This is a genomic window from Pseudomonas sp., from assembly GCF_050739935.1.
In the GTDB taxonomy this organism is placed as follows: domain Bacteria; phylum Pseudomonadota; class Gammaproteobacteria; order Pseudomonadales; family Pseudomonadaceae; genus Aquipseudomonas.
The window spans coordinates 1-40,377 of sequence record NZ_JBOICF010000065.1 but is presented as its reverse complement, the minus strand read 5'-3'; the positions used below and the strand labels follow the sequence as shown (position 1 = coordinate 40,377).

Sequence of the window (40,377 nt, the reverse complement as noted above, 5' to 3'; positions counted from 1 at the left end):
CCCGTCCTTCAACCAGCAACGCCGCGCAGACATGGCAGTTGCCATTGCGGCAGCTCTGCGGGCAGTCGTAGCCCAGACGCCGTGCCCCATCCAGAATCCTTTCCCCGGGGTTGAGCACCAACACCGCCCCGGACGGCTGCAAGGTTACCTGCATTTAGTCTATTCCCAACTGGTTCCACAGCTCATCGATCCGCCGGGTGACAGCTTCATCCTTGACGATGACCCGCCCCCATTCACGGGTGGTTTCTCCTGGCCACTTGTTCGTCGCATCCAGGCCCATCTTCGAGCCCAGGCCAGAAATCGGCGAAGCGAAGTCCAGGTAGTCGATCGGGGTGTTGTCGATCATCACCGTATCGCGCTTGGGGTCCATGCGTGTGGTAATCGCCCAGATCACATCATTCCAGTCACGGGCATTGATGTCGTCGTCAGTGACAATAACGAACTTGGTGTACATGAACTGTCGCAAAAACGACCAGACACCCAGCATCACGCGCTTGGCATGGCCCGGGTACTGCTTCTTCATGGTCACCACCGCCATGCGATACGAGCAACCTTCGGGTGGCAGATAGAAGTCGGTGATCTCCGGAAACTGCTTCTGCAGGATCGGCACGAACACCTCGTTCAACGCCACGCCGAGGATCGCGGGCTCGTCCGGCGGGCGTCCAGTGTAGGTGCTGTGGTAGATCGGCTTGATGCGGTGGGTGATGCGCTCGACCGTGAACACCGGGAAGCTGTCGACTTCGTTGTAATAGCCGGTGTGATCGCCGTATGGCCCTTCATCGGCCATTTCGCCGGGATGAATCACGCCTTCCAGCACGATTTCGGCACTCGACGGTACTTGCAGGTCGTTGCCACGGCACTTGATCAGCTCGGTGCGATTACCACGCAGCAGGCCGGCGAAGGCGTACTCGGACAGGCTGTCAGGCACTGGCGTGACAGCACCGAGAATCGTCGCAGGGTCGGCACCCAGCGCCACGGAAACCGGGAATGGCTGGCCAGGATGCTTGTCGCGCCACTCCTTGAAATCCAGTGCGCCGCCACGATGACTCAGCCAGCGCATGATGACTTTGTTGCGGCCAATGACCTGCTGACGATAGATGCCCAGGTTCTGTCGCTCTTTGTTCGGGCCTTTGGTGACAGTCAGGCCCCAAGTGATCAGGGGACCAACATCGCCCGGCCAGCACGTCTGCACCGGCAGCATGCCCAGATCAACGTCATCGCCTTCGATGACCACTTCCTGGCAAGGCGCGTCCTTGACGACCTTCGGCGCCATGGAGATGACTTTCTTGAAGATCGGCAGCTTCGACCAGGCGTCCTTCAGGCCCTTCGGTGGCTCGGGCTCCTTGAGGAAGGCCAACAGCTTGCCGATCTCGCGCAACTCCTCGGTCGATTCGGCGCCCATGCCCATAGCCACCCGTTCCGGCGTGCCGAACAGGTTGCCCAGTACCGGAATATCAAAGCCCGTCGGGCTCTCGAACAGCAATGCCGGGCCCTTGTTGCGCAGGGTCCGGTCGCAAACTTCGGTCATCTCCAGCACCGGAGAAATGGGCACCTGAATGCGTTTCAACTCTCCGCGCTGCTCAAGCTGCTGCACGAAATCCCGTAGATCCTTGAATTTCATTAACCCGGCCACTTAACAAATAGATGCACATCCTACCTGCTCTGGAGACCGACAGCAGCTGTCGAACACGCAATCAACCGCCTTGCACGGCATTTTCGCCGAGGAAAATTGGCGCCAGCAGGGGCTTCATGCGTTCGGCGCCATAATCGGAAAGGTGATCTTCGTCTTTATATTGGGAAACTCCGTCCAAGGCGGCACGACAGATGCCGTCCGGACACATGATCGGAGCCGGATCGAGCACATGCACATTCGGGTCGGCAGCACTCAGGCTGGCAAATAGCTGACTGATGAAACGCTGTCGCGCCACATGCTCGGTTATCGGACGGCCAACGCCGTCCGCTGATCGCCCAACCATTGCAAGGCTGCTCAGTCGCGCGATCGTGCCTTGTCGCTGCAGAGGCACTTCTTTGACCAGCCAGACCTGCGCACCTGTCTGTCGTACGCTGGCAACGGTCTCCTTGATCTGCGCTGCCAGACGCTGCTCGGCGACCAGACGGCTGTCGTGCTTATAAATCGCATTGCGCATGTCGCCGTCCTCCGCCCCATAAAGGTAAAGACTCCAGCGTGCGGCGAGCACGACATCGTGAATCTGCTTGTGCTGGATCAGATCAATGACTCGCTTATTGAAATCCCCACACTGCTTGCGCGATACCTTGCCCGGAATAGGCGGACAGCCCGATAGAGATATCAACCAGACTGGCTCGCCATAGCGTTCAGCGTCCGACTTGATCGCTGGCAACAGGTGAGCCGCATGGCTATCCCCCCAAATCAACTGCGCGGGCGAATCCTGCTGATCCGGGCCGAAACGACAGACCTTCATGGGTTCCTTGCTATCGCTGTCCATGAGGCATTGCAACTGACCGGCCTGCCACTCTCGCGAGTCGGCATATGCCTTGGCTTGCCCCGAAAGTCTGCTGGGTATGCCATCGGCAGACCGAATAACCTGCCCCACAGTCGCCAGCACGACAATGGCTGCCAGTCCGCCAAGCAATATGGGTTTTTTGCCTGCGAGCAGGCGCCGATCCCGAAACGGCAATTCAACGAATTTCCAGCTCAGGACAGCTAGCACGACACACAAGACAATCCAGAGCAGTGATTCCCCCCAGCTCATGGCATCTACCGATACCGCGTTGGCGTACACGAACACCGGCCAGTGCCACAGATAAAGCGAGTAAGAAATCAGCCCCACGCCAACCATGGCTGGATGACTGAGCAATCGCGCGACACCCGTCTGGCGATGGCCGTTGCCCCATATGATCGCCGCCGTTCCCAGTACCGGCAACAGCGCCGCCCAGCCGGGAAATTGCGTGAATTTGTCCAGAGCGAACATTGCACAGAGCACCGACAACAGGCCCAACCCGCTGACGGCTTCATAAACCCAGGGTTTGAATCGCGACACAGGCGAGGGTACTACCGCCAGCATGGCGCCGCATAACAACTCCCACGCCCGCATCGGAAGCAGGAAAAACGCCGCGTCCGGGTTGCGATTGATGACCCAGACATTCAGCCCAAAGGACAGGAGCAAGACGCCGAATAAAGCGATGCGCCAATGCTTGAAGAATCGGGTCAGCACGACCATGAGCATCGGGAAGAACAGGTAATACTGCTCTTCAACTGAAAGCGACCAGGTGTGTAGCAGCGGTTTGAAATCCGATGCCGGATTGAAATAGCCGTCTTGCCTCATGAACAGAATGTTGGACATGAAGGTGGCCTGATAACGAACCGCCCTCCCCAGCTGCGAAAAGTCCTTGGGGGTCAGCAGTAGCCAACCGACAACAAGACAGGCCAGCAACACCACGCTCAAGGCGGGCAGGATGCGGCGAGCCCTGCGTGCCCAGAAATCGACGAAACTGAAGCGTCCTGCGTTGATTTCCCGAAAGATGATCGAAGTAATCAGAAATCCGGAGATGACGAAAAATATGTCAACGCCGACAAAGCCCCCGCTTATGCCCAAGCCGAAATGGAAAAGCACCACTGGAATAACAGCCAGAGCTCTCAACCCGTCGATGTCGCGACGGTTGCCAAACGTATGCATGACACTCCTTGTCCCAATTGGACCTGACAAATAATTAAAAAAAAATGGTGCCCCAAAGGAGCACCACTCTTCTACAGCCATTCAGCGCGTTACTTGCGCCTGGTATTACTTACGCTTCATCGACAGGAAGAACTCATCGTTGGTCTTGGTCTGTTTCAGCTTGTCGACCAGGAACTCGATGGCAGCAACCTCATCCATAGGGTGCAGCAGCTTGCGCAGGATCCACATGCGTTGCAGCTCGTCGTCGGCCGTCAGCAACTCTTCGCGGCGAGTGCCGGAACGGTTGATGTTGATGGCCGGGAAGACGCGCTTTTCAGCGATCTTGCGATCCAGAGGCAGCTCCATGTTGCCGGTGCCTTTGAATTCTTCGTAGATCACTTCGTCCATCTTCGAACCGGTTTCAACCAGCGCGGTGGCGATGATGGTCAGCGAGCCGCCTTCTTCGATGTTACGAGCCGCACCGAAGAAGCGCTTTGGTTTTTCCAGCGCGTGGGCGTCGACACCGCCGGTGAGTACCTTGCCTGAGCTTGGAATCACGGTGTTGTAGGCGCGAGCCAGACGGGTGATGGAGTCGAGCAGGATGACCACGTCCTTCTTGTGCTCGACCAGGCGCTTGGCCTTTTCGATCACCATTTCGGCAACCTGCACGTGACGGGTTGGTGGTTCATCGAAAGTCGAGGCGACCACTTCGCCGCGCACGGTGCGCTGCATTTCGGTCACTTCTTCCGGACGCTCATCGATCAAGAGCACGATCAGATGAACTTCAGGGTTGTTACGGGTGATGTTCGACGCGATGTTCTGCAGCATGATGGTCTTGCCCGCTTTCGGCGGGGCGACGATCAGACCACGCTGACCTTTGCCGATTGGGGCACACAGGTCGATGACGCGACCGGTGAGGTCTTCGGTGGAGCCGTTACCGGCTTCCATCTTCATGCGTATGGTCGGAAACAGCGGCGTCAGGTTTTCGAACAGAATCTTGTTCTTCGCGTTTTCAGGACGGTCGAAGTTGATGGTGTCGACCTTGAGCAGTGCGAAGTACCGCTCGCCTTCCTTCGGTGGGCGAATCTTGCCAACGATGGTATCGCCAGTACGAAGGTTGAAGCGGCGGATCTGGCTTGGCGAAACGTAGATATCGTCCGGGCCAGCGAGGTAAGAGGCGTCTGCAGAGCGGAGGAAGCCGAAGCCATCCTGGAGGATCTCCAGCACGCCATCACCCGAGATTTCCTCGCCGCTTTTAGCGTGCTTCTTCAGCAGGGAGAAGATCACATCCTGCTTGCGCGAACGGGCCATATTTTCTATGCCCATCTGTTCGGCCATTTCGAGCAGATCGGTAATAGGCTTTTGCTTGAGTTCAGTCAGGTTCATATAGGAATGACGTAATCATGTATGGAGGGGGAAATTAAGCTTTTGGCTTAATGAGGCCGCGCCGCGGAGAAGGCGACAGGATCGCGTACAAATCGAAAGGAGAGCGTCGGCGACGGCTAGCAGGGGGCAACGGAGAAGCCGTTGCGGGGCCGAATGTACCACTTGATTTTCCAAGCGTCTAGTACAACGCCAGAAAAAAGCCCCGCTATTTGCGGGGCCTTTGCACCATCAAATGTTGGCGTCGAGGAAAGCTTGCAACTGGGACTTGGACAGAGCACCAACCTTGGTCGCCGCCACTTCACCATCCTTGAACAGCATCAGCGTAGGAATACCACGTACGCCATGCTTGGCCGGGGTTTCCTGGTTTTCGTCGATATTGAGCTTGGCAATGGTCAGTTTGCCTTCGTAGCTGCCGGCGATATCGTCCAGAACCGGGGCAATCATTTTGCACGGGCCACACCACTCAGCCCAGTAATCAACCAGCACAGGACCGGAAGCCTTGAGGACATCGGCTTCGAAGCTCGCGTCGCTGACGTGTTTGATAAGGTCGCTACTCATGAGATTTCTCCGAGGTCATAGGCAAAAAAACGTGGACCATCATAACTGTGTCACGCCGTGACAGGAAGGCGGAGGCGATTGTCTCTTGCTATGGATAGTAATGACTACGCTTATTGAAGTGACCTCCACCCCTTCGACGCACCGCGACGTTCGGGTCGAAACGATTCCCTGTGGGAGCGAATTCATTCGCGATGCGGTGGCACATCCGATGGAAAGGCTTCGGGTTTACGGGGCCGATCGCGAATGAACTCGCTCCCACACGTCAGTACACGGGGTCGGTCAAGCGGAAGGCGCGACGAAGACGATGCCAGTCCTCAAAGCGGCCCCTCTTATGTGTTCCTGCATCGCCTTCTGCGCCGGACCCGAGGCGTTGCGGGCAAGCGCGCGGAGAATCTTGCGGTGCTCCTGCCAAGTCTCCATCGCCCTGCCCGCCCTGATGAAAGGCAGCTTCTGACTCTCCAGAAAGATGTCGGCGCTGGCAGTGATGATGCCGAGAATCGCCTGATTGCCGCTGGCCACGAGAATGCGTCGGTGAAAGTCGAAATCCAGCCTGGCGGCGCTCTCGAAGTCCCCGCCCTTTAGCTCTAGGCGCATGGCGTCGACATTGTCTTCCAGCACGTCGCGCTCATCGGCGGTCAACGTCACCGCCGCCAACCCGGCGGCGAAACCTTCCAGCGCATAGCGCAGCTGAAAGGTTTCCGAAGGCGACGCGTGGGCCGCGTAGGGCCATGAAAAACCGCTCGTGCTCTGTTGTGGTTCACAAATCGTCTGAACGAAAACTCCCTTGCCGGGCTGGACGCTGACCACACCCAACGCGCTCAACGAGGACAGCGCCTCGCGCAATGATGCGCGACTGACCCCTAGCCGAACCGCCAGATCGCGCTGCGACGGCAGGCTGTCGCCGGGACTGTAGCCCTGTTCGGCGATCAGTTTGCGGATCGCTTGAAAGGCAACTTCGGGTACCGCAATCGGGCTCGGATGCATGGGATTCAGGCGCGCTGACCGTGGAAAAATCCTCTTTTATAGTCATCGCACGGATTCGGCAAGTGACGCCCAGGCAAGGGGCGCCGCAGCTTTGAGGCGCGCCAAAGCAGGGCGAGCGACCCCTCAACTGTTCAGACCAGTTAGACCGCATCACCTCTGCAGCCCGCATTTAGTGGTCGCAAATCTGCCGATGGCATGGGCTGTGCACTAGTGGTTGGCCGTTACACATGCGTCGCCTACACACTCGTTCGATTCGGAGATGTCCCATGACCAAGCGTTACAGCGCTCTGCTCGCCGCCCTGTTTGCCAGCTTCATGCTCGGCCAAGCCCCAGCCCAAGCTAACGGCCTGGATGATGTGACCGCCCGCGGCACACTGAAAGTCGCCGTTCCGCAAGACTTTCCCCCTTTCGGCTCGGTCGGCCCGGACATGAAACCGCGCGGCCTGGATATCGACACTGCGCAGCTCATCGCCGACAGACTCAAGGTCAAACTGGAGCTAACACCGGTCAACAGCACCAACCGCATCCCGTTCCTGACCACCGGCAAGGTGGACCTGGTGATTTCCAGCCTTGGCAAAAACCCGGACCGTGAAAAAGTCATCGATTTCTCCCGCGCCTATGCGCCCTTTTACCTCGCCGTGTTCGGTCCGCCTGACGCGGCGATCAATGGCGTGGACGACCTGAAAGGCAAAACCATCAGCGTCACCCGTGGCGCCATTGAAGACATCGAACTGACCGCCGTGGCGCCGAAGGAGGCCACCATCAAGCGCTTCGAAGACAACAATTCCACCATCGCCGCCTATCTGGCCAATCAGACCGACCTGATCGCCAGCGGCAACGTGGTGATGGTCGCCATTAGCGAGAAAAACCCCAAGCGCATTCCAGCGCTGAAAGTGAAGCTCAAGGATTCGCCGGTGTACGTCGGCGTGAACAAAGGTCAGCCGGAACTGCTGGCCAAGGTCAATGAAATCCTCGAAGCAGCGAAGCAAGACGGCGCGCTGGAAAAGAACTCACAGACCTGGCTGAAACAGCCTTTGCCTGCCGATCTCTGATCGCTGTTCTTTAGTCACTGCATCTATCCGGGGCTTTTAGATGGCTTATCAGTTCGACTTCATTCCGGTCCTGCAAAACGCCGACCTGCTGCTGCGTGGGGCTTTGTTCACCCTTGAGCTGACGGCCATCGGCACCCTGCTGGGGGTCAGCGTCGGCATCGTTGGCGCGATTGTCAGAGCCTGGAAAATCCAGCCGTTCTCGGCGCTCTTCGGCATCTATGTCGAGCTGATACGCAATACGCCGTTTCTGGTGCAACTATTCTTCATCTTCTTCGGCCTGCCTTCATTAGGACTGCAGATTTCCGAGTGGCAGGCCGCGGTGCTGGCGATGGTGGTTAACCTCGGCGCGTACTCGACCGAGATCATCCGGGCGGGCATACAGGCGATTCCGCGAGGACAGCTGGAGGCTTCGGCAGCGCTGGCGATGACGCGCTTCGAGACCTTCCGTTATGTGGTGCTGGCGCCCGCATTGGGCAAGGTCTGGCCAGCGCTGAGCAGCCAGATCATCATCGTCATGCTCGGCTCGGCGGTCTGTTCGCAGATTGCCACCGAGGAGTTGAGCTTCGCCGCGAATTTCATTCAGTCGCGCAACTTCCGCGCTTTCGAGACGTACATCGTTACCACGCTGATTTACCTCTTCATGGCGCTGATGATTCGTCAATTGCTGGCCTGGGTCGGTCGTCGCTACATCGCGAGGAACAGCTGATGGATTTCACTCTCTGGGACATCGTGCGCAATCTGCTCGCCGGGCTGCAATGGACGCTGGCGTTATCGCTGGTGGCGTTCGTTGGCGGCAGTGTGATCGGCCTGCTGGTGATGACCCTGCGCATCTCCGACACATCGGCATTTCGCACCCTTGCCCGCTGCTATATAGAGCTGTTTCAAGGAACGCCATTGCTGATGCAGTTGTTTCTGGTGTTCTTCGGCGTGGCGCTGATGGGTGTGGATATCTCGCCCTGGGTCGCGGCGGCGCTGGCCCTGACCCTGTTCACCAGCGCATACCTGGCCGAAATCTGGCGCGGCTGCGTGGAGTCGATTGCCAACGGCCAGTGGGAAGCATCGGCGAGCCTGGCGCTCACGCCATTCGAGCAATTGCGTTATGTGATCCTGCCGCAAGCCCTGCGCATCGCCGTGGCGCCGACCGTGGGCTTTTCGGTGCAGGTGGTCAAAGGTACGGCGGTGACTTCGATCATCGGCTTCACCGAGCTGACCAAGACCGGCGGTATGCTCGCCAACGCCACGTTCCAGCCTTTCATGGTCTACGGCTTCGTCGCCCTGGGCTACTTTCTGCTTTGCTATCCGTTGTCGCTCAGCGCGCGCTACCTGGAAAGGAGACTTCATGCCTCTGCTTAGAATTTCCGCCCTGCACAAGTATTACGGCGACCACCATGTGCTCAAAGGCATCGATCTCAGCGTCGATGAAGGCCAGGTCGTGGCGATCATCGGTCGCAGTGGGTCGGGCAAGAGCACGTTGCTTCGAACGCTCAACGGGCTGGAGTCGATCAACGACGGGGTAATTGAGGTCGACGGTGAATATCTGGACGCTGCACGCGCCGATCTGCGCAGTCTGCGGCAGAAAGTGGGCATGGTGTTTCAGCAGTTCAATCTGTTCCCGCATCTGACGGTCGGCGAAAACGTCATGCTCGCGCCGCAGGTGGTGAAGAAGGTTTCCAAGGCTGAGGCGAGCAAGCTGGCGAAAGAGATGCTCGATCGCGTGGGGCTTGGGGAGAAGTTCGACGCGTTTCCTGATCGCCTTTCAGGTGGACAGCAGCAACGCGTGGCGATCGCCCGGGCGCTGGCGATGTCGCCGAAAGTGCTGCTATGCGACGAAATCACTTCTGCACTGGACCCGGAGCTGGTCAACGAAGTGCTGAGCGTGGTGCGCGATCTGGCCAAGGACGGCATGACGCTGATCATGGTCACCCACGAAATGCGCTTCGCCCGCGAGGTGGGGGACAAATTGGTGTTCATGCATCAGGGCAAAGTGCATGAGGTAGGCGATCCACGGGAGTTGATGGCCAATCCGAAGACATCGGAGCTGGCGAATTTCATAGGGTCGGTTGAGCAGGTTTGAGCTGGACGCAGCCTGCGGTAAATGCACCTTGCAGGAGCCGGCTTGCTGGCGAACACGGTCTATCACCCAACTCCTGCGTGTCTGACACTCCGCGTTCGCCACGGTCGTAACCTGTCGCAGCGCCTACAGGATATCCAGGTCGGCAAATGTGCTTCCCGTTTGGCGGCGGTGATGGTTCGTGGCACGATGTCGGAGTTATCGACCGAGACCTTTTGACCATGCCGCCATCCACAGCCAAAAACCTCTCGCTGATCGCCGCGATCGACCTGGGCTCCAACAGCTTTCACATGGTTGTTGCCAAAGCGAATCAGGGTGAAATCCGCATCCTTGAGCGGCTCGGTGAGAAAGTGCAACTGGCCGCCGGAATCGACGACGAGCGCAAGCTCAACGAAGAATCCATGCAGCGCGGGCTCGATTGCCTCAAGCGTTTTGCCCAACTGATCAACGGTATGCCGCCTGGCTCCGTGCGGATCGTCGGCACCAACGCCCTGCGCGAAGCGCGCAACCGCAACGAATTCATTCATCGCGCCGAAGAAATCCTCGGTCACCCGGTCGAAGTCATCTCCGGCCGTGAAGAAGCGCGCCTGATCTACCTTGGCGTCTCCCACACGCTGGCCGACACACCGGGTAAGCGTCTGGTAGCGGATATCGGCGGGGGCAGTACCGAGTTCATCATCGGCCAGCGCTTCGAACCGTTACTGCGCGAAAGCCTGCAAATGGGCTGTGTAAGCTTCACTCAGCGCTATTTCAAGGACGGCAAGATCACCCCGGCGCGGTACGCCCAGGCCTACACGGCAGCGCGGTTGGAAATCATGAGTATCGAACACGCGCTGCATCGCCTGAGCTGGGATGAAGCCATTGGCTCGTCCGGCACCATCCGCGCCATCGGCCTGGCGCTGAAGGCCGGCGGACATGGCAACGGAGAGGTCAACGCCGACGGCCTGGCGTGGCTCAAACGCAAGCTGATGAAGCTGGGCGAAGTGGACAAGATCGACTTCGACGGCCTAAAACCCGATCGTCGCGCAATCTTTCCTGCAGGCTTGGCAATTCTGGAAGCGATTTTCGACGCACTTGAACTGCAACGCATGGATCACTGCGAAGGCGCGCTGCGTGAAGGCGTGCTGTATGACCTGCTGGGTCGCCATCACCACGAAGACGTACGTGAACGCACTCTGAGCTCGCTGATGGAGCGTTATCACGTCGATCTGGAACAGGCGGCACGAGTTGAGCGCAAAGCGCTGTCGGCGCTGGATCAAGTGGCCAAGGCGTGGGAACTGGAAGACGATCTGTACCGCGAACTGCTGAGCTGGGCGGCCAAGGTGCATGAAGTGGGCCTGGACATCGCCCACTATCACTACCACAAGCATGGCGCATACCTTATCGAGCACTCGGATCTGGCAGGTTTCTCGCGGGCGGACCAACAGATGCTCGCGTTGCTGGTGCGCGGCCATCGTCGCAATATCCCCAAGGACAAGTTCGCCGACTTTGGCGAAGAAGGCGTAAAGCTGATTCGGCTGTGCGTGCTGTTGCGCTTCGCGATCCTGTTCCATCACATTCGCGGCACCCAAGAGATGCCGCAACCTGTGTTGACCGCCAGTGGCAACCATCTGGACATCCTGTTTCCCGATGGCTGGCTGGAAAACAACCAGCTGACTCAGGCCGACTTCGGCCTTGAAGCCGACTGGCTGACCCGAGTCGGGATTGTCCTCAGCGTACGCTGAGGACCGGGTTGCTCAATTTCTCCAGAAGCATCGCCTGCACGTTGCGGGCGTTCTGGTTGCCGGTCGGCGTGCTGCGCAGGTAGCGGCCGTCCGGCTGCAACAGCCAGGCGTGGGTGTTGTCGGTCAGATACCCCTCCAGCTCCTTCTTGACCCGCAAAATCAATTTCTTGCCCTCGACCGGGAAGCACGTCTCGACGCGCTTGTCGAGGTTGCGTTCCATCCAGTCGGCGCTGGACAGGAACATCTGTTCGTCGCCGCCATTGAGGAAGTAAAACACGCGGGTGTGCTCCAGGAAGCGGCCGACGATCGAGCGCACCTGAATGTTGTGTGACACCCCCGGCACGCCCGGTCGCAGGCAGCACATGCCGCGCACCACCAGATCGATCTTCACGCCCATCTGACTGGCCTTGTACAACGCGCGGATGATTTTCGGATCAGTCAGCGAGTTGAATTTGGCGATGATGTGCGCGGGCTTGCCTTCCGTCGCGAACTGAGTCTCGCGGGCGATCATGTCGAGCATGCCCTTCTTCAGGGTAAACGGCGCGTGCAGCAGCTTCTTCATGCGCAGCGTCTTACCCATGCCGATCAGCTGGCTGAACAGTTTGCCGACGTCCTCGCACAGCGCGTCATCGGAGGTCAGCAGGCTGTAGTCGGTGTACAGACGCGCATTACCGGCGTGATAGTTGCCGGTTCCCAAGTGCGCGTAACGCACGATCTCGCCTGCCTCGCGGCGCAGGATCAGCATCATCTTGGCGTGGGTCTTGAAACCGACCACGCCATAGATCACCACCGCACCCGCCGCTTGCAGACGGCTGGCCAGTTGCAGGTTGGACTCTTCGTCAAATCGCGCACGCAGTTCGATGACCGCGGTCACTTCCTTGCCGTTGCGCGCGGCATCCACCAGCGCGTCGACGATTTCCGAGTTGGCGCCACTGCGATACAACGTCTGGCGCACCGCCAGCACATGAGGGTCTTTTGCCGCCTGACGCAGCAAATCCACCACCGGCGTGAAGGACTCGAAGGGATGCAATAGCAGAATGTCCTGCTTGCTGATCACGTTGAAGATGTTTTCGCTGTTCTGCAGAAGCTTCGGAATCGCCGGGGTAAACGGCAGATATTGCAGTTCCGGGTGACTGTCCAGGCCGGTAATGCTGAACAGACGCGTGAGGTTCACCGGACCGTTGACCTGATACAACTCGGTCTCGCTCAGATTGAACTGCTTGAGCAGGTAGTCGGAGAGATGTTTCGGGCAGGTGTCTGCCACTTCCAGACGCACCGCATCGCCGTAGCGACGGGAAAACAGCTCACCACGCAGCGCACGAGCCAGGTCTTCGACGTCTTCGGAATCGAGCGCCAGATCGGCGTTACGGGTCAGGCGGAACTGGTAGCAGCCTTTAACCTTCATGCCTTGGAACAGGTCATCGGCATGGGCGTGAATCATCGACGACAGGAATACGTAGTTGTCGCCAGGGCCGCCGACGTCTTCCGGCACCTTGATGATGCGCGGCAGCAAGCGTGGTGCCGGGATGATTGCAAGCCCCGAATCGCGACCAAAAGCGTCGATGCCTTCCAGCTCGACGATGAAGTTCAGCGACTTGTTGACCAGCAACGGGAACGGGTGCGTAGGGTCCAGGCCAATTGGCGTGATGATCGGCGCGATTTCATCGCGGAAATAACGGCGCACCCAGGTTTTCAGCTTGGTGGTCCAGTTGCGACGACGAATGAAGCGCACCTGATGCTTTTCAAGCTCAGGCAGCAGGATGTCGTTGAGAATCGCGTACTGACGGTCGACATGGCCATGGACCAGCTCGCTGATGCGCGCCAGCGCCTGATGCGGCTGCAGGCCATCGGCGCCGGCCTGTTCACGGGCAAAGGTAATTTGCTTCTTGAGCCCGGCAACGCGGATTTCGAAGAATTCGTCCAGGTTGCTGGAGAAGATCAGCAGGAACTTGAGCCGCTCAAGCAAGGGATAGGACTCGTCCAGCGCCTGCTCGAGTACGCGAATGTTGAACTGCAGCTGCGACAGCTCGCGATGGATATAAAGGCTGCTGTCGTCCAGGTTGGGGATCACGATCGCAGGCGTTGGCGGCTGATGCGGCTCGACGACCGGTACCACCTCGATGGTCGGCTCGACCACGGCTGTGACCTCTTGGGACAGGGTCTGGGGTTCAAGTTCGATTGCGGCTTCGGTGGTTCCTTCGGTACTCATGAATAATCCTGTAAGGCTATTGCCCTGTAACAGTTGGGCCGCGAGAACGGCCGAAGAGAGCGATCTGCCGGTCCCGTCACACCAGCAGGGACGATCAGCAGCGCAGACCGGTCACACCGGACACCTGCGGGGTCCGGGGCGTACGGGCAAACGTAACAGTTATAAGCCGGCATTATGACGCCTGCATGACAGCTGTATGTCCACCATACCTTGCAGGACTAAAACGTGCTTTCTAGACGGCAAATCCGCATCAGCTGTAGGAAACTTTAACGCAGTGACACATTTCCACACTTTCCTGAATGTCTTAGGCGAGTTAGGCTGCGCGTTCATTTCGCCAGCACCTACATGATGCTCCAGCATTTTTTACAAGAATTTGGCTATTTCGCCCTCTTCCTCGGAACCTTCTTCGAAGGTGAGACCATTCTGGTTCTCGCTGGGTTTTTGGCGTTTCGTGGGTACATGGACATCAATCTGGTCGTGGTGGTTGCCTTCTTCGGCAGCTACGCAGGTGATCAGCTCTGGTATTTCATGGGGCGAAAGCATGGCCGCAAGCTTCTGGCACGCAGACCCCGCTGGCAACTGCTGGGTGATCGCGCACTAGAACACATTCGCCGGCACCCGGACATCTGGGTGCTGAGCTTTCGCTTTGTCTACGGTTTGCGCACGGTCATGCCAGTTGCCATCGGTCTGTCCGGCTATCCGCCGGGCCGCTATCTGCTGCTCAACGGTATCGGCGCGGCAGTCTGGGCAGCAGCGCTGGGCGCGGCGGCGTACAAGTTCGGCGCGGTACTCGAAGGCTTGCTCGGCAACGTCAAGAAATACGAGCTGTGGGTGCTCGGTGCGCTACTGGTGATCGGTGGTGTGCTATGGATCTGGCGCCGGATCAAGAATGCCCGCATCGCCAAGGAAGCCAAACTTGCCGTGCCCGCCACTGTCGAGGTCAAGAACCGGCCTGACGAGTGAAACAGCCATGAGCGCAATACATCAGGATTGCGCTCAGCAGGGTATAAATCAGCAATACCGTCTATCCCAGCGCACTCGCCAGTCACAAGTCCGCCTTTGGCCGGTGTCGAAAACAGTGCGGCATCAACCCCGTGCCAGCCGCGTTAAAATCCGGTCCAGCGAATTGGCGAATGCCCGCTTCTCGCGGTCGCCATAGGCCCCCTGCCCGCCACCAGCCTGCCCTTGTTCGCGCAGGTCAGTGAACAGATTGCGTACCGCCAGTCGCTCACCCATATTCTGCGGGTCGAACTCCTTGCCGCGCGGGTCCAGCGCGGCGACGCCCTTTTTCACCAATCGATCCGCCAGCGGCACATCGCTGCAGATGACCAACTCGCCAGGCACCGCGTGCTCGACCAGATAGTCATCGGCGGCATCCAGCCCGCTAGGCACGACGACCAGTTTTACCAGCGCGAAGCTCGGCTTGATCAGACTTTGCCCCGCCACCATCACCACCTCGAACTGACGCTTGAGGGCAAATTTGATGACTTGGTCCTTGGCTGCCTTTGGGCAAGCGTCGGCATCGATCCAGACCCGCATCAGTTGAACTCCACAATTCAGATTGAACACATGCCCCGTAGCAAGACGGCTTGCCAGCGCAGGCGTCCTTAGGGACCGCTAGCGTCGGCAAGCCGTACTGCTAAAGGAGATTCGTCGCCTGATCAAGCGCGATGCAGCGTCGCCAAAAATGCCGCAGCGCTGACGAACAAGCCGGCAAATGTGCGGTTCATCCGGCGCTGCTGCTTGGGCGTCTTGAGCAAGCGCAATACCTTCGAGGCCAACCCCGTGTACCCCGCCATCACGGTCAGATCGACGCAGACCATCGTCACACCGATAGTCAGGTACTGAGGCAACAGCGGCAGTTGGGTATCGATGAATTGCGGCAGGATCGCCAGCATGAACACCAGCGCCTTGGGATTGCTGATGTTGACCAAAAAGCCTCGTGCGACCAGTGCCAGTGGTTTGCCGATCGGGCGAATGGCGGCATCGTCGGACAGATCGCTCGGCAGGGCGCGCCATTGCTTAACACCTAGATACACCAGGTATGCGACACCAAACCATTTGATCAGCGTGAACGCCATCGCCGAGGTGGCCAGCACCGCGCCCAGGCCTGCGGCGATGATTGCAATCTGGACGATGAGCGCCAACTGCAGGCCCAGCGCATTCCAATAGCCGCGCCAAAACCCGTATTGCAGGCCGCTGGACATCGACGCGATGGCGCCGGCGCCCGGTGAAAGACTGATGACCCAGCAGGCGGCGAAGAAAGCCAGCCACGTTTCGAGCGACATTACACACCTCAGGCAGAATCCAAATTGCTTCTAACCTAGTGTCCGCAGGAGCCAAAGACCAATTATTTCTAACTGTTACGCCATGTTCGCAGACAACTGTGAGGCTATTTCAGCGCGGAGCTTTCGGCTGCGCGCTTTTCGCCCGAGATGATCGCCATGCCGTCGTTGCCGCGCCAACGTCGAATGGATTTCTGAAAAAACTGACTATTAGGCACCTGCACCAATGTCCCACCCAGCTCGGCGGGCTCAACCAGTGTGGTGAACATCAGATTGATGGCGGTGACGCGCCCCTTGATGCCGGGCTTGTCGGTGGTGTCCACCAGTTCGACCACGTCGCCAATGCGAAACGGCCCCATGGTGAAGATGAATACGGCGCACAGCAGGTTCGACAGCACGCTCCACATGGCAAAGAATGCCACTGCCGCAACCGCTACGAACCCCGACAGCGCAGCCCACAGCACGGACGCCGACACCCCCAGCCGCCCGAGCACTGCCACGAAAGCGGTTCCCATGATCAGCCAACGCAACCCGCCACGCAGCATCACCAGCAACTCTGGTGGCAGCAGTGGATAACGCTCGGCGAGGCGGGTCAGAAAACGCGCAACGACTCGCTGCAGCGTGTAACCCACCAGCAGAATCAGCAGGATCTGCAGCGTGACCAGAATCGGTTCGATCCAGTAAGCCGGTACCGGCAGCGCCAACGACTCCATCAGGACAGCGCTTCCAGCTCGGCCTGCATCGACTCCAGCAGCTCCAGCGCTTCCATCCACGCTTCTTCCAGTTCCGACTCACGAACCTTGAGCTTGGCTTGATCGGCCAGCAAGTCGCGCAACTTGTCCTTGTTGGCAGCTTCGTAAACAGCGCTGTCGCCCAGGGCTGCTTCTATCTTCGCCAACTTCTCGTGCAGCGAGCCAAGCTCCTTTTCCAGCTTCTCGGCTTCGCGCTTGTGCGGCGCCAGTTGCTGACGCAAGGCCGCCGCTTGCTGACGCTGGGCTTTTTTGTCGGTCTTGTCGGCATTGACCGGCGTGTTGCTGAGCGGCGCACTGCGTTGACGATAATCTGCCAACCAGCGGGTGTAGTCGTCCAGATCGCCGTCGAATTCCTCTACCACACCGTCAGCGACCAACAGGAAATTATCCGTGGTGCTCTTGAGCAGATGACGATCGTGGGAAACCACCAGCACGGCGCCGCTGAATTCCTGCAATGCCATGGTCAGCGCCAGGCGCATCTCCAGATCCAAATGGTTGGTCGGCTCGTCGAGCAGCAGCAGGTTGGGTTTGTCCCAGGCAATCAGCGCCAGCGCCAGACGAGCCTTTTCGCCACCGGAAAAATTCAGCACCGGCTCTTCCAGCCGCGCACCGCGGAAGTCGAAACCACCGAGAAAATCTCGCAGCGTCTGCTCGCGCTCAGTCGGCGCGATGCGCTGCAAATGCAGCAGCGGACTGGCCTTGGCGTCGAGGGAATCCAGTTGATGCTGGGCAAAGTAGCCGACGACCGTGTTCTCGCCACGCAGCAGGCGCCCGCTGAGGGGTTCAAGTTCACCAGCCAGGTTTTTGATCAGGGTGGATTTACCGGCGCCGTTCGGCCCCAGCAGCCCGATGCGCGCACCCGGCGTCAGTTGCAGTTTGACCTTCTGCAGCACGGCCTTGTCGCCATAGCCCAGACGCGCATCGGAAAGGTCCAGCAGCGGGCTGGAGATTTTATCGGACTCGCGGAAAGTGAAGTCGAATGGCGAATCAACGTGCGCCGCCGACAGCTCTTCCATGCGTTCCAGCGCCTTGATCCGGCTCTGCGCCTGCCGGGCCTTGGTGGCCTGAGCCTTGAAGCGGGCGATGTACTTTTCCATGTGCGCACGTTGCGCCTGTTGCTTCTCGTAGGCCTGTTGCTGCTGGGCCAGACGTTCGGCACGGGCACGCTCGAAAGCGCTGTAGCCGCCGCGATAAAGCGTGATTTTTTTTTGTTCGACATGGGCGATGTGATCGACCACCGAGTCGAGGAAATCCCGATCGTGGGAGATCAGCAGCAAAGTGCCCGGATAACTCTTGAGCCAGTCTTCGAGCCAGAGGATAGCGTCGAGGTCCAGGTGGTTGGTCGGCTCATCGAGCAGCAACAGATCTGAGGGACACATCAGCGCCTGCGCGAGGTTCAGACGCATCCGCCAGCCACCAGAGAAACTTCCGACCTGCCGTTCCATCTGCTCATTGGTGAAGCCCAGGCCCGCCAGCAGTTTGCGAGCACGGGCATCGGCGGTGTAGCCATCGGCGCTGTCCAGCTCCGAGTGCAGACGCGCTTGAGCCGCGCCATCATGCGCTGCTTCGGCGGCGGCCAGATCGTGCTGCACCTTGCGCAGACGCAGGTCGCCATCCAGCACATAATCCACCGCCAGGCGTTCGAGGGTATCGACCTCCTGACGCATGTGCGCAATACGCCAATCGGCAGGCAGCGAGCAATCACCGTTGTCGGGGGACAGCTCACCCCGTAGCAAGGCGAACAAGCTGGATTTACCGGCGCCATTCGCACCGATCAGGCCGGCTTTCTGGCCGGCGTGCAGGGTCAGCTCGGCGTCTTCTAGCAGACGTTGCGGACCACGCTGTAAGGTGAGGCTTTGAAGTCTGATCATAATGGCGGCGGAGTCTACCAGCTTCGCCCAAAACAGGTAGATGACTATGCCTTCCGACCTTTGGAGTTTCACCCTGGATTTTTACGCGCGACCGGGCGTCGAGCAGGCATGTCTCGCACTGCAAGCGCGCGGTGGCAACGTCTGCGCGCTGCTGTGTGGCGTGTGGCTCGACCTGCGCGGCATCTCCTTCGACCCGGGGCGGGCGGAGAAAATCAGACAATTGGCCACACCTTGGCACGATCAGGTTGTCGCGCCCTTGCGAGCGGTGCGCACACGGTGGAAAGCCGCCGCTGCGACGGACGAAGAACTCGGTGCGATGCGCGAGCGATTGAAAGTGCTGGAGCTCGATGCCGAACGCGAGCTGCTGGTGAGATTGCAACGGCTGGTTCAGGACTGGCCTGAGCAAGGCGCGCAAGGCGCCGGTGCCTGGCTGGAAGCGCTCGCGGCAGATGCCGCGAACGAAGCACCCGATGCGCTGCAGATCCTGCGGCGCGTCGGGGCAGACCTCGCTTAAGAAGCGCTGTTCGAACTCGAACCGGTCGCTGGAGTGGCTGCCGGAGTGGTCGGCGTCGCAGAAACGGCTGGAGCGGCGGTCGAAGTGGACGCAGCCGGAGCATCGGCTGCAGGCTTGGACGCAGCAGCAGGAGCCGGAGTGGCAGGCTTGGCTGCAGGTTTTGCAGCGGGCTTGGCGGCGACTGGTTTTGCTGCAGGTTTAGCGGCTGGCTTGGCTGCAGGTTTGGCGGCTGCAGGCTTGCTGGTTACAGGTTTCGATGCAGCGGTGGCTGGCTTGGTAGCGGGTTTGGCAGCGGCTGAGCGGGCTGTGGTTTTAGTAGCTGCAGGTTTCGCGGCAGCGCTGTTGGTTGCCTTCGCCGCCGGCGTTTTTGCAGCAGGTTTGGCCGCAGCCTTAGTGGACGGTTTCACAGCGGCGGAAGGTTTGGACGCAGGTTTTGCTGCTGCGGTTTTAGCTGGAGCCTTGGCGGTGGCGGGTGCCTTAGCAGCTGGCTTGGCAGCGGCTGGCGCTTTGGCGGCAGCTGGTTTGGCCGCTGCGGTTCTGGTGGCAGGCTTAGCGGTCGGTTTGGCAGCAGCTGTTTTCAGCGGCGCTTTTGCCGCAGGTTTGGCGGCAGACGTTTTCGCAGAAGCCTTGGCAGCGACGGCTTTGGCGGGAGCTTTTGCCGGAGCCTTGGCGGCGATCTTGGCTGCCCCCTTGGCGGCTGATTTGGTCGTTGTCTTGGCAGGAGCCTCGGCCGCACGATCACTCAGCGCCTTGCCGACAGCTTCTTTCACACGGCCAATACCCTGCGCCAACTTCAGGCTTTCCTGAGCATCGCGCTTGAGGTTGAGGATGTAGGTGCGGGTCTCGGTCTGACGGTCTTTCAGTGCATCGAGCAGTACTTCGAGTTCGGCGACTGCATCTTTAGCCTTGGCTTGCGCCTTGGCCTTGCCGGCAGTCGCGGCGTTTTGCAATTTGGAGCGGGATTTGTGCAGTTTTTCCTGCGCTTTGCCACGTTGTTTTTCAAGCTTGGCGAGCAACTTCTCGGCATCAGCCAAAGCTTGAGAGCAGGCGTCTTCAAGGTGTTCGAGCAAGCTGCTCGAGAGCTGTTGAAGCAAATGCAACGGAGTGTTTACTGGCTTCTTGGTGGCCGACATGACTTACCTCCTGGCTGATTTGAATGCGGCTCATACTAGACCTCTGCCCGCACTGCCGCTAGGCCATCTTGACACTACAAATCCAGCTCTGTTGCAAGTTGGCCAAAAACCCTCGCATCATCACCACATTCCTCACCGGGCGCTGGCATAATCGCCACTTCCCAGGCCGGAGAGCATTCATGTCGCGCTACTTGTTAATGTCGTCGTTCCTCTTGGTATCCATTGCCCATGCGACCGATGCTCCACCCTCCGATAACGCCCATGATCTGGCTTACAGCCTGGGGGCGAGCCTGGGTGAGCGCTTGCGTCAGGAGGCGCCTGATCTGCAACTACCCGCATTGATCGAAGGTTTGCAGCAGGCGTATCAAGGCAAGCCGTTGGCGATCAAGCAGGATCGCATGGAGCAGATTCTGAGCGACCACGACGCAGCGCTCGCGCAAGCCGAAAACTCTGGTCAGTCCGAGCCGCAAACCGAAGCTGCGCTGAAAGAAGAACGTCGCTTCATGGATTCCGAAAAAGCCAAGCCGGGCGTTCGCCAGCTTGCCGACGGCATCCTGATGACCGAGCTGTCGCCAGGCACCGGTCCCAAGCCTGACATCAATGGCCGCGTTCAAGTGAAATACGTGGGCCGTTTGCCTGATGGCACGATCTTCGATCAGAGCCAGCAGCCGCAATGGTTTCGTCTGGACAGCGTGATCGCGGGCTGGACCACTGCGCTGGTGGACATGCCGGTGGGTGCGAAATGGCGATTGGTGATTCCTTCGGCGCAAGCGTACGGCGCAGAAGGCGCAGGGGATTTGATCGACCCGTATACGCCGCTGGTGTTTGAGATTGAGCTGCTTTCGGTGTCGCAGTAACCACATAACCTACAGATCCCGGCTTGCTGGTGACTGCGGTGGGTCAGTTACAGTTTGATTGCCTGACACTCCGCGTTCGCCAGCATGCCGGCTCCTACCGTAGATCGGCGGTGTAGCCATGATTGCGTTTGATCTCTCCCATTGGGGCTTTGCCGATTAACGTCGACAAAGGTCACACACAATCCCGAGACAAAAAAAGGGCACCGCAATGGCGCCCTTTTTTGAACCGCAAACCAGTCAGGCCTGAACCGCATCCTGTTGCTTATGCGCGTTGTGCAGCACCTCGATCAAACAGTCTTCCAGCTCGAAGCGCTCATGTAGCAAGCCCCCCAGCTCCTTGAATCGCTCTGCGACACACTTCCCTTCATCACACAAATCATTGAAGGCCAGCAGCTTCTCAGTGATCACATCGATACGCGGGTAAAGGGTGTCGGCAAGCTCAAGGCCGCGCTGATCGTTGAAAGCCTTGGCTTCCCCAGTCAGCTGCTCATAGATCTCGAAATGACCTGCCGATACGTAATCGACGAGGGTCCCGCAAAACTCTTGCAGCTGTTTGGTGGTTTCGGACAACGCTTCCGGCTCGGCGCCAAGAACATCGTAAGCCTTGACCAGCTCGTTGCGCTCCAGTAACCAACGATCGATCAGCTTGTGAACCCCACCCCAGCGTTCCTGAGCATTCTGACAACTTTCCAGCATGATGTTCTCTCTTCCCTTCAGGGGCATGCCGCCTGTAATCGATTTGCGATCCGGCTTGATGCTTATGAAAACCGGCTCTGAAAAACGTCGACAGCAGCATTATTCCGATGATGCGTGCGAGCCAGATTATGCCCGCGCGACGTGGCCTTCAAGGTACGCAGGAGATAAAGTTCATACAAGTGTTTAATCCGCCGTACCTATATCCATTGATCTGAATCGACGGAATTCGATGAAAAGGTAGTACAGCGCAAACAGGCTGATGCCCGCGAAAGCCAGCAGGCTCCACTCCGGAAGACTGATGCCGAAAAGTGACCAGGTGATTTCAGAGCAGCCTGCACTGCCGACGAAAATCATCGCCAGGACCTTGAGCCAGGGCTGTGTATCTAGCAGGTATTGCAGGTTGGTCAGGCAAGCGGCTGGATTATCCGGCGGTGACGCTTGCAGCCAGACCTGCCGCCCCGCCAATGCCGCCCCCATCAACGAAACGAATAAAAGAACCCCCGAATAGATACGCCAGCCGACCGAGCCGGGTGCGTGCAGCGCCGCTACCAGACAGACACCGGAGCAGGTCAGTAGCAACGCCCGCTGCGCAAAGCAGAGCGGGCACGGGGCTGAGCCCACTACTCGCTCCAGATAGACAGCCGCTCCCACGATCAACGCACAGGCGAAAAACACCAGAAAGAACAGGGAGCGTGTGCGAGCCAGATGCATGGAAAATCCGTAACAAAAGACGAAGGCGGTTACGGTAGAGGAAAGCGAGACCCGCTTTCAAGGCAACCTGAGGAGGATATTTCTTAGTGTGAGTAAGGATTTACCGACCGCGCGGGTAGGACGTTACATCCTGCACGCACAGATCAAGATAAAAACCGCCTTAACTTTAGGAAACGCCCTACAAAATTTGAGGATACAACTACAAAAAGCCCTCATTCAGGGCCTTTTGCGCAACGGAACTCCAAAGCTTATGCACGAGCCAGCGCAGGCAGTGGACGAGCCAATAAACGCTCGTCGAGCAGTCCCAGCCCTTCCTGGAACAACTGATTGCTACGATCGGTTTCACCCAACTGACCCAGCAGACGCGCCAGTTCGGCACAGGCTTCAGGATTGCGCTGCAGTCTCAGGCTGCCCTCAAGATAATCACGTGCCTTGCCCCATAGGCTGCTCTGCAGACATAGGCGGCCCAGAGTCAACAGCAAGCCCGGATCATCCGGATGCTGCTTCAGCCAGTTCTCGGCCGTCTGAAGTTGCTTGCCAGGATCGCTACCACGCACCAGGCCATACAGCCTCGCCAAGTGACTGTTGTAGCCGCGTTTGATGGCATTGCGCAGAACTTCCTCGGCCTGAACATCTGCACCGTGGCGACGCAGCTGCTCGCCATACGCCAAGATCAGCGCCGGCTCCTGGCGCTGGGCAGAGGTGAGTTGTTGCCAGGCTTTTTCCAGCGCTGGCAAACCGGCCGGCCCTGCTTCGCTTTCCGCACCTTGGTAAGCCGCCAGCGACAGGTTCTCGCCCCAGGCCCGCTTCTCCAATTCCGCCAGCTCTTGGGCTGGTATCACTTTGTCCTTGCGCAGTTCCGGCATCAGGCGAATCAGCGCCGGCCACTCGCCGCGCTGACGATACAGCCGCTGCAATTGGCGCAACACCTGCGGATTATGCGGGTGCCGCTCTTGCATGGCCTGCAACGTGACCAGCGCACCATCGCTGTCGCCACGGTCCAGCTGCAGCTGCGCATGACTCAGGGCAATCGCAAGTTCGGCCTGTGGCTGGCGCTCCAGCGCACGCTCCAGCAGATTGTCGCTCTCTTCATAACGCCCTTGTTCGTTGGCCGCACGCGCAGCGCCGAGGTAATACAGTAGCGGCTGACGTTCGGCCTCGGCAGCACGACTCAGATGGCGCTCTGCGCTGGCCCAGCGACCTTCGGCAAGGTCCATTTGTCCCTGTTCGATAGCCACTTGCACGCGGCGGCTGCGATTGCGTCGCGACCAGGGATTGACCATGCCGCCCGAGGTGGTCAACAGCCTGATCAGCCCGCGAACCAGCCATACCACCAATACAACCGCTACCAGCAACGCTAGCGTCGCCCACAGGCTGGATTCGTAGCGGAAGGTGTCATACGCAATGAGCACGTAGCCCGCGTGACGAGAAATTGCGAGGCCCACCAGTGCCGCGACCACGATCAGGACAAAAACGATCACATAGCCGCGCTTCATGGCTTGCTCCCCGGCTGCGCCCCTTCAGCGGGTTGCTCCAGTGCGCCGCCCACGGGAGTGTGACGCTGCTGCAGATATGCCTGAACCGCACTCAGGCTCTGCGTCAGGTCAGGTGTGATCACGGAAACTGGCTGTTTTGCCAACTCGTCCAGACGCTCGCCCAGTACCTTGCTTTGCGGGTTGTCCTGATTGAAGTTGGCATCCAGCACGCTGCGGGCTTCAGTCACCGCCTTGTTGTAGACCTGTGCCTCGCCGTTGAGCGCCGCCCATTGAGCCTGCTCCAGGGCCAGGCTCAGCGCCAGACGAACCTGGGTCAGGCTCTGCCCGGCCAGCAGCGGACGGATGTTTTTGTCAGCGTGGAAATCGATGCGAATGTATTGGGAGATTTTGTCCCACCACTTCGTCCAGTAACCGTCTTCGCTGCCATCGGTAAGCCCGAGCAGTGACTCGCCCTTATCCTTGTATTCCGGCGCCAGTGCGTTCAGTTGAGTGGCTTGATCGCGCAAGGCGGCCAGTTGCAAAAACAGTCCTGTCCGGTCCGGCTGATCGACGCTGCGCAGTTCCGCCAGGCTTTTGGCCAGTTGCTCGCGAGCCGCGAACGCACCCGGATCGTCCTGTTCGCGCAGAATCTCGTCGGCGCCCTGAACCAGCGCCTGAGCGCTATTGATATCTTGCAACGCAGACAACCTCAGGCTGGCCAGACGCAAAAGGTGTTCGGCTTCCGCCAGACGCCAGTCCTTGCGACTTGCGCCAAGCACCGTTTCCAGGCGCTGGCTCATACGCTGCTGATCGCCCTGCAATTGAGTCACCAGCCGACGACGGTCTTCCAGCTCTTCGGCAGGTGGCAGTTGGGCCAGACGGGCCGCCAATTGCTGTTCGCTCTGTTTGAGAATCTGCGTCTGTGAGCCGATGTCCTGCAATTGGCTGGACTGCTGCTGATGACCGGCCTGAATAGCGCGCAGCTGCCACACGCTCCAGCCACCGACAGCCACGCCCGCCGCGCCCAGCAGTAAAGCCAGAATGACAAGGCCGGTGCTGGAACGACGATTCGACGGTTCTTTTTGCGCTGGATCCGGCAGTGGCTCAGGTTTGGCCAGTACCGGTTCAACGTCATCTTTTGGCAAGACTGTTTCGCTCACGTATCCATCCTTTGCATTTGGGCGTAATCGTAATCCGAGTCGTCGATCATTACGCCTGAGAGGCAGGCTCGGGTTGTTCCCGCAGCGCTGCCAGCAAGGCCGAAGCGCTGGCGCCACGGCAGTCCACTACGGTAAGAGCCCCGGCTTCACGCGCCAGTTCAGCAACCCGAGGGCTCGGTACGAATAAAGGCAACCGCGCAAGTTCCGGCCAGGCGTCACCGGCCAACTCGCGCAGATGTTGAAAACCTTGTCCACTGCTGACCACCAGCCCGTTCAAGCGTTCCGCCGCAACCCTCTGCGGCAGCGTGAACGCCGTGTAATGCGGGAGGTTACGACGGTACAGCGCAAGATAATCGACAACTACACCTCGTTCGCGCAAGCGCTCGGCCAACAATTCGCGGCCATCTTCGCCGCGCATGATCAGCACCTTGGGGTCATAGCCGGAAATGGCTTCTTGAAGTTGCGGCAGTTCGAGCAACGCCTCGCTGTCGTCGCCCTGCTCGGGGAAGAATACGCGCAGGCCATAGTCATCCAGGATCTGCGCGGTAGCCGCGCCGACGGTGAACCAGCTCTGCATGGGCGGTTGCGGCCAGACCTCGTCGACCATCCCAAGACCCAGCCGCGCAGCAGGCTTGCTGACGACGATCACCGCGCAATAGGTCGCAAGGCCGTAGATGATCGAACGGTTTTCTTCGGAAACCGGCAATGGCTCGATTTCCAGCAGCGGCAGGCTCGCGCAGAAAACGCCCTGCTTTGCCAGCACCTCTGCGAGTGCCTGCGACTCCTCTGCCGGACGAGTCAGCAACAGGCGCCAGCCCTTCACTCTTCGTCCGCCTCGCCGTAGACAGCCTTCAGAATCTTCGCAGCCCCCTGTGTCAGCAGTGCTTCGGCGACCTGCACACCCAGGGCCTGAGCATCGGCCTGCGGGGCTCGGGCTTCGGCGCGCAACAGAAGACTTCCAGCAGGATCTCCCACCAGGCCCCGCAGCCATAGCTGATCGCTTTCGAGCACCGCATAACAGGCGATCGGGACTTGGCAACCGCCATTGAGATGCTTGTTCAACGCCCGTTCGGCGGTGACGCGAACAGCGGTTTCGGTGTGATGCAGCGGTGTCAGCAGGGCGTGGAGTTCGGTGTCGACACTGCGGCATTCGATACCGACAGCACCCTGGCCGCCTGCGGGCAAGCTGTGATCGATGCTGATCGCCGAGGTGATACGGTCTTCGAATCCGAGACGAATCAAACCAGCTGCGGCGAGGATGATGGCGTCGTATTCGCCGGCATCCAGCTTGGCCAGACGTGTGTTGACGTTGCCGCGCAGGAAGTGGATTTTCAGGTCGGGACGCCGCGCCAGTAGTTGCGCCTGACGACGTAAGCTTGAAGTGCCGACGATGCTGCCTGCAGGCAGTTCATCGAGACTGGAGAAGGTGTTGGACACGAAGGCATCGCGCGGATCTTCACGCTCGCAAATGCAGAACAGGCCCAGGCCCTGTGGGAAGTCCATCGGTACGTCTTTCATGGAATGCACGGCGATGTCGGCTTCGTTTTCCAGCAACGCGGTTTCCAGCTCTTTGACGAACAGGCCCTTGCCGCCGATTTTCGACAGCGGTGAATCGAGCAGCTTGTCACCACGGCTGACCATCGGGACCAAGGTCACGCTCAGGCCAGGGTGTGCTTCTTGCAGACGTGCCTTGACGTATTCGGCCTGCCAGAGAGCCAAGGCGCTTTTACGGGTGGCGATGCGGATTTCGCGAGTGAGCATGGATCAATCCGTACTGAGTGATGCGGCGGATGATAACAGCTCGGCCCAATCGGGCCGAATGACTGTCATCAATCTGCTCGCATCATGATCTCAGTCGATGCAGGTATGCCAGGTGACGGAGGGTCGCCGGCCAGACGCCGCGATCTTCGGCAGCAGTACGGCCGCCAACGGTTTCGAACCTGAGTCAGTGCCCGGTGGGAGTGGGCTTGCTCCCGAAAGGGCCGTACATTCGCAGCAGCTTCGCGCGATACCGCTCCGGGAGCAAGCTCACCCCCAAGGGCAATCGCGGCTTACAGCTGCTGCATCATCTTGCGCACGCCCGCCACATGCCTGCGGCTCACAATCAGCGCATCGCCGTTCAGGCCCTTGAGGAACAGCTGAAAATGCCCCAGTGGCGTACGCTGCAGACGCTCGATGCGATCGCGGGCCACCAACGCATTGCGGTGAATACGCACGAAGCGATCACCGAACTCGTCCTCCAGCGCCTTGAGCGGCTCATCGAGCAGTACTTCGCCGTCCTCATGACGCAGGGTCACGTACTTGTGGTCGGCGATGAAGTAGATCACGTGATCCAGCGGGATCAACTCAATGCCTTTGCGGGTGCGGGCGCTGATATGGGTGCGAGGGCCACTGCCGCTTTCGGCAGCAGGCCGGGTCATCGCCGCCAACTGCACGCGATTGGGCCGCTCGGCCTTGCGCAATGCTTCGAGCAGGTTCTCAGGACGCACCGGTTTGACCAGATAACCCACGGCACTGACCTGGAAAGCTTCCAGGGCAAACTCATCGTGGGCCGTGCAGAAAACCACGGCTGGCGGTGTGTCGCGTTCACATAATTTGGCCGCAACCTGCAGCCCATCCAGGCCCGGCATGCGGATGTCGAGTAAAACCACGTCGGGTTTCAGACTATCGATCAGCGTCAAGGCTTCTTCGCCATTGGTGGCGCTGGGTTCAAGAACCCGATAACCCTCGAGATCACCGACCATACGGCCCAGGCGTTCGCGGGCTAGGGGTTCGTCATCAACGATCAGGACATTCATATTGCTCTGGCTTCCTGCGTGAGTCTCGCACAAGGATAGCGTAGACAGGTGAAGTGACGACCGTCACGGCGCTCCACGCTCAGACTTGCGAGAGGGCCAAAAAGTGCCGTGATGCGGGCGCCGATATTTGCCAAGGCCTGCTGAGTGCCGCTTGAAGTCTGCCGGTGGGCGACTTCGTCATAGGGATTACTGACACGCAATATGAATACTCCCCGTTGGTAGTCCGCCTCAACCCTGACCACACCGCCTTCGACACGGGGCGCGATGCCATAGATCAACGCGTTCTCAAGTAATGGCTGCAAGGTTAGCTGGGGAATCGGCAAGTCGTCGGGAATTGCGCTGACGTCCCAGTCCAACTGTAGACGCTCGCCAAGTCGATATTGCTCAATCGATAGATAACGTTTGGCCAACTCCAGCTCTTCACCCCACGTGGTCAGGCTGCCGGGCGTGCCCAGGCTGGCGCGAAACAGGTCCGACAGATCCAGCACCGCCTGCTCGGCCTTGATCGGGTCGCTGGTGACCAGGCTGGCAATGCTGTTGAGAGTATTGAAGAGAAAATGCGGGCGGATGCGCGCCTGCAAGGACTCGATCCTGGCTCGCAATTCCGCCTGTTGCTGTTTGCGCCACTGACTCTGCAAGTAAAAGTAGCGCAACATCAGCGCCGACATGATCAACGCGATCAACGAATAGCGAAGATAGCGTTCGATATCGCTGTCGGCCGGGGTAGCGCCCACCAATTGGCAGTAGTCGGTGACTGCCGTACACAGCAAGGTCACCGCCACCACCAGCAAACAGCCCATGGCCCCGGCAATGCCCGGTTTCAGGCGAGCCAGCCAGGGGCGCAAGCCACACAGCAACGCTGCCGAGAGCAAGACGATCCACTGCACGAACAGCGATATCAACGCCAGCCGCACCCAGTCGAAACCCGGATGCATCGGCTCGACCAGGACCAGTACCAGCACCAGGAGCTCGGCGAGCACGACCAGAACCAGCAGCGCCTGAGGCAGGCACAGCTCCGGAAGGAAAAACTCTTTACCGGGCGATGCGCTGTGGCCCGACTTACTGCGCTCGTTGTGCATCGCGTCAGTCTCCGCGCTCGCACCTTTGCGGGCAAGCTGTCCGGATTAAAAAACCGGCAATGCTGTTATGATCGCCCGCGCCTTTTAAAATCGGCTATGCCACTTCTTCATCAAAACAGTCATCAGTACAGTAATCAGCAGAGCAGCGAGCGAATCCATGAGCACCGACAAGACCAATCAGTCCTGGGGCGGCCGCTTCAGTGAACCCGTCGACGCCTTCGTCGCACGCTTCACCGCCTCGGTCACTTTCGATCAGCGCCTTTATCGCCACGACATCATGGGCTCGGTTGCCCACGCCACGATGCTGGCCAAAGTGGGCGTGCTGAGCGACGCCGAACGCGACACCATCATCGACGGCCTGAAGACCATTCAAGGCGAAATCGAGGCTGGCACGTTCGACTGGCGTGTGGACCTGGAAGACGTGCACATGAACATCGAAGCGCGCCTGACCGACCGCATCGGTATCACCGGCAAGAAACTGCACACCGGCCGCAGCCGTAACGACCAGGTCGCGACCGATATCCGTCTGTGGCTGCGTGACGAAATCGACCTGATCCTGGCTGCGATCACTCGCCTGCAAGAAGGCCTGCTGGGTCTGGCCGAGCGCGAAGCCGACACCATCATGCCGGGCTTCACCCATCTGCAGACCGCGCAGCCGGTGACGTTCGGGCATCACATGCTGGCCTGGTTCGAAATGCTCAGCCGCGACTACGAGCGCCTTGTCGATTGCCGCAAACGCACCAACCGCATGCCACTGGGCAGTGCTGCACTGGCGGGCACCACTTACCCGATCGACCGCGAGCTGACCTGCCAACTGCTGGGCTTCGAAGCCGTGGGCGGCAACTCGCTGGACAGCGTGTCTGATCGCGATTTCGCCATTGAATTCTGCTCGGCTGCCAGCGTTGCGATGATGCACCTGTCGCGCTTCTCCGAAGAGCTGGTGCTCTGGACCAGCGCGCAATTCCAGTTCATCGATCTGCCGGATCGTTTCTGCACCGGCAGCTCGATCATGCCGCAAAAGAAAAACCCCGATGTGCCGGAACTGGTGCGCGGCAAGAGCGGGCGAGTATTTGGCGCGTTGATGGGCCTGCTGACTTTGATGAAGGGCCAGCCGCTGGCCTATAACAAGGACAATCAGGAAGACAAGGAGCCCCTATTCGACGCCGCTGACACGCTGCGCGACTCGCTGCGCGCTTTCGCCGACATGATTCCTGCGATCAAGCCCAGACATGCCATCATGCGTGAAGCAGCCTTGCGTGGTTTCTCCACCGCGACCGATCTGGCTGACTATCTGGTTCGCCGCGGCCTGCCGTTCCGTGACTGCCACGAGATCGTCGGTCATGCCGTGAAGTACGGCGTGCAGACTGGCAAGGATCTGGCGGAAATGACGCTGGATGAGCTGCGTCAGTTCAGCGATCAAATCGAACAGGACGTGTTCGCCGTGTTGACACTGGAAGGTTCGGTCAACGCCCGTGACCACATCGGCGGAACGGCACCTGCGCAGGTCAAGGCTGCCGTGGGGCGTGGCAAGCAGTTGCTGGTCAGCCGCTGAACATCATCGAACGGGCCGTGTGAATCAAGCGCGCGGCCCTGATTAGTAAATTGTCAGGAAATCGAGAACACCATGAGCGACGAGATCGACAACGACGAAGAAGAGTTCGCTGAATCGACCCTGATCCAGGCTATCGAAAACCAGATCGAAAGCGACAACCCGCCCGCTGCGAAGGCCACTTTCAACAAGCTGACGCTGGTCGGTTACGAGCGTGAAGACATTCTGGAAATGATGGCGCACGTGTTGGCGGTTGAGATTGACGGCATCCTCGCAGATGACCGCCCATTCAACACCGAGTGGTACGAAAAGGCCCTGCGCGCCCTGCCAGAGATGCCGCCGGGCGTGAAGCTGGACGAAAGCGAGTAACCGACCGCCATTTCAGACGCGCAAGATTCTGTGGGAGCGAATTCATTCGCGAGACATTGTTCAGACGACAGAGACGTATCGATTGTACTGGCCAATCACGAATGAATTCGCTCCCACAGGGATTCCAATGCCTGCATCAACATTCCAGCTCGCCCATCAACTCCCGGGCTTCATCTGACGATCGGCCGGTTACTTTCTGCAAAATCCCCAGACGCTAACTACACTCCAGATGCCTCGCTGCCGCTTGACCTCCGAGGCTGTAACGCCTGCGATTCCTTCGTCGCGTCATCCATTACAAAAGTCTGGAGCATCTATGTCGTTTACCCCTGAATTGGTTGCCGAACTGGAAATCCTGTCATTGTTCAATCTGCGCAATACCCAGGAGGGCCTGAAAGTCCACCATGTGGCTGCTCCCACCGCCGTTGCCGCCGCCAAACGACTCTTCGAAAAAGGCCTGACGACGCAGGTCGACGGAGGCTACCTCACCAGTCTGGGACTGGATGCCGCCGAACACGCGCAATCGCTGCTGATCATCCTCTCCACCACCCAGGAAGCGGCCTGATATCGTCCGCAATCACTTAGCCGCGAAACCTTTGCCGGGAGCATCAAATAAAGGTTTCGCGACCCCTTCATTTATAAGATGCTGCGCCGATAGAATTCTGGCGCCAGAAATACCCATAGTCGCCTCATAAACGCCTGATGTCGGGTCTTCTTTCCTGTCGCTTTGCTCAGCCTCCCAGTAATGCCGTTTGTCGGCTTTGAGTCGCGATGACCCGTAGTTTCGAGATCCGCCCCGATCTGGATGAGGGCATCGACCGCAAGGTCCTCAGCCAGTTGCGCAACCGCTTCCTGACACTCAACGCAGGGCGGCTGGGTCGCGCCAATGAAGGTCTGTCCACACGCCAACAATCGGTCTTGGCCCTGTTGCCGTTGTTCTTTCATGTCAATCACCCGCTGCTGCCCGGCTATGTCTCCAGTGCCACGCCTGCGGGGGTGTCCAACTATGAGCCGGATGCTCAGGCCCTGGCCGAAGCCCAGCGCCTGACCCGATCCTTTTCCTACAAACCGCGTCGGGGAAATCCGTCACAACCGATCCACGGTATTTTCCTGATGGGCAGTCTCGGCACGTTGGCTCAGGCCGATCAGAGCGACATGGACGTGTGGATTTGCCACGACGCGAACCTGTCGCCCGAAGCAGTGCTGGAGTTGCGCAAGAAGTGTCAGGCGCTTGAAACCTGGGCTGCGACGATGGGCGCCGAGGCCCATTTCTTCCTGATCGACCCGCAGCGGTTCGTGTTGGGCGAGCGTGACGCGCAGCTCAGCGGTGACGACTGCGGTACGACTCAGCATTACCTGTTGCTCGACGAGTTCTACCGCACCGCAATCTGGCTGGCCGGGCGCACACCCATCTGGTGGTTGGTGCCGGTCTATGAAGAAGCGCGCTATGCCGAATACACCCACACGCTGCTGTCCAAACGGTTCATCCGAGAAGATGAGGTTCTGGATCTGGGCAACATGTCCCACATCCCACCCGGAGAATTCATCGGCGCCGGACTCTGGCAGCTGTTCAAGGGCATCGAATCGCCCTACAAATCCGTGCTCAAACTGCTGCTGATCGAAGCCTATGCCAGCGAGCATCCACAAGTTCAATGCCTGAGCATGCGCCTGAAAAAAGAGGTCTTCGCCAATCGCGTCAATCTCGATGAACTTGATCCGTACATGATGGTTTATCGCCGGATCGAGGAATATCTGCTGGCGCGCGGCGAGCCCGAGCGGCTCGAACTGGTGCGCCGCAGCCTGTATCTGAAAGTGAATAAAAAGCTCACCGGCCTGCCCCGCCAGCGAACCACTAGCTGGCAGCGCCTGCTGCTGGAGCGCCTAACCAAGGAGTGGAAGTGGGACGAGCGGCAGTTGGCGCTGCTCGACAGCCGTAGCCAGTGGAAGGTGCGCCAGGTTTCCAGCGAACGCCGGGCGCTGGTCAGCGAACTCAATTACAGCTATCGCTTTCTGACGCAGTTCGCTCGTACCGAGAATGCGATCAGCTCGATCAACAAACGCGACCTCAATATTCTAGGGCGTCGTCTTTATGCGGCATTCGAGCGCAAGGCGGGCAAGGTCGAGTTCGTCAATCCGGGCATCGCGCCGGATCTGGCCGAGGACACGCTGACGCTGGTGCAATCGCCCAATAAACGCGAACCCGGCAAGTATCAGTGGGGCCTGTACAACGGCAATCTCGGCGTCCATGAGTGGGAGTCTTTCGCGCCGATCAAGCGCAGCCGCGAACTGTTGGAGCTGCTTGCCTGGTGCCATCGCAACAACGTGATCGACAGCTGCACGCGTCTGGCACTGCACCCCGGCAGCAGCGACCTGACCGAATTCGAGCTGTTCAATCTTCAAGGCGCGCTGCAACGCAGCATCCCGATGCCGCTGGGGATGGTGACCGAAGAGGTTCTGCTGCGCCCGAGCGTACCGAGTCAAATCCTGCTGCTGGTAAACGTTGGCGTCGATCCGCTCAAGCATCACAAGGATCTGAACATCCTGATGACCACCGAGCGCACCGACTCGCTGAGTTATGCCGGGGTTCGGGAAAATCTGGTGCTGACCTTCGACCAGATCACTCTCAACAGCTGGAACGAGGTATTGGTCAATCGCTTTGACGGCCCGCACGCCCTGTTCGACTGCCTGACTGAACTGCTCAACAACCTGCCCGCTACATTGCCGAAACCGGTGATCAGCGTGCGCTGCTTCTGTCACAACCGCGCCCCGGCGATTGCCCAGCGGGTCGATGAGCTGGTCCAGACCGCGCAACTGCTGCTGTCACACGGCCTGAATCATCGCTATCTGATTCAGGTACAGCATCACTATCACGTGCTGGAAATGACGCCAGGGCAAGTCATCCACGTGGCGCTCGACAGCCTGCCTGCCCTTTACGAATACCTGGGAGAGGAATTGCCCAGCTACAGCCCGATTCACCTGGACCCACAGGCGCTGGATGGCAGCGATCTGTCGCTGATCATCCCTTACGGCCAGCCCGAATGCATTCAGGTGTTCTACCGGATCAACGAGTCCGACGCTGATCTGTATGTGCTCGATGAACACAACGCGCTGTGGCATCAGCGCCTGCCGTATCACGATGAGCCGAGCCTACTGATGCCGATGCAGCGTTTCCTGCAATCGCTGCTATATCGGCGTGGGGCATCGCGGCCGCTGGAGAACCCTCTCGATCCGCAGGCGCTGGAAACCCTGTATTACCGCGTCACTCCCGATGGCGCCGGGCGCGCACGGCGAGTCGAGCAACGAGTCGAACCGGTCATGCCCACCGACAAGCCGTTTTACGATGTGCAGGCCATCGTCGAGCAAGCGTCACCAGGCCAGGTCAACGTTACCCTGTACTGCGACGGCAGAGAGTTTTCGGAACTGGAATTCGGCGAGCAACTGTTCAGCGTCGTTGCCCGGCAGATCCTTGAGCAACGCAGCGAGCCGCAACGCTACCGCTGCTACATCACAGACCTGGATCTCTCCGGAATCCTGGCAGATACGTGCGGCCAGACGATCCTGTTCCTGCGCTACAAGGCCGAGCTTGAGAAATCGTTGAATGACGCGATGGGTGACGCTTGATGCATTTGCACAACGCCGCTGTAACAGCACGGCTTGCCGGCGGCTGACTTCAGGCACACGCGAGATATCACAGTCTGTAGGAGCCGGCTTGCTGGCGAATACGTTGGGTCAGACCCATTAACGTTAACTGACCCAACGCATTCGCCAGCATGCAGGTTCCAACAATAGGTCTGCGTTGTGATTGAGATTCGAATCAGACGTTGGCCCGACGTTGATCCGCCTGCTGCACGATCTCGCGCCGCCGCTGATCCGTCGCAGCGCGCCATTCGCGGATGTCTTCGACGTGTCGGAAACACCCCGTACACACTTTGTGCTCATCGAGCCGACATACGCTGATGCACGGCGATGGCACGGCCGGGCTGACGTTGCTGAACAGCGGCTTCGGCGCTCTAACGGGGGCGGCGCTGTCGGTCACTATCGGTTTCCGTCGTAATGACCGTCGATAGCGTCGAAGTCGATTTCAACACCGGCCTGCTTCAATGCTAGACGCTGAAGCATCTCGCCCAGTAGCTCTTCAGACTTGTCACAGACCCAACGCTTTTCCTCTTCGTCGTAATCGAAGTGGAAGCCACCGGCCGGTGCCGCCAGCCACAGCTGGCGAAGTGGCTCCTGGCGACTGAAGATGAATTGCGTGCCGTTTTCGAACTTCACGGTCAGCACACCAGCCGAACTCTCGACGTCCAGATCCAGATCACTCTCGTCAAAGATATCCTCGAGCGTAGTTTGGGTCTCATCGACCAGGTCGTGAAAGCGGGCTTCGGTCAAACTCATTGCAGGAACCTCGAAAGTGTCAACTGATGGCGCAGCGACGCAAGATACGGTCGCTTTCGGCCAATTGCAAAGCTTACCCGCCCATTGGCGGCCTGCCGCGCCAAAAAACACGCGACCATCGCCAATATATCCGGCACTTGCGTCAAAGCCCCGCCGGACGGGAACCGTGGCACATAGGCAATCTGTCGGGTGGTCGGTATACTCGGGCGCAATTATGCTTATACAAAGGATTTCGCCATGAAGCGCCTGATTTCCTCCCTGGCCGCGCTCCTCGCTGTTGCGTGCCTGGTCTCTGCCTGTGGTCAGAAGGGTCCGCTGTACCTGCCAGATGACGACTCGTCCGACGGCAACAGCCAGACCCAATCGCACTCGCACAAGCATCAGACCTCGACCTACTAGGGATTGACCATGGACGCCTTCAACTACCGTGGCGGTGAGCTGTTCGCGGAAGGAGTTGCATTGTCTGCCATCGCCGAGCGTTTCGGCACGCCGACCTATGTCTACTCCCGAGCCCACATCGAGGCGCAGTATCGCGCTTATGCCGATGCTCTGAGCGGTATGCCGCATCTGGTCTGCTTCGCTGTCAAAGCCAACTCCAACCTGGGCGTACTCAATGTCCTGGCGCGTCTGGGCGCCGGTTTCGACATCGTTTCCCGTGGCGAACTGGAGCGTGTGCTGGCAGCAGGCGGTCAGGCTGACAAGATCGTGTTCTCCGGCGTCGGCAAGACCCGAGATGACATGCGTCGGGCGCTTGAAGTCGGCGTGCATTGCTTCAATGTCGAATCCACCGACGAGCTGGAACGCCTGCAGGTCGTGGCCGCCGAGCTGGGCAAACGCGCCCCGGTGTCCCTGCGCGTAAACCCGGACGTCGACGCCGGGACTCACCCGTACATTTCCACAGGCCTTAAAGAGAACAAGTTCGGCATCGCCATCGCGGACGCCGAAGATGTGTATATCCGCGCCGCACAGCTGCCGAATCTGGAAGTGATCGGCGTCGATTGCCACATCGGTTCGCAACTGACCACTCTGTCGCCATTCGTCGATGCGCTGGATCGCCTGCTGGATCTGGTCGATCGCTTGAGCGACTGCGGCATTCAGCTGCGCCATCTGGATCTGGGCGGCGGTCTGGGCGTGCGTTATCGCGACGAAGAGCCACCGCTGGCGGGCGACTACATCAAGGCCGTGCGCGAGCGCCTCGAAGGTCGCGATCTGGCGCTGATGTTCGAACCGGGTCGTTTCATCGTCGCCAATGCCGGCGTGCTGCTGACCCGCATCGAATACCTCAAGCACACCGAACACAAAGACTTCGCCATCGTCGATGCCGCGATGAACGACCTCATCCGTCCGGCGCTGTATCAAGCCTGGATGGATGTGAAGGCCGTTCAACCACGCGACGGCGCGGCGCGCACGTACGACATCGTGGGTCCGATTTGCGAGACCGGCGACTTCCTGGCCAAGGAGCGCAAACTGGCGCTGGCCGAGGGCGATCTGCTGACCGTGCATTCTGCGGGTGCTTATGGCTTCGTCATGAGCTCCAACTACAACACCCGCGGGCGTACTGCCGAGGTGTTGGTAGATGGCGATCAGGCGTTCGAAGTGCGTCGCCGTGAAACCGTGACTGAGCTGTATGCCGGCGAAAGCCTGCTGCCGGAGTAATCCCATGCTGCTGCGTTTTACCAAGATGCATGGCCTGGGCAACGACTTCATGGTGCTGGACCTCGTCAGCCAGCACGCGCACATCCTGCCCAAGCATGCCAAGCAATGGGGCGATCGGCACACCGGAATCGGTTTCGATCAGCTGCTGCTGGTTGAAGCGCCAAGCAACCCGGATGTGGATTTCCGCTACCGGATCTTCAATTCCGACGGTTCGGAAGTCGAGCAATGCGGTAATGGCGCACGCTGCTTTGCGCGCTTTGTGCTGGACAAGCGCCTGACGGCCAAGAAGCAGATCCGAGTCGAAACCAAAAGCGGCATCATCGAGCTGGATATCCGCAACGACGGCCAGATCAGCGTCGACATGGGCGCACCGCGCCTGGTGCCTGCGGACATCCCCTTCGATGCGCCGCAGCAAGCAACCAGTTACGCATTGGATGTCGATGGCGAAAGCGTCGAGCTGGCTGCCGTCTCGATGGGCAACCCGCATGCCGTGCTGCGTGTCTACGACATCAACAATGCGCCTGTCCACACCCTTGGCCCGAAAATCGAGAACCACCCGCGCTTTCCTGCTCGGGTGAATGTGGGCTTTCTTCACGTCGTCGATCGCCAGCGCGCGCAACTGCGTGTCTGGGAACGCGGCGCGGGAGAAACCCAGGCCTGTGGCACCGGCGCCTGCGCGGCGGCGGTCGCGGCGATCAGTCAGGGCTGGATGGAATCGCCGCTGCTGATCGATCTGCCCGGCGGACGCCTGTCCATCGAGTGGCGCGGCCCGGGTCATCCTGTAGTGATGACCGGCCCGGCCGTCAGGGTCTACGAAGGCCAAGTACGTCTATGAGTGAGAATATCCGATGACCGACCTGCCTCAGACTTCAACCGACACGCCCGGCCAATCACCTGCCGATCAAACAGTGCCTGCCCTTGAAGCCGAGGCAGTCGCGGCCTGGCTGCAACTACACCCTGACTTCTTCGCCGAGCACGATGAGCTGCTCACGGCGATGCGCATTCCGCATCAGCGCGGCGACACCGTTTCACTGGTCGAGCGTCAGCTCAAACTGCTGCGCGAGCGCAATATCGAGATGCGTCATCGGCTGTCGCAGCTGATGGACGTGGCGCGCGATAACGACCGTCTGTTCGAGAAAACCCGACGCCTGATCCTCGCGCTGATGGACGCCACCAGCCTGGAAGAAATCGTCATTGCGGTCGAAGACAGCTTGCGCGAAGAGTTTCAAGTGCCGTTCGTGAGCCTGATTCTTTTCAGCGACAACCCGATGACCGTGGGCCGCTGGGTCAGCGGCGCCGACGCGCAGAAGGCAATTGGCGGGTTGATCTCCGGAGGCAAGACCGTCTGCGGCGCTTTGCGCGAGCACGAGCTTGAGTTTCTGTTTGGCGCCGAGCAGAGCAAGGAAGTCGGTTCCACCGCCATCGTCGCCTTGAATCATCAGGGGCTGCACGGCGTTCTTGCCATTGGCAGCCGCGATCCGCAGCACTACAAAAGCTCGGTGGGCACGCTGTTCCTCACCTACATCGCCGATGTGCTGAGCCGCCTGCTGCCGCGTTTCACCAACGCCCTGCGCTCGGTTCGCTAGCATGGAACGGCAACTGGACGCTTACTGCATGCACCTGCGCAGTGAGCGCCAAGTGTCGAGCCACACGCTTGAGGCTTACCGCCGCGACCTGAGCAAAGTGCTGGGGTTTTGCAAAAAGCAGCAGATCGACAGCTGGAAGGCGCTGGATATCCAGTCCATGCGAAGCCTCGTCGCCCGCTTGCACCAGCAAGGCCAGTCATCGCGCAGCATTGCCAGATTGCTGTCGGCGGTGCGCGGCTTCTATCACTACCTCAACCGCGAAGGCCTCTGCGACCACGATCCGGCCAACGGCCTGTCACCGCCCAAGGGCGAGCGCCGCTTGCCCAAGACCCTCGACGCCGACCGCACGCTGCAACTGCTGGAAGGCGGTGTGGAGGACGAGTTTCTCGCGCGCCGCGATCAGGCGATTCTCGAACTGTTCTACTCATCCGGGCTGCGTCTTTCAGAACTCACCGGGTTGAACTGCGCACAGCTGGATCTGGCGGACGGTTTGGTGGAAGTCCTCGGCAAGGGCAGCAAGACCCGCGTCCTGCCGGTGGGACGTAAAGCCCGCGAGGCATTGGAGCAATGGCTGAAGCAGCGAGCGCTTGCCAATCCTCACGACGATGCCGTGTTCATCAGCCAACAGGGCCGACGCCTGGGACCACGCTCGATTCAGCTTCGGGTCAAGGCCGCTGGCGAGCGTGAGCTGGGGCAGAATCTGCACCCGCACATGCTGCGACATTCCTTTGCCAGCCACCTGCTGGAGTCCTCTCAGGACCTTCGCGGCGTGCAGGAATTGCTCGGCCACGCCGACATCACAACGACTCAGATCTACACCCATCTGGACTTCCAGCATCTGGCAACGGTGTACGACAGCGCCCACCCACGGGCCAAACGCAAGGATTCTTCCGAATGAGCATCAAGCTGATTACCTTCGATCTGGACGACACCTTGTGGGAAACCGCACCGGCGATCGTCAGTGCCGAGGCCATGCTGCGGGACTGGCTGGCGGAAAATGCACCGAAACTAGGACCGGTACCGGTGGAACATCTCTGGGAAATTCGCTCACGGTTGGTTGAAGCGGATCCGAGCTTCAAGCATCGGATCAGTGCATTGCGGCGTCGAGTGCTGTTTCATGCGCTGGAAGATGCAGGTTACGGCCATACAGAGGCGCAGGATCTGGCTGAGCAGAGTTTTGAGGTATTTCTTCAAGGGCGGCACAAGCTGGATATCTTCCCAGAAGTGGTGCCGACGCTGGAGATTCTGACCAAGTCTTACACCTTGGGTGTGGTGACGAACGGTAACGCGGATGTGCGTCGTCTGGGCCTTGCGGACTATTTCGCCTTTGCGCTGTGTGCGGAAGATCTGGGCATCGGCAAGCCTGATCCCGCGCCGTTCCTCGAAGCACTCAAGCGCGCAAAGGCCGAGGCGAATCACGCAGTGCATGTCGGCGACCATCCCGGAGATGACATCGCAGGCGCCCAGCAGGCCGGCCTGCGCGCGATCTGGTACAACCCCGGTGGCAAGGCGTGGGAGGCCGACAAATTGCCGGATGCGGAGATCAGCAGCTTGACGCAGTTGCCCGAGGTGTTGGCGCGCTGGGGCTGACCGCGAACCCGCAAACGCCTCCGATTGTAGGAGCTGGCTTGCTGGAGAACGGGGTATCAACCAACACATCCAGCACTGACCCACCGCGTTCGCTGCCGTCGTAACCTCCGACGTCTGCTACAGGGGCTGCGGTGTACCGGGATTCTGCGAACCGCCACAAATCCCCTATAGCAGTCCGGCTTGCAGAGACCATGCATGAGCGCAGAATCCCATGCGCCGTGACATCTGTAGGAGCCGGCTTGCTGGCGAACCGGCGTGTCAGACAACGCATCTATAGCTGACCCACCG

General features: G+C 59.5%; 40 protein-coding genes. 18 read left to right on the top strand and 22 right to left on the bottom strand.

What is annotated here, in order from left to right; all coding sequences use genetic code 11:
- From ACRER8_RS12840 to ACRER8_RS12815, 6 genes are all read right to left on the bottom strand, one after another.
- Positions 1-154, bottom strand: a 154-nt coding sequence (locus tag ACRER8_RS12840) for a 2Fe-2S iron-sulfur cluster-binding protein (protein WP_431746645.1), incomplete at its 3' end; no start/stop codon positions are given.
- A complete protein-coding gene (gene ubiD, locus ACRER8_RS12835) occupies positions 155-1,621 on the bottom strand; it encodes a 4-hydroxy-3-polyprenylbenzoate decarboxylase (RefSeq protein ID WP_431746643.1) in 1,467 nt (488 codons plus the stop codon).
- A gap of 73 nt (positions 1,622-1,694) precedes the next feature.
- Positions 1,695-3,656 (bottom strand): acyltransferase family protein, encoded by a 1,962-nt coding sequence (locus tag ACRER8_RS12830; RefSeq protein WP_431746642.1) that lies wholly within the window; start codon positions 3,654-3,656, stop codon positions 1,695-1,697.
- A gap of 105 nt (positions 3,657-3,761) precedes the next feature.
- The gene (gene rho / locus ACRER8_RS12825; protein WP_110948772.1) at positions 3,762-5,021 is read right to left on the bottom strand and encodes a transcription termination factor Rho; all 1,260 of its coding nucleotides are present in this window, start codon (positions 5,019-5,021) and stop codon (positions 3,762-3,764) included.
- A 228-nt stretch (positions 5,022-5,249) separates the two neighbouring features.
- On the bottom strand, positions 5,250-5,579 hold the full coding sequence (gene trxA, locus ACRER8_RS12820) for a thioredoxin TrxA (protein ID WP_431746641.1): 330 nt from the start codon (positions 5,577-5,579) through the stop codon (positions 5,250-5,252).
- A gap of 279 nt (positions 5,580-5,858) precedes the next feature.
- The gene (locus ACRER8_RS12815) at positions 5,859-6,563 is read right to left on the bottom strand and encodes a FadR/GntR family transcriptional regulator (RefSeq protein WP_431746640.1); all 705 of its coding nucleotides are present in this window, start codon (positions 6,561-6,563) and stop codon (positions 5,859-5,861) included.
- 266 nt (positions 6,564-6,829) lie between these two features.
- Between ACRER8_RS12815 and ACRER8_RS12810 the strand changes: the two genes are divergently transcribed.
- The 5 genes from ACRER8_RS12810 to ppx all read left to right on the top strand — a co-directional run bounded on the left by ACRER8_RS12810 (position 6,830) and on the right by ppx (position 11,410).
- Complete coding sequence (locus ACRER8_RS12810) at positions 6,830-7,615, top strand: transporter substrate-binding domain-containing protein (protein ID WP_431746639.1); 786 nt, start codon at positions 6,830-6,832, stop codon at positions 7,613-7,615.
- A 40-nt stretch (positions 7,616-7,655) separates the two neighbouring features.
- Positions 7,656-8,321: an amino acid ABC transporter permease gene (locus ACRER8_RS12805; protein WP_431746638.1), complete on the top strand. Its 666-nt coding sequence runs from the start codon at positions 7,656-7,658 to the stop codon at positions 8,319-8,321.
- On the top strand, positions 8,318-8,968 hold the full coding sequence (locus ACRER8_RS12800; RefSeq protein WP_431746644.1) for an amino acid ABC transporter permease: 651 nt from the start codon (positions 8,318-8,320) through the stop codon (positions 8,966-8,968). Before ACRER8_RS12805 ends, ACRER8_RS12800 begins: the two co-directional genes overlap by 4 nt.
- Positions 8,955-9,689, top strand: coding sequence for an amino acid ABC transporter ATP-binding protein (locus ACRER8_RS12795; RefSeq protein ID WP_431746637.1), 735 nt, complete (start codon positions 8,955-8,957; stop codon positions 9,687-9,689). The genes ACRER8_RS12800 and ACRER8_RS12795 overlap by 14 nt, the downstream gene beginning before the upstream one ends.
- 218 nt (positions 9,690-9,907) lie before the next feature.
- A complete protein-coding gene (gene ppx / locus ACRER8_RS12790) occupies positions 9,908-11,410 on the top strand; it encodes an exopolyphosphatase (protein WP_431746636.1) in 1,503 nt (500 codons plus the stop codon).
- Here the strand turns inward: ppx and ppk1 are convergent.
- Positions 11,397-13,619, bottom strand: coding sequence for a polyphosphate kinase 1 (ppk1, locus tag ACRER8_RS12785; RefSeq protein WP_431746635.1), 2,223 nt, complete (start codon positions 13,617-13,619; stop codon positions 11,397-11,399). The genes ppx and ppk1 overlap by 14 nt on opposite strands.
- Before the next feature lie 345 nt (positions 13,620-13,964).
- Between ppk1 and ACRER8_RS12780 the strand changes: the two genes are divergently transcribed.
- Positions 13,965-14,582, top strand: coding sequence for a DedA family protein (locus tag ACRER8_RS12780; protein WP_431746634.1), 618 nt, complete (start codon positions 13,965-13,967; stop codon positions 14,580-14,582).
- A 123-nt stretch (positions 14,583-14,705) separates the two neighbouring features.
- On the opposite strand, the gene ACRER8_RS12775 is transcribed toward ACRER8_RS12780, so the two are convergent.
- The 4 genes from ACRER8_RS12775 to ACRER8_RS12760 form a co-directional block, all read right to left on the bottom strand.
- The gene (locus ACRER8_RS12775; RefSeq protein ID WP_431746633.1) at positions 14,706-15,158 is read right to left on the bottom strand and encodes a YaiI/YqxD family protein; all 453 of its coding nucleotides are present in this window, start codon (positions 15,156-15,158) and stop codon (positions 14,706-14,708) included.
- A 122-nt stretch (positions 15,159-15,280) separates the two neighbouring features.
- On the bottom strand, positions 15,281-15,907 hold the full coding sequence (locus ACRER8_RS12770; protein WP_431746632.1) for a LysE family transporter: 627 nt from the start codon (positions 15,905-15,907) through the stop codon (positions 15,281-15,283).
- A gap of 104 nt (positions 15,908-16,011) precedes the next feature.
- Entirely contained in the window at positions 16,012-16,617 is a 606-nt protein-coding gene (locus tag ACRER8_RS12765; protein ID WP_431746631.1) for a mechanosensitive ion channel family protein, read from the bottom strand.
- Positions 16,617-18,527: an ATP-binding cassette domain-containing protein gene (locus ACRER8_RS12760; protein ID WP_431746630.1), complete on the bottom strand. Its 1,911-nt coding sequence runs from the start codon at positions 18,525-18,527 to the stop codon at positions 16,617-16,619. Before ACRER8_RS12760 ends, ACRER8_RS12765 begins: the two co-directional genes overlap by 1 nt.
- 46 nt (positions 18,528-18,573) lie before the next feature.
- Here ACRER8_RS12760 and ACRER8_RS12755 point away from each other — a divergent pair, with 46 nt between their 5' ends.
- Positions 18,574-19,041: a TIGR02444 family protein gene (locus tag ACRER8_RS12755; RefSeq protein WP_431746629.1), complete on the top strand. Its 468-nt coding sequence runs from the start codon at positions 18,574-18,576 to the stop codon at positions 19,039-19,041.
- On the opposite strand, the gene ACRER8_RS12750 is transcribed toward ACRER8_RS12755, so the two are convergent.
- Positions 19,038-20,174 (bottom strand): AlgP family protein, encoded by a 1,137-nt coding sequence (locus tag ACRER8_RS12750; protein ID WP_431746628.1) that lies wholly within the window; start codon positions 20,172-20,174, stop codon positions 19,038-19,040. The genes ACRER8_RS12755 and ACRER8_RS12750 overlap by 4 nt on opposite strands.
- Before the next feature lie 179 nt (positions 20,175-20,353).
- On the opposite strand from ACRER8_RS12750, the gene ACRER8_RS12745 reads away from it, so the two are divergent.
- The gene (locus ACRER8_RS12745) at positions 20,354-21,031 is read left to right on the top strand and encodes an FKBP-type peptidyl-prolyl cis-trans isomerase (protein ID WP_431746627.1); all 678 of its coding nucleotides are present in this window, start codon (positions 20,354-20,356) and stop codon (positions 21,029-21,031) included.
- 237 nt (positions 21,032-21,268) lie between these two features.
- Here the strand turns inward: ACRER8_RS12745 and rsd are convergent, their stop codons facing one another.
- The 8 genes from rsd to ACRER8_RS12705 all read right to left on the bottom strand — a co-directional run bounded on the left by rsd (position 21,269) and on the right by ACRER8_RS12705 (position 28,950).
- Entirely contained in the window at positions 21,269-21,727 is a 459-nt protein-coding gene (gene rsd, locus ACRER8_RS12740; protein ID WP_431746626.1) for a sigma D regulator, read from the bottom strand.
- A 183-nt stretch (positions 21,728-21,910) separates the two neighbouring features.
- A complete protein-coding gene (locus tag ACRER8_RS12735) occupies positions 21,911-22,438 on the bottom strand; it encodes a disulfide bond formation protein B (protein ID WP_431746625.1) in 528 nt (175 codons plus the stop codon).
- A 248-nt stretch (positions 22,439-22,686) separates the two neighbouring features.
- On the bottom strand, positions 22,687-23,934 hold the full coding sequence (locus tag ACRER8_RS12730) for a heme biosynthesis protein HemY (protein ID WP_431746624.1): 1,248 nt from the start codon (positions 23,932-23,934) through the stop codon (positions 22,687-22,689).
- Positions 23,931-25,073, bottom strand: a complete 1,143-nt coding sequence (locus tag ACRER8_RS12725; protein ID WP_431746623.1) for a uroporphyrinogen-III C-methyltransferase — start codon at positions 25,071-25,073, stop codon at positions 23,931-23,933. Before ACRER8_RS12725 ends, ACRER8_RS12730 begins: the two co-directional genes overlap by 4 nt.
- Positions 25,074-25,122: 49 nt before the next feature.
- Complete coding sequence (locus ACRER8_RS12720) at positions 25,123-25,896, bottom strand: uroporphyrinogen-III synthase (RefSeq protein WP_431746622.1); 774 nt, start codon at positions 25,894-25,896, stop codon at positions 25,123-25,125.
- On the bottom strand, positions 25,893-26,834 hold the full coding sequence (gene hemC, locus ACRER8_RS12715; RefSeq protein WP_431746621.1) for a hydroxymethylbilane synthase: 942 nt from the start codon (positions 26,832-26,834) through the stop codon (positions 25,893-25,895). Before hemC ends, ACRER8_RS12720 begins: the two co-directional genes overlap by 4 nt.
- Before the next feature lie 290 nt (positions 26,835-27,124).
- Positions 27,125-27,871, bottom strand: a complete 747-nt coding sequence (locus ACRER8_RS12710) for a LytR/AlgR family response regulator transcription factor (protein ID WP_431746620.1) — start codon at positions 27,869-27,871, stop codon at positions 27,125-27,127.
- On the bottom strand, positions 27,868-28,950 hold the full coding sequence (locus ACRER8_RS12705; protein WP_431746619.1) for a sensor histidine kinase: 1,083 nt from the start codon (positions 28,948-28,950) through the stop codon (positions 27,868-27,870). Before ACRER8_RS12705 ends, ACRER8_RS12710 begins: the two co-directional genes overlap by 4 nt.
- A 157-nt stretch (positions 28,951-29,107) precedes the next feature.
- Here ACRER8_RS12705 and argH point away from each other — a divergent pair, with 157 nt between their 5' ends.
- From argH to ACRER8_RS12685, 4 genes are all read left to right on the top strand, one after another.
- Positions 29,108-30,502, top strand: coding sequence for an argininosuccinate lyase (gene argH, locus ACRER8_RS12700; RefSeq protein ID WP_431746618.1), 1,395 nt, complete (start codon positions 29,108-29,110; stop codon positions 30,500-30,502).
- Positions 30,503-30,574: 72 nt separating this feature from the next.
- Positions 30,575-30,868, top strand: coding sequence for a hypothetical protein (locus tag ACRER8_RS12695; protein ID WP_431746617.1), 294 nt, complete (start codon positions 30,575-30,577; stop codon positions 30,866-30,868).
- A gap of 313 nt (positions 30,869-31,181) precedes the next feature.
- Positions 31,182-31,430 carry a TIGR02647 family protein gene (locus tag ACRER8_RS12690; protein ID WP_431746616.1) on the top strand — a complete coding sequence of 83 codons (249 nt, stop codon included), beginning with the start codon at positions 31,182-31,184 and terminating at the stop codon, positions 31,428-31,430.
- Between the two features lie 206 nt (positions 31,431-31,636).
- Positions 31,637-34,486 carry a class I adenylate cyclase gene (locus ACRER8_RS12685; protein ID WP_431746615.1) on the top strand — a complete coding sequence of 950 codons (2,850 nt, stop codon included), beginning with the start codon at positions 31,637-31,639 and terminating at the stop codon, positions 34,484-34,486.
- Positions 34,487-34,679: 193 nt separating this feature from the next.
- On the opposite strand, the gene ACRER8_RS12680 is transcribed toward ACRER8_RS12685, so the two are convergent.
- Both ACRER8_RS12680 and cyaY read right to left on the bottom strand, forming a co-directional pair.
- A complete protein-coding gene (locus tag ACRER8_RS12680; RefSeq protein WP_431746614.1) occupies positions 34,680-34,901 on the bottom strand; it encodes a DUF1289 domain-containing protein in 222 nt (73 codons plus the stop codon).
- Positions 34,901-35,257 carry an iron donor protein CyaY gene (gene cyaY, locus ACRER8_RS12675; RefSeq protein WP_431746613.1) on the bottom strand — a complete coding sequence of 119 codons (357 nt, stop codon included), beginning with the start codon at positions 35,255-35,257 and terminating at the stop codon, positions 34,901-34,903. The genes ACRER8_RS12680 and cyaY overlap by 1 nt, the downstream gene beginning before the upstream one ends.
- 237 nt (positions 35,258-35,494) lie before the next feature.
- Between cyaY and lptM the strand changes: the two genes are divergently transcribed.
- The 6 genes from lptM to ACRER8_RS12645 are packed head-to-tail and all read left to right on the top strand — an operon-like array spanning position 35,495 to position 40,089.
- Positions 35,495-35,656: an LPS translocon maturation chaperone LptM gene (lptM, locus tag ACRER8_RS12670; protein WP_431746612.1), complete on the top strand. Its 162-nt coding sequence runs from the start codon at positions 35,495-35,497 to the stop codon at positions 35,654-35,656.
- 9 nt (positions 35,657-35,665) lie between these two features.
- The gene (gene lysA / locus ACRER8_RS12665) at positions 35,666-36,913 is read left to right on the top strand and encodes a diaminopimelate decarboxylase (RefSeq protein ID WP_431746611.1); all 1,248 of its coding nucleotides are present in this window, start codon (positions 35,666-35,668) and stop codon (positions 36,911-36,913) included.
- Positions 36,914-36,917: 4 nt separating this feature from the next.
- Positions 36,918-37,748, top strand: a complete 831-nt coding sequence (gene dapF, locus ACRER8_RS12660; protein ID WP_431746610.1) for a diaminopimelate epimerase — start codon at positions 36,918-36,920, stop codon at positions 37,746-37,748.
- Positions 37,749-37,761: 13 nt separating this feature from the next.
- A complete protein-coding gene (locus ACRER8_RS12655) occupies positions 37,762-38,499 on the top strand; it encodes a DUF484 family protein (RefSeq protein ID WP_431746609.1) in 738 nt (245 codons plus the stop codon).
- A gap of 1 nt (position 38,500) precedes the next feature.
- Entirely contained in the window at positions 38,501-39,397 is an 897-nt protein-coding gene (gene xerC, locus ACRER8_RS12650; RefSeq protein WP_431746608.1) for a tyrosine recombinase XerC, read from the top strand.
- Positions 39,394-40,089 (top strand): HAD family hydrolase, encoded by a 696-nt coding sequence (locus tag ACRER8_RS12645; RefSeq protein ID WP_431746607.1) that lies wholly within the window; start codon positions 39,394-39,396, stop codon positions 40,087-40,089. Before xerC ends, ACRER8_RS12645 begins: the two co-directional genes overlap by 4 nt.
- Positions 40,090-40,377 lie beyond the last annotated feature (288 nt).

Excerpts from the sequence above, each read along its gene's own strand:
- ubiD (WP_431746643.1), bottom strand. The coding sequence starts at position 1,621 with ATGAAATTCAAGGATCTACGGGATTTCGTGCAGCAGCTTGAGCAGCGC.
- ACRER8_RS12830 (WP_431746642.1), bottom strand. The coding sequence starts at position 3,656 with ATGCATACGTTTGGCAACCGTCGCGACATCGACGGGTTGAGAGCTCTG.
- rho (WP_110948772.1), bottom strand. The coding sequence starts at position 5,021 with ATGAACCTGACTGAACTCAAGCAAAAGCCTATTACCGATCTGCTCGAA.
- trxA (WP_431746641.1), bottom strand. The coding sequence starts at position 5,579 with ATGAGTAGCGACCTTATCAAACACGTCAGCGACGCGAGCTTCGAAGCC.
- ACRER8_RS12815 (WP_431746640.1), bottom strand. The coding sequence starts at position 6,563 with ATGCATCCGAGCCCGATTGCGGTACCCGAAGTTGCCTTTCAAGCGATC.
- ACRER8_RS12810 (WP_431746639.1), top strand. The coding sequence starts at position 6,830 with ATGACCAAGCGTTACAGCGCTCTGCTCGCCGCCCTGTTTGCCAGCTTC.
- ACRER8_RS12805 (WP_431746638.1), top strand. The coding sequence starts at position 7,656 with ATGGCTTATCAGTTCGACTTCATTCCGGTCCTGCAAAACGCCGACCTG.
- ACRER8_RS12795 (WP_431746637.1), top strand. The coding sequence starts at position 8,955 with ATGCCTCTGCTTAGAATTTCCGCCCTGCACAAGTATTACGGCGACCAC.
- ppx (WP_431746636.1), top strand. The coding sequence starts at position 9,908 with ATGCCGCCATCCACAGCCAAAAACCTCTCGCTGATCGCCGCGATCGAC.
- ppk1 (WP_431746635.1), bottom strand. The coding sequence starts at position 13,619 with ATGAGTACCGAAGGAACCACCGAAGCCGCAATCGAACTTGAACCCCAG.
- ACRER8_RS12780 (WP_431746634.1), top strand. The coding sequence starts at position 13,965 with ATGATGCTCCAGCATTTTTTACAAGAATTTGGCTATTTCGCCCTCTTC.
- ACRER8_RS12775 (WP_431746633.1), bottom strand. The coding sequence starts at position 15,158 with ATGCGGGTCTGGATCGATGCCGACGCTTGCCCAAAGGCAGCCAAGGAC.
- ACRER8_RS12770 (WP_431746632.1), bottom strand. The coding sequence starts at position 15,907 with ATGTCGCTCGAAACGTGGCTGGCTTTCTTCGCCGCCTGCTGGGTCATC.
- ACRER8_RS12765 (WP_431746631.1), bottom strand. The coding sequence starts at position 16,617 with ATGGAGTCGTTGGCGCTGCCGGTACCGGCTTACTGGATCGAACCGATT.
- ACRER8_RS12760 (WP_431746630.1), bottom strand. The coding sequence starts at position 18,527 with ATGATCAGACTTCAAAGCCTCACCTTACAGCGTGGTCCGCAACGTCTG.
- ACRER8_RS12755 (WP_431746629.1), top strand. The coding sequence starts at position 18,574 with ATGCCTTCCGACCTTTGGAGTTTCACCCTGGATTTTTACGCGCGACCG.
- ACRER8_RS12750 (WP_431746628.1), bottom strand. The coding sequence starts at position 20,174 with ATGTCGGCCACCAAGAAGCCAGTAAACACTCCGTTGCATTTGCTTCAA.
- ACRER8_RS12745 (WP_431746627.1), top strand. The coding sequence starts at position 20,354 with ATGTCGCGCTACTTGTTAATGTCGTCGTTCCTCTTGGTATCCATTGCC.
- rsd (WP_431746626.1), bottom strand. The coding sequence starts at position 21,727 with ATGCTGGAAAGTTGTCAGAATGCTCAGGAACGCTGGGGTGGGGTTCAC.
- ACRER8_RS12735 (WP_431746625.1), bottom strand. The coding sequence starts at position 22,438 with ATGCATCTGGCTCGCACACGCTCCCTGTTCTTTCTGGTGTTTTTCGCC.
- ACRER8_RS12730 (WP_431746624.1), bottom strand. The coding sequence starts at position 23,934 with ATGAAGCGCGGCTATGTGATCGTTTTTGTCCTGATCGTGGTCGCGGCA.
- hemC (WP_431746621.1), bottom strand. The coding sequence starts at position 26,834 with ATGCTCACTCGCGAAATCCGCATCGCCACCCGTAAAAGCGCCTTGGCT.
- ACRER8_RS12710 (WP_431746620.1), bottom strand. The coding sequence starts at position 27,871 with ATGAATGTCCTGATCGTTGATGACGAACCCCTAGCCCGCGAACGCCTG.
- ACRER8_RS12705 (WP_431746619.1), bottom strand. The coding sequence starts at position 28,950 with ATGCACAACGAGCGCAGTAAGTCGGGCCACAGCGCATCGCCCGGTAAA.
- argH (WP_431746618.1), top strand. The coding sequence starts at position 29,108 with ATGAGCACCGACAAGACCAATCAGTCCTGGGGCGGCCGCTTCAGTGAA.
- ACRER8_RS12695 (WP_431746617.1), top strand. The coding sequence starts at position 30,575 with ATGAGCGACGAGATCGACAACGACGAAGAAGAGTTCGCTGAATCGACC.
- ACRER8_RS12690 (WP_431746616.1), top strand. The coding sequence starts at position 31,182 with ATGTCGTTTACCCCTGAATTGGTTGCCGAACTGGAAATCCTGTCATTG.
- ACRER8_RS12685 (WP_431746615.1), top strand. The coding sequence starts at position 31,637 with ATGACCCGTAGTTTCGAGATCCGCCCCGATCTGGATGAGGGCATCGAC.
- cyaY (WP_431746613.1), bottom strand. The coding sequence starts at position 35,257 with ATGAGTTTGACCGAAGCCCGCTTTCACGACCTGGTCGATGAGACCCAA.
- lptM (WP_431746612.1), top strand. The coding sequence starts at position 35,495 with ATGAAGCGCCTGATTTCCTCCCTGGCCGCGCTCCTCGCTGTTGCGTGC.
- lysA (WP_431746611.1), top strand. The coding sequence starts at position 35,666 with ATGGACGCCTTCAACTACCGTGGCGGTGAGCTGTTCGCGGAAGGAGTT.
- dapF (WP_431746610.1), top strand. The coding sequence starts at position 36,918 with ATGCTGCTGCGTTTTACCAAGATGCATGGCCTGGGCAACGACTTCATG.
- ACRER8_RS12655 (WP_431746609.1), top strand. The coding sequence starts at position 37,762 with ATGACCGACCTGCCTCAGACTTCAACCGACACGCCCGGCCAATCACCT.
- xerC (WP_431746608.1), top strand. The coding sequence starts at position 38,501 with ATGGAACGGCAACTGGACGCTTACTGCATGCACCTGCGCAGTGAGCGC.
- ACRER8_RS12645 (WP_431746607.1), top strand. The coding sequence starts at position 39,394 with ATGAGCATCAAGCTGATTACCTTCGATCTGGACGACACCTTGTGGGAA.